The sequence below is a fragment of the Methylobacterium sp. 10 genome (assembly GCF_000519085.1).
Classification (GTDB): domain Bacteria; phylum Pseudomonadota; class Alphaproteobacteria; order Rhizobiales; family Beijerinckiaceae; genus Methylobacterium.
In genome coordinates this window covers 4,686,656-4,743,828 of record NZ_KI912577.1, presented here as the reverse complement: position 1 = coordinate 4,743,828, position 57,173 = coordinate 4,686,656, and the positions used below count along the sequence as shown (strand labels likewise).

The 57,173-nt window shown below is 67.2% G+C and carries 51 protein-coding genes, 3 tRNA genes and 1 pseudogene (1 of these 55 cut by a window edge); 31 read left to right on the top strand and 24 right to left on the bottom strand.

Annotation, left to right across the window (positions count from 1 at the left end; translation table 11 throughout):
• Positions 1–200 precede the first annotated feature (200 nt).
• A complete protein-coding gene (locus K368_RS0122370; protein WP_018042682.1) occupies positions 201–902 on the bottom strand; it encodes a response regulator transcription factor CtrA in 702 nt (233 codons plus the stop codon).
• A 419-nt stretch (positions 903–1,321) separates the two neighbouring features.
• Between K368_RS0122370 and fliI the strand changes: the two genes are divergently transcribed.
• The 3 genes from fliI to K368_RS0122355 all read left to right on the top strand — a co-directional run bounded on the left by fliI (position 1,322) and on the right by K368_RS0122355 (position 4,364).
• Complete coding sequence (fliI, locus tag K368_RS0122365) at positions 1,322–2,677, top strand: flagellar protein export ATPase FliI (protein WP_036266601.1); 1,356 nt, start codon at positions 1,322–1,324, stop codon at positions 2,675–2,677.
• An 83-nt stretch (positions 2,678–2,760) separates the two neighbouring features.
• A complete protein-coding gene (gene fliJ / locus K368_RS0122360; RefSeq protein ID WP_027174293.1) occupies positions 2,761–3,168 on the top strand; it encodes a flagellar export protein FliJ in 408 nt (135 codons plus the stop codon).
• A gap of 140 nt (positions 3,169–3,308) precedes the next feature.
• Positions 3,309–4,364: a lysylphosphatidylglycerol synthase domain-containing protein gene (locus tag K368_RS0122355; RefSeq protein ID WP_027174292.1), complete on the top strand. Its 1,056-nt coding sequence runs from the start codon at positions 3,309–3,311 to the stop codon at positions 4,362–4,364.
• A gap of 204 nt (positions 4,365–4,568) precedes the next feature.
• Here K368_RS0122355 and flhA read toward each other — a convergent pair whose 3' ends face one another.
• Positions 4,569–6,722 carry a flagellar biosynthesis protein FlhA gene (gene flhA / locus K368_RS0122350; protein WP_027174291.1) on the bottom strand — a complete coding sequence of 718 codons (2,154 nt, stop codon included), beginning with the start codon at positions 6,720–6,722 and terminating at the stop codon, positions 4,569–4,571.
• Between the two features lie 487 nt (positions 6,723–7,209).
• Between flhA and K368_RS0122345 the strand changes: the two genes are divergently transcribed.
• The 5 genes from K368_RS0122345 (at position 7,210) to K368_RS0122325 (ending at position 12,776) form a co-directional block, all read left to right on the top strand.
• A tRNA-Ser gene (locus K368_RS0122345) sits at positions 7,210–7,299 on the top strand.
• 275 nt (positions 7,300–7,574) lie between these two features.
• Positions 7,575–7,844: a hypothetical protein gene (locus K368_RS0122340; protein ID WP_027174290.1), complete on the top strand. Its 270-nt coding sequence runs from the start codon at positions 7,575–7,577 to the stop codon at positions 7,842–7,844.
• A 90-nt stretch (positions 7,845–7,934) separates the two neighbouring features.
• On the top strand, positions 7,935–8,198 hold the full coding sequence (locus K368_RS0122335; RefSeq protein WP_027174289.1) for a hypothetical protein: 264 nt from the start codon (positions 7,935–7,937) through the stop codon (positions 8,196–8,198).
• A gap of 388 nt (positions 8,199–8,586) precedes the next feature.
• The gene (locus tag K368_RS0122330; protein WP_027174288.1) at positions 8,587–9,672 is read left to right on the top strand and encodes an efflux RND transporter periplasmic adaptor subunit; all 1,086 of its coding nucleotides are present in this window, start codon (positions 8,587–8,589) and stop codon (positions 9,670–9,672) included.
• Positions 9,669–12,776, top strand: coding sequence for an efflux RND transporter permease subunit (locus tag K368_RS0122325; protein WP_027174287.1), 3,108 nt, complete (start codon positions 9,669–9,671; stop codon positions 12,774–12,776). The genes K368_RS0122330 and K368_RS0122325 overlap by 4 nt, the downstream gene beginning before the upstream one ends.
• A 135-nt stretch (positions 12,777–12,911) precedes the next feature.
• Here the strand turns inward: K368_RS0122325 and K368_RS0122320 are convergent, their stop codons facing one another.
• From K368_RS0122320 to K368_RS0122295, 7 genes are all read right to left on the bottom strand, one after another.
• Positions 12,912–13,214 (bottom strand): hypothetical protein, encoded by a 303-nt coding sequence (locus K368_RS0122320; protein WP_027174286.1) that lies wholly within the window; start codon positions 13,212–13,214, stop codon positions 12,912–12,914.
• Positions 13,215–13,347: 133 nt separating this feature from the next.
• On the bottom strand, positions 13,348–13,527 hold the full coding sequence (locus tag K368_RS26920; protein ID WP_155935288.1) for a hypothetical protein: 180 nt from the start codon (positions 13,525–13,527) through the stop codon (positions 13,348–13,350).
• A gap of 309 nt (positions 13,528–13,836) precedes the next feature.
• A complete protein-coding gene (locus K368_RS0122315) occupies positions 13,837–14,034 on the bottom strand; it encodes a hypothetical protein (protein WP_018042694.1) in 198 nt (65 codons plus the stop codon).
• A 120-nt stretch (positions 14,035–14,154) separates the two neighbouring features.
• Positions 14,155–15,069, bottom strand: coding sequence for a polysaccharide deacetylase family protein (locus K368_RS0122310; protein ID WP_027174285.1), 915 nt, complete (start codon positions 15,067–15,069; stop codon positions 14,155–14,157).
• A gap of 21 nt (positions 15,070–15,090) precedes the next feature.
• Positions 15,091–17,556: a branched-chain amino acid ABC transporter ATP-binding protein/permease gene (locus K368_RS0122305; protein WP_027174284.1), complete on the bottom strand. Its 2,466-nt coding sequence runs from the start codon at positions 17,554–17,556 to the stop codon at positions 15,091–15,093.
• A 4-nt stretch (positions 17,557–17,560) separates the two neighbouring features.
• On the bottom strand, positions 17,561–18,430 hold the full coding sequence (locus tag K368_RS0122300; RefSeq protein ID WP_027174283.1) for a branched-chain amino acid ABC transporter permease: 870 nt from the start codon (positions 18,428–18,430) through the stop codon (positions 17,561–17,563).
• 92 nt (positions 18,431–18,522) lie between these two features.
• The gene (locus K368_RS0122295) at positions 18,523–19,710 is read right to left on the bottom strand and encodes an ABC transporter substrate-binding protein (protein ID WP_027174282.1); all 1,188 of its coding nucleotides are present in this window, start codon (positions 19,708–19,710) and stop codon (positions 18,523–18,525) included.
• A 189-nt stretch (positions 19,711–19,899) separates the two neighbouring features.
• On the opposite strand from K368_RS0122295, the gene K368_RS0122290 reads away from it, so the two are divergent.
• On the top strand, positions 19,900–20,313 hold the full coding sequence (locus K368_RS0122290; protein WP_027174281.1) for a nuclear transport factor 2 family protein: 414 nt from the start codon (positions 19,900–19,902) through the stop codon (positions 20,311–20,313).
• A 10-nt stretch (positions 20,314–20,323) separates the two neighbouring features.
• On the opposite strand, the gene K368_RS0122285 is transcribed toward K368_RS0122290, so the two are convergent.
• Positions 20,324–21,955 carry a DEAD/DEAH box helicase gene (locus K368_RS0122285; RefSeq protein ID WP_027174280.1) on the bottom strand — a complete coding sequence of 544 codons (1,632 nt, stop codon included), beginning with the start codon at positions 21,953–21,955 and terminating at the stop codon, positions 20,324–20,326.
• A gap of 70 nt (positions 21,956–22,025) precedes the next feature.
• Positions 22,026–22,250 (bottom strand): hypothetical protein, encoded by a 225-nt coding sequence (locus K368_RS0122280; RefSeq protein WP_027174279.1) that lies wholly within the window; start codon positions 22,248–22,250, stop codon positions 22,026–22,028.
• A gap of 309 nt (positions 22,251–22,559) precedes the next feature.
• On the opposite strand from K368_RS0122280, the pseudogene K368_RS25345 reads away from it, so the two are divergent.
• A pseudogene (locus K368_RS25345) lies at positions 22,560–22,880 on the top strand (HigA family addiction module antitoxin).
• Positions 22,881–22,901: 21 nt separating this feature from the next.
• Here the strand turns inward: K368_RS25345 and K368_RS0122265 are convergent.
• The gene (locus K368_RS0122265; protein ID WP_027174278.1) at positions 22,902–23,630 is read right to left on the bottom strand and encodes a GntR family transcriptional regulator; all 729 of its coding nucleotides are present in this window, start codon (positions 23,628–23,630) and stop codon (positions 22,902–22,904) included.
• A 304-nt stretch (positions 23,631–23,934) separates the two neighbouring features.
• Between K368_RS0122265 and K368_RS0122260 the strand changes: the two genes are divergently transcribed.
• Complete coding sequence (locus K368_RS0122260) at positions 23,935–25,173, top strand: amidase (protein WP_027174277.1); 1,239 nt, start codon at positions 23,935–23,937, stop codon at positions 25,171–25,173.
• Positions 25,174–25,228: 55 nt separating this feature from the next.
• On the opposite strand, the gene K368_RS27505 is transcribed toward K368_RS0122260, so the two are convergent.
• The gene (locus K368_RS27505) at positions 25,229–25,489 is read right to left on the bottom strand and encodes a hypothetical protein (protein ID WP_245259714.1); all 261 of its coding nucleotides are present in this window, start codon (positions 25,487–25,489) and stop codon (positions 25,229–25,231) included.
• On the opposite strand from K368_RS27505, the gene K368_RS0122250 reads away from it, so the two are divergent.
• Together K368_RS0122250 and K368_RS0122245 are read left to right on the top strand one after the other, a co-directional pair.
• Complete coding sequence (locus tag K368_RS0122250; RefSeq protein ID WP_245259707.1) at positions 25,410–26,552, top strand: efflux RND transporter periplasmic adaptor subunit; 1,143 nt, start codon at positions 25,410–25,412, stop codon at positions 26,550–26,552. The genes K368_RS27505 and K368_RS0122250 overlap by 80 nt on opposite strands.
• 19 nt (positions 26,553–26,571) lie before the next feature.
• Positions 26,572–29,709, top strand: a complete 3,138-nt coding sequence (locus tag K368_RS0122245) for an efflux RND transporter permease subunit (protein WP_027174275.1) — start codon at positions 26,572–26,574, stop codon at positions 29,707–29,709.
• 9 nt (positions 29,710–29,718) lie between these two features.
• Here the strand turns inward: K368_RS0122245 and K368_RS0122240 are convergent, their stop codons facing one another.
• A complete protein-coding gene (locus tag K368_RS0122240; RefSeq protein WP_027174274.1) occupies positions 29,719–31,080 on the bottom strand; it encodes a hypothetical protein in 1,362 nt (453 codons plus the stop codon).
• Positions 31,081–31,310: 230 nt separating this feature from the next.
• Between K368_RS0122240 and flgB the strand changes: the two genes are divergently transcribed.
• From flgB to alaS, 10 genes are all read left to right on the top strand, one after another.
• Complete coding sequence (gene flgB / locus K368_RS0122235) at positions 31,311–31,736, top strand: flagellar basal body rod protein FlgB (RefSeq protein WP_027174273.1); 426 nt, start codon at positions 31,311–31,313, stop codon at positions 31,734–31,736.
• Between the two features lie 35 nt (positions 31,737–31,771).
• Positions 31,772–32,182, top strand: coding sequence for a flagellar basal body rod protein FlgC (flgC, locus tag K368_RS0122230; RefSeq protein ID WP_027174272.1), 411 nt, complete (start codon positions 31,772–31,774; stop codon positions 32,180–32,182).
• A gap of 29 nt (positions 32,183–32,211) precedes the next feature.
• Complete coding sequence (gene fliE / locus K368_RS0122225; RefSeq protein ID WP_018042711.1) at positions 32,212–32,529, top strand: flagellar hook-basal body complex protein FliE; 318 nt, start codon at positions 32,212–32,214, stop codon at positions 32,527–32,529.
• Between the two features lie 209 nt (positions 32,530–32,738).
• Positions 32,739–33,005: a flagellar biosynthesis protein FliQ gene (gene fliQ, locus K368_RS0122220; protein WP_027174271.1), complete on the top strand. Its 267-nt coding sequence runs from the start codon at positions 32,739–32,741 to the stop codon at positions 33,003–33,005.
• Positions 33,006–33,036: 31 nt separating this feature from the next.
• A complete protein-coding gene (gene fliR, locus K368_RS0122215) occupies positions 33,037–33,801 on the top strand; it encodes a flagellar biosynthetic protein FliR (protein WP_027174270.1) in 765 nt (254 codons plus the stop codon).
• Between the two features lie 50 nt (positions 33,802–33,851).
• A complete protein-coding gene (flhB, locus tag K368_RS0122210; RefSeq protein ID WP_027174269.1) occupies positions 33,852–34,919 on the top strand; it encodes a flagellar biosynthesis protein FlhB in 1,068 nt (355 codons plus the stop codon).
• A gap of 120 nt (positions 34,920–35,039) precedes the next feature.
• Positions 35,040–37,709 carry a response regulator gene (locus tag K368_RS0122205; protein ID WP_027174268.1) on the top strand — a complete coding sequence of 890 codons (2,670 nt, stop codon included), beginning with the start codon at positions 35,040–35,042 and terminating at the stop codon, positions 37,707–37,709.
• Positions 37,710–37,841: 132 nt separating this feature from the next.
• Positions 37,842–38,939, top strand: coding sequence for a recombinase RecA (gene recA / locus K368_RS0122200; protein WP_027174267.1), 1,098 nt, complete (start codon positions 37,842–37,844; stop codon positions 38,937–38,939).
• Between the two features lie 20 nt (positions 38,940–38,959).
• Entirely contained in the window at positions 38,960–39,133 is a 174-nt protein-coding gene (locus tag K368_RS26915; protein WP_155935286.1) for a hypothetical protein, read from the top strand.
• Between the two features lie 95 nt (positions 39,134–39,228).
• Complete coding sequence (alaS, locus tag K368_RS0122190; protein WP_027174266.1) at positions 39,229–41,907, top strand: alanine--tRNA ligase; 2,679 nt, start codon at positions 39,229–39,231, stop codon at positions 41,905–41,907.
• Here alaS and K368_RS0122185 read toward each other — a convergent pair.
• The gene (locus K368_RS0122185; protein WP_027174265.1) at positions 41,900–42,310 is read right to left on the bottom strand and encodes a DUF2147 domain-containing protein; all 411 of its coding nucleotides are present in this window, start codon (positions 42,308–42,310) and stop codon (positions 41,900–41,902) included. The two genes, alaS and K368_RS0122185, sit on opposite strands and share 8 nt — an antisense overlap.
• A gap of 205 nt (positions 42,311–42,515) precedes the next feature.
• Here K368_RS0122185 and rfbC point away from each other — a divergent pair, with 205 nt between their 5' ends.
• From rfbC to rfbA, 4 genes are all read left to right on the top strand, one after another.
• Positions 42,516–43,067, top strand: a complete 552-nt coding sequence (gene rfbC, locus K368_RS0122180) for a dTDP-4-dehydrorhamnose 3,5-epimerase (RefSeq protein ID WP_027174264.1) — start codon at positions 42,516–42,518, stop codon at positions 43,065–43,067.
• 177 nt (positions 43,068–43,244) lie between these two features.
• Entirely contained in the window at positions 43,245–44,309 is a 1,065-nt protein-coding gene (gene rfbB, locus K368_RS0122175; protein WP_027174263.1) for a dTDP-glucose 4,6-dehydratase, read from the top strand.
• A 1-nt stretch (position 44,310) separates the two neighbouring features.
• Positions 44,311–45,219 carry a dTDP-4-dehydrorhamnose reductase gene (gene rfbD, locus K368_RS0122170; protein ID WP_027174262.1) on the top strand — a complete coding sequence of 303 codons (909 nt, stop codon included), beginning with the start codon at positions 44,311–44,313 and terminating at the stop codon, positions 45,217–45,219.
• On the top strand, positions 45,216–46,106 hold the full coding sequence (rfbA, locus tag K368_RS0122165) for a glucose-1-phosphate thymidylyltransferase RfbA (RefSeq protein WP_027174261.1): 891 nt from the start codon (positions 45,216–45,218) through the stop codon (positions 46,104–46,106). The genes rfbD and rfbA overlap by 4 nt, the downstream gene beginning before the upstream one ends.
• 9 nt (positions 46,107–46,115) lie before the next feature.
• Here rfbA and K368_RS0122160 read toward each other — a convergent pair whose 3' ends face one another.
• The 7 genes from K368_RS0122160 to K368_RS0122140 all read right to left on the bottom strand — a co-directional run bounded on the left by K368_RS0122160 (position 46,116) and on the right by K368_RS0122140 (position 49,837).
• Positions 46,116–46,682: a hypothetical protein gene (locus tag K368_RS0122160; protein WP_027174260.1), complete on the bottom strand. Its 567-nt coding sequence runs from the start codon at positions 46,680–46,682 to the stop codon at positions 46,116–46,118.
• Positions 46,683–47,003: 321 nt separating this feature from the next.
• Positions 47,004–47,411 carry a hypothetical protein gene (locus K368_RS25710; RefSeq protein WP_051439967.1) on the bottom strand — a complete coding sequence of 136 codons (408 nt, stop codon included), beginning with the start codon at positions 47,409–47,411 and terminating at the stop codon, positions 47,004–47,006.
• Between the two features lie 24 nt (positions 47,412–47,435).
• Entirely contained in the window at positions 47,436–47,945 is a 510-nt protein-coding gene (locus K368_RS25705; RefSeq protein ID WP_155935284.1) for a hypothetical protein, read from the bottom strand.
• Positions 47,946–47,966: 21 nt separating this feature from the next.
• Complete coding sequence (locus K368_RS25335; protein WP_155935282.1) at positions 47,967–48,239, bottom strand: hypothetical protein; 273 nt, start codon at positions 48,237–48,239, stop codon at positions 47,967–47,969.
• Between the two features lie 729 nt (positions 48,240–48,968).
• Positions 48,969–49,044 (bottom strand) — tRNA-Ala (locus tag K368_RS0122150).
• Positions 49,045–49,174: 130 nt separating this feature from the next.
• A tRNA-Ala gene (locus K368_RS0122145) sits at positions 49,175–49,250 on the bottom strand.
• A gap of 197 nt (positions 49,251–49,447) precedes the next feature.
• Positions 49,448–49,837, bottom strand: coding sequence for a TIGR02300 family protein (locus K368_RS0122140; RefSeq protein WP_027174259.1), 390 nt, complete (start codon positions 49,835–49,837; stop codon positions 49,448–49,450).
• 250 nt (positions 49,838–50,087) lie between these two features.
• Here K368_RS0122140 and aroA point away from each other — a divergent pair, with 250 nt between their 5' ends.
• Both aroA and cmk read left to right on the top strand, forming a co-directional pair.
• On the top strand, positions 50,088–51,437 hold the full coding sequence (gene aroA, locus K368_RS0122135) for a 3-phosphoshikimate 1-carboxyvinyltransferase (protein ID WP_027174258.1): 1,350 nt from the start codon (positions 50,088–50,090) through the stop codon (positions 51,435–51,437).
• Positions 51,438–51,442: 5 nt separating this feature from the next.
• Complete coding sequence (gene cmk / locus K368_RS0122130) at positions 51,443–52,075, top strand: (d)CMP kinase (protein WP_027174257.1); 633 nt, start codon at positions 51,443–51,445, stop codon at positions 52,073–52,075.
• Positions 52,076–52,082: 7 nt separating this feature from the next.
• On the opposite strand, the gene K368_RS0122125 is transcribed toward cmk, so the two are convergent.
• Both K368_RS0122125 and hrpB read right to left on the bottom strand, forming a co-directional pair.
• Positions 52,083–52,526 (bottom strand): DUF805 domain-containing protein, encoded by a 444-nt coding sequence (locus tag K368_RS0122125; RefSeq protein ID WP_027174256.1) that lies wholly within the window; start codon positions 52,524–52,526, stop codon positions 52,083–52,085.
• A complete protein-coding gene (gene hrpB / locus K368_RS0122120; RefSeq protein WP_027174255.1) occupies positions 52,523–55,009 on the bottom strand; it encodes an ATP-dependent helicase HrpB in 2,487 nt (828 codons plus the stop codon). The genes K368_RS0122125 and hrpB overlap by 4 nt, the downstream gene beginning before the upstream one ends.
• Before the next feature lie 217 nt (positions 55,010–55,226).
• On the opposite strand from hrpB, the gene K368_RS0122115 reads away from it, so the two are divergent.
• Both K368_RS0122115 and mutS read left to right on the top strand, forming a co-directional pair.
• Entirely contained in the window at positions 55,227–55,544 is a 318-nt protein-coding gene (locus K368_RS0122115; RefSeq protein WP_036267269.1) for a hypothetical protein, read from the top strand.
• 132 nt (positions 55,545–55,676) lie between these two features.
• Positions 55,677–57,173, top strand: partial view of a DNA mismatch repair protein MutS gene (gene mutS, locus K368_RS0122110; protein WP_027174253.1) — the 5' portion only. The gene runs 1,257 nt beyond the window's last position; 1,497 of the gene's 2,754 nt are visible here — the first part of the coding sequence; its start codon is at positions 55,677–55,679; its stop codon lies beyond the right edge, outside the window.

The window sequence follows — 57,173 nt, the reverse complement described above, 5'->3', positions numbered from 1 at the left end:
CACCGTGGCACCTGAACCTCGAATGCCCAGCGACAATCGGCGGTATGGTCTTCCTCCTCGCGCGGGGGAGGGGGATCCCAGTTATCTGAATCAGTTGCGGCACGAACGGACGTCGGGGATACCGTACACCTCGCGCACCGTCGCCCAATAAAAAAAGCCCCGCTCACGCGAGGCCTTTTTGAAGTCCCGTGCGAGACGGTTCAGACGGCGATCCGCTCTTCGCCTTCGTTGGGCTCGCGCAGCACGTAGCCGCGTCCCCATACGGTCTCGATGTAGTTCTTGCCGGAGGAGGCGTTGGCCAGCTTCTTGCGCAACTTGCAGATGAAGACGTCGATGATCTTCAACTCGGGCTCGTCCATGCCGCCATAGAGGTGGTTGAGGAACATCTCCTTCGTGAGGGTCGTGCCCTTCCGCAGCGAGAGAAGCTCCAGCATTTGATATTCTTTGCCGGTGAGATGGACCCGGCTGCCGGTCACCTCGACGGTCTTCTGATCGAGGTTCACGATCAGGTCGCCGGTGGTGATGACCGACTGGGCGTGGCCCTTCGAACGGCGGACGATCGCGTGAATGCGAGCGACCAGCTCATCCTTATGGAAAGGTTTGGTGAGGTAGTCGTCGGCTCCGAAGCCGAGACCCTTCACCTTGTCCTCGATGCCGGCCATGCCGGAGAGGATCAGGATTGGCGTCTTGACCTTCGCCACGCGCAGGTTGCGCAGCACCTCGTAGCCCGACATGTCGGGAAGGTTCAGGTCGAGTAGGATGATGTCGTAGTCGTAGAGCTTGCCGAGGTCGATTCCTTCCTCGCCGAGATCCGTCGTGTAGGTGTTGAAGCTCTCCGACTTGAGCATCAGTTCGATGCTCTGCGCGGTCGCGCTGTCGTCTTCGATCAGAAGTACCCGCATCGTCGGTCCCCAGCCCAGCCGGCCGTATTCAGCGTTCGGGCAAGCCCCCGCCGTTCGTCCACCACCGGCCCGTGGCGGACGCTCCCTCGTCATAGACGTGAAACGCTAATGGTTAATCGTTAACAAAACCTGATTCTCGGTGGCAAGCACAGATTTGAATGTCTCGATGAATGACGCTGCCGCCGATCGGCGATCCGGTCCCGTGAGGTGAGGGACCGTCACATGCATTACATCAAAACATTCAGCTAAGCACTTGATCGATTTGCCTTTGTCGTCACATGTAACTCAAGAGACACGCCCAAGCGACACGTCGTGACCGGTGCGGGAAGGCATCCGTCATCGAATGACGGCGGACCGCTTCAAGCCCGATATACGCAGTGTTAAGGAGGGAGGTAAACGAAACGTTGCGAGAAGCGCAGATGACGGTGCGACCCCGGGTTTCCTCCACCCTCAATCTGGCCTCGGCCCAAGCCGCCTTGGCCGGAATCGAGACCCTGGAGACCTTTGGTCGCGTGGTCGCCATCAAGGGGCTCCTGGTCGAAGTCGCCGGCCCGGTGGCCGCCATGCGCCTCGGCGGGCGCCTCGACATCATGGTGGAGAACGCAGGAGGCGCCGTCCCCTGCGAGATCATCGGCTTTCAGGGTGACCGGGCTCTGGCCATGCCGTTCGGCTCGCTCGAAGGCGTCCGCCGCGGCTGTCCGGCCATCGTGCGCGACGAGGCCGCCGGTGCGATTCGCCCGTCCGCCGGCTGGCTCGGGCGAACCGTCGACGCCCTTGGCCGGCCCGTGGACGGCCTCGGCCAGCTGCCGTCTGGCCCGGCCATCTACCCCCTGCGCGCCGATCCGCCCCCGGCCCATGCCCGGCGCAGGGTCGGTCCGCCCCTGGATCTCGGCATCCGCTGCATCAATACCTTCATCACCATGTGCGCCGGCCAGCGCATGGGCATCTTCGCCGGCTCCGGCGTCGGCAAATCCGTCCTTCTGTCCATGCTTGCCCGCTACACGGCGGCGGATGTCGCCATCATCGGGCTCGTGGGGGAGCGCGGGCGCGAGGTCCAGGAGTTCCTCCAGGACGATCTCGGTCCCAGCGGCCTAGCCCGTTCCGTGGTCGTGGTGGCGACATCAGACGAGCCGGCTCTCATGCGGCGCAACGCCGCCTACGTCACCCTGGCCCTGGCCGAGTATTTTCGCGATCAGGGCGCTCAGGTCCTGTGCATGATCGATTCGATCACCCGATTCGCCATGGCCCAGCGCGATATCGGGCTTGCCGCCGGTGAACCGCCGACAGCCAAGGGCTACACGCCCACGGTCTTCAGCGAATTACCGCGCTTGCTGGAGCGGGCCGGACCAGGAACGGGGCAGGGTGCAATATCCGGCCTATTCACGGTGCTGGTGGAGGGCGACGATCACAACGAACCGGTAGCCGATGCGGTGCGTGGCATTCTCGACGGCCACATCGTCATGGAGCGCGGCATCGCCGAGCGGGGACGCTATCCCGCCATCAACGTCCTGCGCTCCGTGTCCCGGACCATGCCCCGGTCCTGCGATCCCGCCCATCTGCCCACGGTGAGGCGCGCGCGGCGCATTCTCTCCACCTATGCCGACATGGAGGAGCTCATCAGACTCGGTGCCTACAGAGCCGGCGCGTCGGCCGAAGTCGACGAGGCGGTGGGGTTGATGCCAAGTATCGAGGCTTTTCTGGGTCAAAGTAAGGAAGAAGCAACCTCGATAGGCGAGGGTTATCAGCGGTTGGCAGCGATCGTTGGCGGCGCCTGAGTGACGGTCGGAACGTCGTCTCATTTGTCTCCGGCGGCGACAGCGTCGACCTTTCGTGCGTGGCGTGGAATGGGACCCTCAATATGAAATCGCGTGACACGTTGATCCGGCTGCGCCGCTTCCAGGTCGACGAGAAGCGTCGGCGGGTGACGCAAATCGAGATGATGATGGCCGATTTCAACCGCATGGCGTCTGAACTCGACCGTGAGGTCGCCTACGAGGAAGGTCGCGCCGGCATCACCGATACCGGCCATTTCGCTTATCCCACCTATGCCCGCGCCGCCGCCACGCGCCGGGACAACATGCGCCAGTCCGCGCTTGCCCTCGAAGGCCAGCTCACCGACGCCAAGGCCGAACTCGGCGAGGCGTTCGAGGAACTTAAGAAGATCGAGATCCTCGAGGACCGGGAGCGCACGGCCGAACGGGTCGCCGAAGCGGCCCGCGACCAGGCCGCCATGGACGGCATCGGCCTCTCCCGCATTCGCGCGTGAGCGATCCGCGGCACGGACGGCACGAAGTCGTCATGTTCGCATGACATCTGTCCGGGTAATGCCTTAGCCGGCCGTCTCGCTTGCGATGCTCAGCGCGGTCGTGCAGGTAGGCTGGGCTGTGGGGGCATGACCGGTTCGCAATGAAGACAATCAAGGATTTCGCCTGGCCGCTGATCGGCATCCTGGCGATCGCGATCTCCGGCTACTTTCTCTACCAGGAGCTGAAGACCACATCGATGGCGGCGGTATGGGGGGCCATCGTCGCCATCCCGCCGCATCGCATGGCTATGGCGGGGCTCTCGACCCTCATCGCCTATGCGGCCCTCGCCTGGTACGACCGGATCGCGCTGCTGCATCTCGGCGTGCGCGGTATCTCGTGGTTCTTCGTGGCGGTGTGCTCGTTCACGACTTACGCACTCTCGCATAACATCGGCGCCTCGGTCTTCTCCGGTGCCCTGGTGCGATATCGCGCCTACACGGCCAAAGGCCTCTCGGCCGCCCAGGTGGCGGTGCTGGTGGCCTTGTGCTCGTTCACCTTCTTCCTCGGGACGATCCTGCTCGGTGGCATCGTACTCGTGGTCGAGCCGCAGCTGCTCTCGCGCCTCAAGGGGATCCTGCCCGGTTTTCTCACCGACCCGAAGACCGCGCTCATCGTTGGCATCGGCCTTCTCGCCTTCGTCGCACTTTATGTCGCCGGGTCGATCCTGCGCCTCCCGCCGCTCCACATCCGCAAGTTCAAGCTCGAATATCCGCGCCCGGCAATCATGGGGCGCCAACTTCTAGCAGCGCCCCTCGAATTGCTCGGCGCGGCCGGCATTCTCTATTTCGCCCTGCCTGAGGCGGTAAATCCTGGCTGGATTGCGGTCATCGCGATCTTTCTCGCTTCCTTCTCGGTCGCCCTGGTCTCGAACGCACCGGGGGGACTCGGCGTCTTCGAACTCGTCTTCATCACGGCGATGCAGATCACCGATCCCGGCCAGAAGGATGCGATCATTGCGGCCGTGATCGTATTCCGGGTCTTCTATTTCTGGATACCGGCGCTGATTTCGGTGGTCGTTGTCCTGCTCTACGAGCGCTCACGCCTCGCCGATCTCGCAAGAGCCCCACAGGCCTCCGCCGTTCCCGCCCCCCCGGTCGTCGCTCCGGGCCTGGATGCGAACAGGATCGAGAAGAAGCTGGAGCAGAAGCCTCTCTAGGGATCGGATCGGCCCCGCGCTCGACAGCGCTCGCATACCTCGGAGTCATCGCCTGGGCAGCCCACTTCGGTTTCGCCCACCTTCAGAGCCAACGCTCCCTGAAGGGCTCGGCAATCAGGCTCGGACGCGGCTCGTTCGAAGTGGGGACGCGCTCCGAAGGGAACGGCGTTACTCGATCGGATCCGGCATCGCGTATGGTTTCCCTCACACCGAGCCGACCGTCCGCAACCGGGCTCGCGGATGGATCTCCGCCTGGCTCATCACCGCGGTCTCGCGGCGGAAGCGCTCGATGATCGAGCGCACGAAGGGCCGGGCCTGGACCGAGGTGACGAGGACCGGCATCTCGCCCATGCGCGCCGCCTGTTCGAAACGGTCGCGCACCGTATTGACGAATTCAGAGAGTTTTGACGGCTGCATGGCGAGGTAGCGCTCGTCACGCTCGCCCGCGATGGATTCGAGGAAGGCCTGCTCCCAGGCGGGTGACAGGGTGATGATCGGCAGCGTGCCGTCATGCCCTTGGTACTGCGCACAGATCTGGCGGCCGAGGCGGGCTCGGACATGCTCGACGATGTCGCGCGGGTTCTTCACATGGCCCGCCACCTCGGCGATGCCCTCGACGATGGAGCCGAGATCGCGGATCGAGACCCGCTCGGCGAGGAGGAATTGCAGCACGCGCTGGATGCCCGTGGTGCCGATCTGCGAAGGCACCACCTCTTTGAGGAGGTCGGCATGATCCTTCGAGAGCTCCTTCAGCAGCTTCTGGACCTCCACGTGATTCAGCAGTTCCGACACATGCGCCTTGATGATCTCGGTGAGATGGGTCGAGACCACGGTGGCGGCGTCGACGACGGTGTAGCCCTTGAGCTGGGCCTGATCACGCAGGGAGGCGTCGATCCACGTCGCCGGCAGGCCGAACGTCGGCTCCAGCATGTGCTGGCCGGGCAACTGCACCTGTCCGCCCATCGGATCCATGGCCATGAACTGGCCGGGGAAGATCTGGCCCGTGCCGGCCTCGATCTCCTTCACCCGTACGACGTAGGCGTTGGAATCGAGCTGAACGTTGTCGAGGATGCGGACCGAGGGCATGACGAAGCCGAGCTCTGCAGCGAGCTGGCGGCGCAGGGCCTTGATCTGGTCCGTCAGCCGGTCCTGGCCCTCCTGTCCATTGACGAGGGCGAGGAGCGCGTAGCCCATCTCGAGCTTGAGGTCGTCGAGCTTGAGGAGATCGGTCACCGTCTCCTCCTTAGCGGCCTGGGCCGCGGCCACCGCGGTGGCATCCATCGGCGCGCCATCGGAATCCAGGGGAGGAGCCTCACGGGCGATCTTGGCGAAGTGCCATGCTGCATAGCCCGAGGCCCCCGCAAGGGCGAGGAACGGCAGCATCGGCATGCCCGGCAGGAACGAGAGTAACACCATCACGCCCGACGACATGCCGAGCGCCTTCGGATAATTGGCGAGCTGCTTGCCGAGCGCCTTGTCGGCAGAGCCCTTCACGCCGGCCTTCGAGACGAGGATACCGGCCGCCGTCGAGACGATGAGCGCCGGCACCTGGCTCGCGAGGCCGTCGCCGATGGTGAGCAATGTGTAGGTCTTAGCCGCCGCGCCGAAGGGCATGCCCTGCTGGGCGACGCCGATGATGATGCCGCCGATGACGTTGATGAAGGTGATGAGAAGCGCGGCGATAGCGTCTCCGCGCACGAATTTGGAGGCGCCGTCCATGGCGCCGAAGAAGGAGGATTCTTCCTCCAGCGCGGCACGGCGGGCTTTCGCCACCTTCTCGTCGATGAGCCCGGCCGAGAGGTCGGCGTCGATCGCCATCTGCTTGCCGGGCATGGCGTCGAGGGTGAAGCGGGCGGCGACTTCCGCGATGCGGCCCGAACCCTTGGTGATGACGACGAAGTTCACGATGATCAGAATCGCGAACACGATGATGCCGATGACGAAGTTGCCGCCCATCACGAAGTTGCCGAAGGCTTCGATGACGTGGCCCGCCGCCGCGGTACCTTCGTGGCCATGGCCGAGAATGAGGCGTGTCGAGGCGAGGTTCAGCGCCAGCCGCAACAGGGTCGCGACGAGGAGCAGGGTCGGGAAGACGGTGAATTCGAGAGGGTTGTCGATGAACAGGCCCGTCATCATGATCAGCACCGAGATGATGATCGAGACAGCGAGCAGCAGGTCGAGCAGGAACGCGGGTAGCGGAAAGATGAGTACCGTGAGGATGCCCATCACGGCGGTGGCGAAGAACAGGTCCGTGCGCTTCGAGAGCGCGGTCAGGTTGGCACGGTTCGGGATGGCGAAGCTCGCGAACTGCGAGACGCTCATCCCCGGAGCCGGCGCTGCGGCGCCCGTCTCGCTCATACTCGAACCCTCTTGTCCCACGCGGACCCGGCAAGATTTGCCGAGTTCAGGGTTAGCGAAGGGTTAACGGGACGTGGTGGAGGTCGATAAATTTCGTCCTCGCTCGCGCCGTTACCGAGCCGTGGGCATTCTGGGCGATCGCGTGTCCGAGCCCCGGGGCCACGAGGCCATGCTGACAGTGCCGATCGCCGGTCTTCGGGTCGCTCGCCCAAGGCCTCCAACGAGCAGGCGGTATCGTACCGACCCGCTTGGCATCCTTCGATGCATCGCGTTCGGCGAGCGTGATCTCGATGCGGTGACGCGCCTCTGGCTTCGGGGGCGGCCGCCCCGGTGCCGATGGGACACAGGCACACGGCGGCATTGGGGAAATCGCATGTTTCCTCACCGGATCGGTACGCGGGTCCCTTGCACGGTGGGAACTCGGCTTGTACAGCACGCCACTCGCTCATCACCGCCGCTGCAAAAGCCGGCAGCGATGTGAGAGACTGGAGGGGTGGCCGAGTGGTTGAAGGCGCACGCCTGGAAAGTGTGTATACCGGAAACGGTATCGCGGGTTCGAATCCCGCTCCCTCCGCCATACGACCTTAGATTTCCATCACTCGACGTTTTCCCGGCTTCCATTTCGCCTGCGCGTAGGCTCCGCGTCGCCGTGGCTTGCGAGACCGGAACGATGGCGCGACGTGCCCGACGCCTGCGTTATCGCGGTAGGCAACGGTGCGCCTGTCTGCGGGCTCCAGCGCCTCTCTTAGGGCCACGCTTGCGACCAATCCGACTTTCGACCGTTGACCGAACATGCGGGACGGGGTCGCCCATGCGATCCCGTCGTTCGATCAATCAGTCGAGGAGATTCTCGTGAAACATGCCCTCATTGCTGCGGCCGTTATTCTTTCGCCGCTTGCTCTGGCCGCATCGGCTCAGGCGCAGGGGACAGTACGGGGCGCTGAACGCGGGATCGAGGATGGTAATCGCGCGGCCGGTCCCGTTGGCGGTGTGGTCGGCGGTGCAGTCGGAGCCGCGACGGGCACTGTCGGGGGCGTGCTCGGCGTCGATCCGGATCGGCGCGAGGAGCGGATGGAGCGGCGTGACGAGCGTGGCACAGTTCGGGAGCGTCGCGACCGCTAAGACGGCTGCGCAATACGCCCACGCTACGTCTTCGGCGTTGCGTGTCGGCGGGAAGGTTGCGGGGATCGCCCCGCGGCCCTACCGTTCCGAATGACCGAGAAGCTGACGACAGCCGCGCTGTGCAACTTGAACCTCATCTCCCAAGAGGAGGTGGCGGCTGCCGTCGAAACTTACCTCGCGAATTCCATGGCGCCTCCGTTCGTCTTCAAGGAGGGCTATCGGCTCGATCTCGGTAAAGCCGTGCGGCGTCATCCCGGCGCGAACGATTTCGTGAACCGCGGCAATACCGGCCCTCTGATGAAGCGCCCCTTCATTCTCGCGGCCATCCTCGAGGCCCGCCCCTTACGGGAATGATCTTATGCCGGCGCCGCCGGTGACTTTCCAAGCCAACATTCGTCGCCGCTGAGCATTGGCCTGTCCATCGGCTCGTTGCCTGCTGATTCTTGCAGGTTGCTGTTGGCTAGCACCTGAGTGATCGGAACACGATCACAGCGGGCGTCGCACGGCTAAGGCGGTTCGGTTCACACCTTCCCAACCTGTCGGTCGGGGCCGGGCCGCGTTCGCCTCGGAAGAGTGATCGGTCACTGTCATGATGCCGCTCGCGCGCCGTCACGCTCGGGCCGTCAGCATTCGGGCTCGCTTGATCGTCTCAACACCCCCCTCCACGCCCTTGACGCTAATCCACGCTCGAATATATTACGATCATCATTTTATTGATGGTGCGGTAGCGGGGGAATGCGTGATGGATGCGAGGATTGCCCTCGGAATTGTCGGCTTGGCCCTCACGGCCTGCTCGCCCGGTGAGACCGCCGTGTCACCTCAGCCGCCCCTGGTCCAGACCGTCGAGGTCGTGCGGGGCGGCGGTGGGATCGCGCGCTACACCGGCGTGATCCGGGCTCGGACCGAGAGCAATCTCGGCTTTCGCGTTGGCGGAAAGATCTTCGAGCGTCTCGTCGATCCGGGCGATCGGGTGACTCGCGGCCAGCCGCTGATGCGCCTGGACCGCACAGACTTCAGCCTCGCGCTCAATGCCGCCCGCGCCTCGGTGGAGGCGGCTCGCGCCCAGATGATCAAGGCGAAAGCCGATGAGGAGCGCAGCCGTAAGCTCGTCTCCGATGGTTGGACCTCGAAACAGACCTACGATCAGAACAAGGGTGCGGCCGATTCCGCCATCGCCCAGTTCGCCAATGCTGAGGCGCAGGCGAGCCAGATCGCCAACCAGGCCGGGTACTCCGAGTTGCAGGCGGATGCCGACGGGGTGGTGATGGAGGTGCCCTCCGAACCGGGACAAGTGGTCGCCGCCGGGCAGACCGTGGTGAAACTGGCGCGCGACGGCGCCCGCGAGGCCGAGGTGTTCCTGCCCGAGGGCAGCCGGCGCGCGGCGCAGGGGGAGGCCTCTGCCATTCTCTATGCGGAGGGCGAGGTGACCTATCCGGCGCGGCTGCGTGAGCTCTCCGCCACGGCGGATGCCGCGACCCGCACCTACAGGGCGCGCTACATCCTCGCCGGCGGCGGCGAGACCGCACCGCTGGGCGCCACGGTGACGCTTCAACTCAAATCCACCGATGCCGCACGGGCCGCCGCGGTGGCGGTGCCGCTCGGGGCCCTGTTCGACCAGGGTCAGGGCTCGTCGGTCTGGCGCTACGACGCGGCAACCGAGACGGTCTCGGCTCGATCCGTCGCCGTCGCCCGCATGGCCGAGGAGAACGCCGACATCGTCTCCGGCCTAAATCCCGGCGACCGGATCGTGGCCCTCGGCGCGCATCTTCTCAAGGCCGGGCAGAAAGTTCGGGTCGCTCCCTTCAGCACGATTGGAGCGGCACGGTGAGTGGCTTCAACCTTTCCGCGCTCGCCGTCCGGGAACGGGCGGTCACGCTCTTCCTGCTGATCGCGCTCACCGGCGCCGGCTTCTTCGCGTTCGAGAAGCTCGGTCGGGCCGAAGACCCCGCCTTCACCGTGAAGGTCATGGTGGTTTCGGCCGCATGGCCCGGCGCCACCACCGACGAAATGCAGCGCCAGGTCGCCGATCCGCTGGAAAAGCGTCTGCAGGAGCTCGTCTTCTACGACCGCGTCGAGACCACGGTCCGGCCGGGTCTCATGCTGATGAAGGTGCTGTTCAAGGACAACATGCCTCCGGCCAAGCTCCAGGCAGAGTTCTATCAGGCGCGCAAGAAGCTTTCCGACCAAGCCTCCAGCCTGCCGCGCGGCGTACTCGGGCCGTTGTTCAACGACGAATTCTCCGACATCTACTTCGCCCTCTACGCACTCCAGGCCAAGGATCTGCCGCATCGGCAGCTGGTAATGCGGGCGGAGGACCTTCGCCAGCGCCTGCTGCGCATACCCGGCGTCGAGAAGATCAACATCCTCGGCGAGCAGGCGCAGAAGATCTTCGTCGAGATCTCGTACCAGCGGCTCGCCACCCTCGGCATCACGGGCCAGCAATTGCTGGCGGCTCTCGCCAACCAGAACGACGTGACCCCGGCCGGCTTCGTCGAGGCGGGGGGACCACGCGTGTATCTCCGCCTCGACGGCGCCATCGATGGGCTCGATGCCATTCGCAACCTGCCCGTCGCGGCCGGTGATCGCAGCATCAAGCTCGGCGACATCGCGGAGGTCAAGCGCGGCTACGAGGACCCGAAGACCTTCGCCATCCGCAATGACGGCGAGCCCGCGCTGATGCTCGGCCTCGTGATGAAGCCCGGTTTCAACGGTCTGACCCTCGGCGCAGCGCTCAATGCCGAGGAGGTCGCGATCCATCATGAAACGCCCGTCGGCATCTCGTTCACGAAGATCACCGATCAGGCCAGGGTCATCGACGACGCCATCCACGAGTTCATGGTCAAGTTCTTCACCGCCCTGGGAGTGGTGATCGTGGTCAGCCTCGCCGCACTGGGATTTCGCGTGGGCATCGTGGTGGCGCTGGCGGTGCCGCTCACCCTGTCTGCAGTGTTCGTGGTGATGATGATCACGGGTCGCGATTTCGACCGCATCACGCTGGGCGCCCTCATCATCTCGCTCGGCCTCCTCGTCGACGACGCGATCATCGCCATCGAGATGATGGTGGTGCGCATGGAGGAGGGCGCCGACCGGATCGAGGCAGCGACCTATGCCTGGAGCGCCACCGCCGCGCCGATGCTGACGGGCACCCTCGTCACCATCGCGGGCTTTCTCCCCGTGGGCTTCGCGGCGTCCACGGCCGGCGAATATGCCGGGAACATCTTCTGGGTGGTGTCCTTCTCGCTCATCATCTCCTGGATCGTGGCCGTGACCTTCACGCCCTATCTCGGGGTCAAGCTCCTACCGGATATCAAGAAGGTGGAAGGCGGCCACGACGCGATCTACGCCACCCAGAACTACCAGCGCCTGCGCCGGATCGTGCGGATGTCGGTCGACCACAAATGGGTGGCGGCCGGCATCACCGTGGCCCTGTTCGCCGGGTCGGTGGTGGCCATGGGCAAAGTGGAGCAGCAGTTCTTTCCGAACTCGGAACGGGCAGAACTCATCGTCGAAGTGACCCTCCCGGCGGGCTCGGCCTTCGCCACCACCGAAGCGAGCGTCAAGCGTCTGGAATCCGCCCTGCGCGAGCTGCCGGAAGCCGGTGAGATCACGAGTTATGTGGGACAGGGCATGCCGCGCTTCGTGCTGTCCTTCGATCCCGAACTGCCCGATCCCGCCTTCGCGCAGATCGTGGTGCAGACCGCCGAAGCGGCGGCGCGCGACTCCCTGCGGACCAAGGTCCGCAAGCTGGTCGATGACGGGCGCTTCCCCGAGGCACGGGTGCGTGTCCTGCAGATCGTGTTTGGACCACCGATCCGCTTTCCCGTGGCCTTCCGGGTGGTCGGGCCGAATATCGACGTGATCCGAGGCATCGCCGCCGAGGTCAGCGACGTCATGTCGGCCAACCCGAACATGCGGATGGTTCATCTCGACTGGGGCGACAAGACACCCAACCTGCATCTCGCCCTCGACCAGGAACGCCTGCGCCTGATCGGCCTGACACCCAAGGAAGCCGGGCAGCAATTGCAGACCTACCTCAACGGCATGCCGGCGACCCAGGTGCGAGAGAACCTGCGCTCCGTCGACGTTCTGATCCGCAGCCCCGGCCCCGAGCGGCGCTCGCTCGGCGAGATCGGCGACCTCACCCTCGCGACGAAGGACGGGCGGCAAGTGCCCCTCTCCCAGATCGCGCGGCTCGAGAGCCGCAGCGAGGACTCGGTTCTGAAACGCTACAACCGCGAAAGCTACATCCGAGTGCAGGGCGACGTGCTCGACGGGAAGCAGCCGCCGGACATCCACGCCCAGATCTTTCCCCTCTTGGAACCGATCAAGGCCAAGCTTCCGCCGGGCTACCGCATCGATACGGCGGGCGCCGTGGAGGAAAGCGCAAAGGCGATGATGTCGCTGGTGGCGGTGTTCCCCATCATGCTGATTGTGACGCTTACGGTCATCATGATCCAGGTGCGGTCGTTCTCGACCATGTTCATGGTATTCGCCACCGCCCCCCTCGGTCTGGTAGGTGCCGCGCCGACCCTGCTGATCTTCCACCAGCCGTTCGGTTTCAACGCGATTCTCGGGTTGATCGCCCTGTCGGGCATCCTGATGCGTAACACGCTCATCCTCGTGGATCAGATCCACCATGACCGGGCGTCGGGACTGTCGGATTACGAGGCCATCGTCGAATCGACGGTACGGCGCGCCCGCCCGGTCATCCTGACAGCCGCCGCCGCCATGCTCGCCTTCATCCCGCTCACCCATTCGGTGTTTTGGGGCGCGCTCGCCTACGTCCTCATCGGCGGCGTCGGCGTCGGCACGGTGCTGACCCTGTTGTTCCTCCCGGCCCTCTATGCCCTGTGGTTCCGCGTGAACCGGGTGCCGGCGGGAGAGCGGGCATCGCACGGCTCGGCTTCGATGGCCCACCCGGCGGCGTCCTGAGCGGGAACTTCATCCGTGCCCAGTGTGCACGGGCATTCAGAGGATCGCGCGTTCATACCACGAATGCGTGGTACACCGATCGGCCCGCGACGGTGCCCCCCTTATGCGGGCCGATCGATCGTCAACAGCCTTCGTCTATCGACCGCCGCCCCCGCCGGTGTTGGGGATCGCGACTTCCGGCTTGTTGGCGTTGCCCGCGGCACCTGAATTGTTCGAACGGCTGTCCGCGCCGGTGGCACCATAGGCTTCGGTTCCAATGGAGCCCGGACCGCTGTTGTCGATGCCGCCCGGCTTGACCACCGGCACATCCGACGTGCCCGGCGAGGTCATGCGCGCCGGACCCGGCTGTTTGATCTCAGCAGGCCCCGTCGACTGCGCGAAGGCAGGTACCGAGGCGGTCAACAACACACTGGCGAGTAACGCGGCGCTCTTCGTCATCAAACATCCCAAAGTTCACGAGTGGATCTCTGGGACGTCAACCGATGCGGCCGACGAGAAGTTTCAAGCTTCGCGGGGGATCGTCTCGTACGGGCCTGCGGCTCTCGAGTCTCACAGGGAATGACTTCGGCGCTCAACGCAGGCGCACGGGCTCGTTACCCTCCGCCGGGTCGGCGGATATGCGATCGGCTTGCGGCAGGCTCAGCGCAGGCTCGTTCGACGGACGTCGATCTTCAAATACCGAATCGACGTCGCCGGGCTTGTCCGGAAGCTGGGGCCAAATCGGACGGTCGGGTTGTATCGGCTTCGCCATGAAACAGCCTCCCAGCAATAAACCTCAGGAATGCACCACTGGGATATAATATGCCAGAAAAGATTGCAAAGCAGCACGCCGCTTCATCCTGGCGGAGTTTCAACGACGGCGATGTCCCGGCAAAACGCTCGATATCCTGACGGATGAGACGGACCGGCCGGTCGAGGGCGTCCGTATCACCTTGGAAACTAGAGAAGCCCGCGCCGGGCATTCCCGACGCGGGCTTCTTCAAGGCGCGCGTATTCCACGGCATCGCCGCGTTGATGTGTCAGCCGCCGCTCATGCAACCGTGATCGAAGAAAGACGGGCTTACCGCTCGCCGAAGCCGGACAGAAGCTTCTCGATCTGGGCGAGTCCGTTCTCGCGGGCCTTGGCCTCGCTGGTCAGGCTACGATCCGAGCGCTGGACGAGCTTGCCGCCTTTGCGAATGGCCCACTGATAGGTCGCGCCCTCGGTGCGGGGGCTGAGGATTTCCAGGGTGTAGGGGTATGTCGATGTTTCGGTCATAGCCCCTATATGGCGCAAGGTTTCGGCGCCTTCCACCCTTTTATACCGCATCTCTGACCGGCGGATTGCGCGCGGACTTGCCGGTCTCGTCGTCCAAGTCGATTGCGCGGTGGCGTCGCCCTATCGCGGATCGCGTTCCGCACTCGCCAACACGTGGCTTGCGATACCTCCGGCGGTGGTGAGCCAGATGTCGTCGCGATGTGCGGCGATATGAGCGAGCGCCTCCCGCAGCGGCCGAAGCCGGTGCGGCTGGCCGACGATGTAGGGGTGCAGCGCGATCCCCATGACGAGGGGCGCCTCCCGTGATTGCACCAGCATCTCGTCGAACGCATCGACGATCATGGCGGCGAAGTCCCGAGCGGACTCCTTCCTTGCGACGATGGCGGGAATGTCGTTGAGTTCCTGTGGATACGGCACGGACAGGATTCGGCCGCCGTCGCGGGTGGAGAACCAGACCGGCTGGTCGTCATGCGCCCAGTCGAGGAGATACCGGTAGCCCGCCTCCGCCAGGAGATCTGGCGTGACGCGGGATTGCGAGATCCAGGGACCGAGCCATCCGGCGGGGGGCTTGCCTTCCTCCCGCGTCAGGGTGGCGGTCGCCGCGGCGATGAGTGCCCGCTCGGCATCCTCGTCGAGGCCGCCCTGGCGCTCGGCATTGGTGCGGCCATGCCCGACGATCTCGTCGCCCCGCGCCCGGAAGGCCTCGATCAGCCCGGGACAATCCTCGTAGAGCCGGCTGTTGGCCAGCACGCTGGCGGGAAGGCGAAGCTCATCGAAGAGGGCCTTCATCCGAAAGGCACCGACGCGATTGCCCCAATCGCGCCAGGCGTAGTTCAGCACGTCCGGCTGAGGGCCGCCGGGAGCCAGTTCAGCGCCGAGGCCCGAACCGAAATCGAAGGTTTCGAGATTGAGCGCCACGTAGACCGCCAGGCGCTTGCCCCCCGGCCAATCGTAGACCGGGCGGTCGGGCAGAGCGCTATAGGCATAGCGGCCATGGTGTTTCGCAGCGTCCGTCAAAGCGTCGCGCTCCCTCATCTGTCTCATAGGCTCAGACTGTCACGCGGCGCCGAGATAGGCAGCGGCGAGGCCTTCATCGGCGGAGAGTTCCGCCGCCGATCCGGTGGCGACGACGCGGCCCTGCTCCAGAACGTAGCCACGATCGGCCACGGTCAAGGCCAGTGCGGCCATCTGGTCGACGATGAGGATGGTGATGCCCTGGTCGCGCAGCTCCGCCACCACGGCGTAGAGGGCGTTGATCATGGAGGGCGCGAGCCCGAGCGAGGGTTCGTCGAGGAGAAGAATGCGCGGATGCGCCATCATCCCGCGCGCGATGGCGAGCATCTGCTGCTCCCCGCCCGACAGCAGGCCGGCCCGGCTCGTCGCCCGGTCGCGCAGGCGGGGGAACCGGTCGAGCAGGGCCTCCAGCTCGCTCGGATCGATGGGCGTCTTCCGTCCATGCGCGCCGAGGCGCAGGTTCTCCACCACCGACAGTTCCGGGAAGACCTGCCGGCCTTCGGGCACGAGGGCGAGGCCGAGGCGGGCGATGGCGTGGGCCGGTAGGCCGGCGATGGAGCGGTCCTCCAGGATCACCGCGCCTTCCACGGGACGCAGCAAGCCGCTGAGCGCCCGCATGGCGGTGGATTTGCCGGCCCCGTTCGCCCCGAGGAGCGCCACGGTCTCACCGGGCCGGACATCGAGAGAGAGACGGTCGAGCACCGGGGCGGCACCGTAGCCGGCGGTAAGGTGGAGGGCCGAGAGAACCGCGTCGGCGGGCCCCTTCCAAGGGGACGGACGCGGCCGGCCAGGGGTGTCGGCGCCACCGAGATAGGCCTGCAGAACGGCGGGATCGGACCGTACCGTGGCGGCGTCCCCCTGTGCGATGGGTCGTCCGGCATCCATGACGAGGATATGGTCAGAGATGCCCATGACGAGGGGCATGTCGTGTTCGACGAGGACCACCACGATGCCGCATTCGGCGATGCGCCGCAGCAGCCCGCCCAGGCGGTCGGTATCGGCACGGGTGAGGCCCGCCGCCGGCTCGTCGAGGAGGAGGACGCGCGGCCGGCCAGCAAGGGCGCGTGCGATCTCGACGAGGCGGCGGTCCACATGCGGCAGTTCGGCGGCGGGCCGGTGGAGCGCCCCGGTGAAACCGACGAAGGCGAGGAGGGCGGTGGCAGCGGCGACGTCGCTTCGCGCACCTGCCCTGAACAGGCGTCCGGGGGCGATGGCGAGGGCCACGTTGTCGATGACCGAGAGGGAGCCGAACAGCCGCGTGGTTTGGTAGGTCCGCGCGATGCCGGCACGGGCGATGCGGTGGGCGGGCAACCCGGCGAGATCCCGACCCGCGAGTCGGATCGCCCCGGCACCGGGCCGGTAGAAACCCGACACGATGTTGAGCACGGTGGTCTTGCCGGCCCCGTTCGGGCCGATGATGCTGGTGACGGCTCCGGGGACGGCGGTCACCGAAACGTCCTGCGCCGCCTTGATGCCGCCGAAGCTGATGCCGATTCCCTCAACCGCGAGCGCCTCGGGCTGCGGCTGGGCCAGATAGGATACGACGTCGCCGCCGGCTCCGGACGCGCCCCCGGAGAGACGACGCGGCAGCAGCCGGGCGAGACTGCCGACGATGCCCGCCGGTACCAGCCACAGCACCACCAGCGTCGCGAGGCCGAAGAACAGCAGGCGATATTCGGCGAGGCCCGACAGGGTCTCCGGCAGGAGAACGGTGACGAGGGCACCGAAAAGTGGCCCCAGCACCGTCCCGGCACCGCCCACCACCACCGAGAGCACGAACAGGATCGACTGGGTGAACGGGAACGAACTCGGCGCGATGAACAGCATCAAGGGCGGCAGCACTGCCCCCGCGAGGCCGGTCAGTGCCGCCGAGATCATGAAGGCCAGGGTCTTCACCCGCACCGGATCGAAGCCGAGGGACGCGGCGGCCACGTCCGCGTCCCGCACCGCCCGCATGGCGAGGCCGAGACGGCTGCGCGCGAGGCGGTGAAAGCCGTAGAGGGCGAGGCCGGCGCCGAGCACCGACAGGATCGCGAGTTCGCGCTCCAGGAACGGGAATCCGAACAGGGTCGGGCCGGTGGCGATGACGAGGCCGTTCTGGCCTCCCGTGAGCGTGCCGCCCTCGATCAGCCCATGCTCGACGATGAAGCCGAAGGCGATCGTCACCATGGCGAGGTAGGGCCCCTTCACCCGCATGGCGGGGATCGCGAGCACGCCACCGAGAACACCGGAGAGCAGGCCGGCGGCGGGGAGCGCCAGCCAGAAGCTGGTTCCGGAGAGGGTGAGGATGGCGCTCGCATAGGCGCCGATCGCATAGAAGCCGGCATGGCCGAAGGAGATCAGGCCGGTGAGGCCGAGAAGGACGTTCAGTCCCGTTCCGGCCAGAGTCGTCAGCGCCACGAGGGCGATGATGAAATGGCTGTAGCCGTCGGTGGCGGCCACGAGGCCGATTCCCGCAACAGTGAGGGCGAGAATGACGAGGGGGAGGGCGGAGCTTCCGGCGCGCATCGGCTCAGACCTTGTTCACGGCGGCCCGGCCGAGAAGGCCGTCGGGGCGCAGCGCCAGCGCGAGGATGATCACCGAGAACACGACAATCTGCGTGTAGCCGGAGCCGAGATAGCCGGTGACCAGGGCTTCGACGATGCCGTAGAGCAGCCCGGCCAGGACCACGCCGGTGGCGGAGCCGATGCCGCCGAGAATGGCGACGGCGAAGGCCTTGATGCCGAACAGGGTGCCCATCTCGGCCGAGACCGAGAACAGCGGCGCGATGAGGAGCCCGGCCGCCCCCGCGAGGAGGGCGGAGAGCGCGAAAGCGCAGGCCACCGTGCGACGCACGTCGATGCCCATCAGCCGCGCGGCGTCGGCATTCTGCGCCACCGCCAGGAGAACCCGGCCGAGATCGGTCCGGCGAAACACCGTGCGGATGGCGAAGGCGACGGCGAGGCCGACCACCGGGATCACGATCTGCAGCGGGTAGATTCCGGTGCCGAACAGGTCGACGGGCTCCCGCGCCAGCGGAGAAGGCAGGCTGCGCGGCTCCTTGCCGAAGGTAAACAGGATGACATTGTCGAGCACCACGCCGCCCGCCACCGTGGCCAGCAGCCAGGCATCGGAGCGACGCTCGACGAAGGGACGCACCAGGATGCGTTCGACCACGACGCCGAGGAGCGCGCAACCGGCAAGGGCCACCGCCACCGCCAGGGGCATCGGCCAGCCGAGCGTGATGCCGAGCATGTAGCCGAGCACCGCCCCGAGGGTGACGGCGCTCCCTTGCGCGAAGTTCACGGTGCCGGAGACGGCATAAGTCACATGGAAGCCGAGGGCGATGAGCCCGTACATGCTCCCGAGACCGAGGCCGCTCACGAGGGAGCCGGTCAACATGGAATTCTCTCTTTCGCCGTATCATCGAGCCAATCCCACCCGGCCATCTTACCCAGAGGCGGCGGGTGGGATGACCAGCAATGGCCGCCCGCTCAGTTCGACACGGCGACGATCTCGCCGTCCTTGAACCGCGTGAACACGTAATCCTGCGGACCGAGCGCGTCGTGACGGTCCGGGGCGAAGGGCTTGTCGTAGGTCTTGATCAGGCCGGGATAGGTGACGATCTTGTAGAAGCCGTCGCGCACGTCCGGCCCCTTGGTGGATTTGGCCTCGCCGATCGCGAGAGCCAGAAGATGCGTCGCGTCGTAGGCGTTGGCGATGCCCACCGCCGGGGTCACGTCGGCCATGGACTTGATCGCCGGGTACTTCGCCTTCAGGGCATCGAGCACGGCGACGGCCTTGGGCGAGGCGTTGCCGGCGAAGGTGAAGGTCTGGATGAAATGGACCTTGGCCGCGCTCGGGCCGGCCAGTTCGTCGAAACGACCGCCGGCCGGTCCCCAATGCGACACGACGGGAACGGTCCAACCCATCCGGTCGAGGGATTTGACCACCTGGGCCGAGGGTCCGACATTGCCGACCATGAACAGGGCGTCGGCGCCGGCCTCCTTCAGCCGGGTCAGCTGGGGCACCATGTCGACATCGGACGCCTCGAACTTCTCGATGCCGGCGGCAGGCAGGCTCGCGGCCTTCAGGGCCGCCGTGAGGCCCTGCTGGTTCGACTCGCCCCAGGCGTTGTTGACGAGGATCATGCCGGGCTTCTTGGCCTCGTAGGTCTTGACGGCGTAGGCGACGAGGGCCTCGTCCACGAGAGCGTCCACCGCCGAAACCCGGAACGCGTAATTGTCGGCGGCACCGTTGCGGGTGATGCCGGTGCCCGCCGCCCAGGGGCCGAGGAAGGGCACCTTCATCTGGTTGGCGATGGGCACGATCGCCATGGAAACCGGCGTGTCGAGACCGCCGACCAGGGCCACCACCCCAACGCGCTGAATCAGCTCTCGGGCGGCGAGCACACCCTTCGACGGGTTGGCCTCGTCGTCGCGGGCCACGAGTTCCAGGGGCCGTCCGAGGACGCCGCCAGCCGCGTTGATCTCGTCGATGGCGAGCCCGATGCCGCGGGAGATCGCCTCGCCCGATTTCGCCGATTGACCGGACAGGGCGGTGACGAGGCCGATCTTGATCGATTCTGCCGCCTCGACCGGCGCGATCAGCGCGAGCCCGATCAGGGCGGTCGCCCCGAGGGCGAGGCGGCGGGTCATCGGCGACGGGCTGTGCTTGCGCATGGATCGGACCTCCGGAAGAATTGCATCCATTGCCGCAACCGCCATGCCATTTGTCAGGCTGTTGAAAAAACAGGATTATTTATCAAGGCACCGAACTCGCTGCCCGCTTTCACGCCAAACTGCATACAGTTATTGCATGCACTTTGGCCGAGCTTCGGGCAGTCTCAGGATCGAATGGAGAGTGAGAGCATGAGCGCCATGTCCAGAACCGACACCGGGGCCGACGCGGCCATCGTCACCGCCTATCTTGAGGCCTCCATGGTGCCGGACCCGGAGACAGCGGCGGGCTACATGGCGCCGGGGATCGAGATCGTCTTCACCGGCGCCCGCGTCTTCCGGCATCCGCGCGAGGTCACTGCCTTCAATGCCGGCCGCTATGCCTGGGTGAAGAAGCGCATGGAGCGGCTGGATGTGGTGCCGGGGGAGGGGTTCACCACGGTCTACAGTCTCGGCACACTCTACGGCGAATGGCCGGACGGAACCCCGTTCGAGGGCAACCGCTACGTGGACCGCTTCACCGTACGCGACGGGCTGATCGTGACGATGGAGGTCTGGAACGACAGCGCAGAACGGCTGCTGACGAAGCACGGCGTCTCGGCATAGGCGAGCGCGCTCAGGCGTCGGCTCCGGCGAGCCGCCGCGTATCGACGAAGGTGCGGCCATCCGCGAAACGATAGCTGACGCTCTCCGAGAATCGGCCGTTGGCGCGGACCAGGATGGCGGCGGGGCGGGTGAGATCGTCCGTCCGCGCCAGAGCCTCAGCGACGGTCATCGGCACGTCGCGCCCGCCGCCTAGCTGACGCCACCATTGCACCGCCTTCTCGCGGCCATAGCCGGCCTGCTCCAGGGCGACCCGAACCCGGTGGCTCGATCCGTCCTCGGTCTGGAACTCGACGTCGAGGCTGCCCGACGCCGCATGGCGACCGAGCCGCCATCGGGAGACCCCTCGCCAGACCGGAACCGCGCGGGACAGGATCGGATGCTCGTCATCGGCCGCCGCCTCGTGACCCGGCCCATCCTCGTCAGTCTCGTCCGGCTCGACCCAACATCCCTCGCAAGTGCTGGCATTGAGGGCGATGAGCGCGCCGCAGCCGGGGCAGGGCTTGGCCCGCACCTCCCCCTCCCGGCCCTTGATGGCGGCGGCACTGCGCGCGGTGACGATGTCCACCGGCCCGTGCATTCGCACCAGCCCGGCATAGTCGAGGATCAGCGCATCGGACTTGCCCGGCGCGGTGCGCAGGGCACGGCCCACCTGCTGGACATAGAGCCCCGTACTCTGGGTCGGCCGCAACAGGGCGATGAGATCCACCCGCGGCACGTTGAAGCCGGTGGAGAGGACGCCCACCGAGGTGAGGCAGCGCAGGCGCCCGGCGGTGAAGTCGCGCACGATCCGGTCGCGCTGACGCTTGCCGGTCTCGCCCGTCACCATCTCGCAGCTGAAGCCCTCCGCCCGCACCGCATCGCGCACCGCCTCCGCATGGGCGACGCCGGCGCAGAAGGCGAGCCAGGCCCGGCGGTCGCGGCCGAAACCGGCCATTTCCTCCACCGCCGCGCGGGTGATCCAGTCCTGGTTCACCGCCGCTTCGAGGGCGCTGGGAATGTAGTCGCCGCCGCGCTTGGCCACGCCCGAGACGTCGAGCGCCGTGGCGGTGGCCTTGCAGATCAGGGGGGCGAGGTAGCCCTGGTGGATCAGGTCGCCGACATTGGCCTCGTAGACGATCCGCTCGAACAGCCGGCCTTCGCCCTCGTCGAGACGGCCGCTATCGAGACGGTACGGCGTCGCGGTGAGGCCGACGACGCGCAGGTCGGGCCGCGCATCGCGCAAGGCCGTGAGGAACCGGCCGTAGCGGGTCTCGGCATCTCGTGGGATCAGATGGGCCTCATCCACCACCACGACGTCGAAGGCGCCGATGGCGTCGAGGCGGTTCCAGACCGATTGGATGCCGCAGAGCAGGACCTGCGTTGCGGTGTCGCGCCGATTAAGACCGGCCGAGTAGATGCCGGCCGGCGCATCCGGCCAGTAGGTCATGAGCTCACGATGATTCTGGGCGATGAGCTCGCGGGTATGGGTGACGATGGCGATCCGCGCCTCAGGGCGGTCGGCGATCACCTCCCGCACCAGGGCTGCAATGACGAAGGCCTTACCTGCCCCCGTGGGCAGGACGATCAGCCCGTCACCGGTCTCGTCGCGCCACGAGGCGTAGAGGGCATCGAGGCTGGCACGCTGGTAGGGTCTCAGGTTCATCGCCGGCTCTGTAGGGCCGTTCGCACCGAACCGGAACACCGCCCGGCGGAATGCGGTCTCGCTCGGTCGGTCAAGCCTCTTCGCCGACCACCTCGTCGCGCATCACCCGCGCGATGCGTTCCACCATGCCCTGAGACAGCCGGACGAACTGCCCGGTGCCATGCCCACGCCCATCGAGCAACTCGGCGAAGACGGGTTTCGCGGGCTCGCAGACCAGGGCCGCCACCGGCCTCGTATTGCGCCGCTTGGCCCGCAGCCGCTCGGCCAGCGCATCGGGAACGAACGGTTCGCGCAAGGCGGGCTTCTCCTGTCAGGGCCGGCGGTCCGAGGAGAGGGGCCTAGGCTTTCAGGGTTGCCGAGAGATTAAGGCCGGTGGATTGCCTGCGTCACGCGTTGCCGCCTCCAAGCCATGAAATACGCTGGACGACCTGAAGCAGCCGCCGGGCAAAATGCACCCGCTGCTTCATGATCGCGCCGGCACACACGCCATCTGGATCAACGGAGCCTATCGTGTGTGTTTCCGGCGGACCGAGGCAGGACCGGCCGAGGTGGAGATCATCGATGACCACTGAGACGACCAACAGCAATCGGGGACACCACCGCCATGCCGCCCGATGACCAAACCGACGTGGTTCTCCCGCCCATGCATCCCTGGGAGGTTCTCCGCGAAGAGTTCATGCTCCCCCTCGGTCTCAGCGCCGGCAGGGTCGCCAGAGCCTGAGGGGTGCCGCGAACCCGGATCGAACGCGTCGCCGCCGAGGAAATCGGCATCTCCACCGACACCGCACTGCGGCTGGGGCGGTTCTTCAAGACCAGCCCCGACCTTTGGGTCAATCTGCAGAAGCGGTGCGAGATCGAGTCGCTCTTCCGGGAGATCGGCGCCGATATCGAGAGGATCGTGCCGTTCGAGCAGGAGGCCGTCTGACAGTCGGGGCAGAGCCCTTCATCAACCGGTCCGGCGCCGCAGGGCGCTCTTCTCGGTGACGTAGGGCGCGAGGACCCGGCTGAGGTCGCGGTCTCGCGGCGGCTCGGCGACGATGTGCGCGCGCACCGCCACGGCATCGAGGTGGTGATCCATCAGGTGGCTCGCCCGGTCGACGTCGCCGGCCATCAGCGCGGCCACGATCTCGCGGTGCTCGTTGACCGCGCAATCCGACGAATGCGGCCGGCTGTAGAGCGAGAGGGTCAGCGCGCAGCGATAGCCGAGCTCGGCCACGTAGCGGACCAGGACGGGGCTGCCGGTCATCCGCGCCAGAAGCAGGTGGAACTCGGTGGCGAGGCGGATCGACGGGGCGTCGGGTCCACCGCGAACGGCGTCTTCCTGGTCGATATGGGCCAGCAGGATCGCTTCCTGCTCGGCGGTGAGGCGACCGGCCAGGCGCTGGACCACGAGGCGCTCGAGGGAGATGCGGACCTCGAACGTGTCGCGCGCTTCTTCCCAACTCGGTGTCGCCACGATGGCGATCCGGTTGCGACGGAGTTCCACCAGCCCCTCGCCCGCGAGTTGTCCCAAAGCCTGCCGCGCGATGGTGCGGCTCACGCCGAAGCGCTCGCCCAGGGCATCCTCCGGCAGGCGATCACCGGGCGCCAGCGCACGCTCGACGATGGCGCGGCGCAGAGACTGACACATCATCCCCACGCGATCCTTGGCCGCCTGCGTCTCAACTCCCGCCATCGCCCACTCACATTCCTCTCTCGCAGCGCTTCGATCACGGCCGTGTCTCCGGCACGCTCTCCGTCATCGTCCGCCGAAGACGACACCGTCATGCATGAGAGAGACCAAAGCTGAGCGGCAATGAAAGACTCAGTCAGAAGTTGCAAGCTCGGAGCTGGGCGAAACAGCGCTATGCTGGACGTCCCCCGGCGTACCTGCCATCACCTCGACACTCTGAGCAATGGGTCGGAGACGCCCTCGACGGCCCTCCCTGTTCGAGCCGCCCGCTGCCCGTCAATCGTGCCCTGCGAGCAACCCGATGCCGATGCTCTCGCTCCTGTCGCTGCGTGCCCGTATCGAGGCGGGGTCGCTCACCCCCGCGCAGGCGGTGGCACTGACTCGCGAGGCGATGGCGGAGCACGAGCCCTCCGTCCGCGCCTTCGTGACGACCGATCCCGATCCGCACGTCCCCGATGCGGGACCGCTCGCCGGCATCGCAGTCGGCATCAAGGACATCGTCGATACCGACCACCTGCCGACGCAGATGGGGTCGTCGATCTATGCCGGTTGGCAACCGCGCGCCGATGCCCCCATCGTGGCGCGGCTGAAGCGCCTCGGCGCGGTGCCCCTGGCCAAAACCACCACGACCGCTTTCGCCTTCATCGACCCGACGGAAACATACAATCCCCGTGCGCCCGGCCGGACGCCGGGCGGATCGTCCGCCGGTTCGGCGGCGGCGGTGGCCGCTGGCATGCTGCCGCTGGCGCTGGGAACCCAGACCGGCGGCTCGGTGATCCGGCCGGCGGCCTATTGCGGCGTGGTCGGCGTGAAACCCTCGTTCCGGCTACTGCCGACAATCGGGGTGAAGTGCTTCTCCTGGACCCTGGATACGCTCGGCCTGTTTGCCGCCAGCGCGGCCGATGCTGCCCATGCCCTCGCCCTCATCGCCGGCCGGCCGGAGATCGACCAGCCGGCCTCGGTGCCGCGGATCGGGCTCTTCGTTCCGGAGTATTGCGAGGCTGCCGAACCCGACGCGCTGCATGCCCTCGAACGGGCACGGGCGATGGCTGAAGCGGCGGGCGCCGGCATCCGCGCCTTCACGCTGCCCGACGAGTTCCGCCACGCCTTCGAGGAGCATGCGACGATTCAAGATTTCGAATCCGCGCAGGCCCTGGCCTGGGAATACGAATCCCATCGCGCTTCCCTGCCGCCGCTCCTGCGCGCCCATCTCGACAAGTCCCGAACCATCGAGGCGACCGCCTACGACGCCGCCCGGCGCGCGGCGCATCACGCCAGACGCAGCTTGCGGGACATCCTGCGCAGTTCCGACATCGACGTCCTGCTGACGGTATCCGCCCCGGGCCAGGCGCCGGTGGGGTACGCCTCCACCGGCGATTCCCGCTTCAACCGGCTCTGGACGATGATGGGCGTGCCCTGTGTGACCGTCCCCGTGCCGGGGGAGGGGCCACCGCTCGGCGTTCAGATCATCGCCCGTTTCGGCGACGATGCGAGGGCGCTCTCGGCTGCGAAGTTCCTAGAGAAGGCTTTCGCCGAAAGGCCATGACCTCATCCCGAGTATCCGTGCGCCGGTACACGTCGGCGGATCGCTTGGGCGAGGCTCAAGCAGGGCGAGACCGTAACGCGTCGAGCGTCACGAAAACGCCGGTGTCGCGATGCAGGAACGTATGAAGCGGCGTCGCGCCGACGATTTCTTCCAGATCGATCCGCCGAACGGTGAGCCACCTCTTCATGCGCCTGCTTCGGCTTTTCGCGATCTTGCCGCTCCTCGTGTCGACGCAGATGATCCACGCGGCGGAGGCCCCGCCGGCAAGCGGTTCCACCACGCCCGCACCCGCGGTGACCATCGTGTCGGCCGCCAACCGCGAGATCGTCGAGCAGGCGGTGGTCACCGGCACCCTGGTCCCGCGTGACGAGATCCTGGTGGCGCCCGAGATCGAGGGCTACCGGATCACCGAATTGCTGGTGGAAGAGGGCGCCGAGGTCGAGAAGGGGCAGGTCCTGGCCCGGCTTTCCCTCGAGATGATCGCGACGCAGGAAGCGGCCAACGTCGCCGCCATCGCCAAGGCCCAGGCGGCGATCGTCCAGGCCCGCAGCCAGATCGTCCAGTCCGAGGCGGCGCAGACCGAGGCCAATCTCTCGCTGGAGCGCGCCCGCTCCCTCATCAAGACCGGGAACGCCACGGCGGCGGTACTGGAGCAGCGGGTCTCGGCCGCTCAAGGCGGCGAAGGCAGGCTCGCCGCCGCGAAGGGCGGCCTGCAGCTCGCCGAGGCCGATCTCGCGGCTGCGCGGGCGCAGAGCAACGAGATCGCTCTTAAGCGCGCGCGCACCGACATCAAGGCCCCCGACGGCGGCGTCGTCAGCCGCCGTACCGCCAGGATCGGCGCGGCGGCGACGTCCACGGGCGAACCGCTGTTCCGGCTCATCGCGCGTGGCGAGATCGAACTCGAAGGCGAGGTGCCGGAAACATGGATGCCCCGGATCAAGCGCGGCGACGCCGTGCGCCTCGAGGCCGAGCAGGGCCGGATGGTGACGGGTAAGGTCCGGCGGATCGACCCCGAGATCGACCGGCTGACGCGCCTCGGAAAGATCCGCATCAGCCTCGACCGCGACCCGTCCCTGCGCATCGGCGCCTTCGCCCGCGGCAAGGTCGAGGTGGCGCGGCGGGACTCCGTGGCCGTTCCCCTCTCCGCGCTGCTCTACGGGATCGACGGTTCCGCCCTCGTCTACGTGGTTGAGGACGGCACAGTGGAGGCCCGCAAGGTCGCAGCCGGCCTCGCGGCCGACGGTTTCATGGAAATCCGCGACGGGTTGAAAGCCGGCGAGGCCGTCGTCGCGCGAGCCAGCAGCTTCCTGCGCCATGGCGACCGGGTGCGGCCGGTGCAGCCGAAGACCGACGCGGCCGCCACCGCGACGTCGCGCTGAGAATCGGACCAAACCGACCATGCGCCTCAACATCTCCGCCTGGGCGATCCGCAAGCCGATCACCTCGATCGTACTGTTCCTCGTCCTGATGATTCTCGGGCTCGTGAGCTTCCGTTCGCTGCCGATCACGCAGTTCCCGAACATCGACATCCCGATCGTGGCGATCCAGGTCACCCAGGCCGGCGCGGCTCCCTCGGAGTTGCAGACCCAGGTGACGAAGGTGGTCGAGGATGCCGTCGCGGGGGTGAAGGGCGTCAAGCATATCATCTCGACGATCTCGGAGGGCGTCTCCGCCACCACCATCGAGTTCCGCCTCGAAGTGAACGTGGACCGCGCCGTCAACGACGTGAAGGACGCCATTGCCAAGGTGCGGGTGACCCTGCCGCGCACCATCGACGAGCCGATCATCAGCCGCGTCGAGATCGCCGGGTTGCCGATCATGGTCTACGGCGCCTCTGCGCCGGCCATGACGCCGGAAGACCTGTCCTGGCTCATAGACGACGTCATCGCCCGGCAGGTCCAGGGCGTGAAGGGCGTCGGCGGCGTCGAGCGCCTGGGCGGTGTCGCCCGCGAGATCCGCGTGACGCTCAAACCCGACCGACTGCTGGCGCTGGGCATCACCGCGGCGGACGTGAACCGCCAGCTCCGCCTCACCTCGGCCGACATGGCGGGCGGACGCGGCGAACTCGGCGGCCAGGAACAGTCGATCCGGACGCTGGCCGGCGCCGCAAGCCTCGACACCCTCGCCCAGACTTCGATCATCGTGCCGGGCAACCGCAAGGTCCGCCTCGACGAGTTGGCGACGCTGGTGGACGGTTCGGAGGAGCCGCGCACCTTTGCGCGCTTCAACGGCGAGCCCGTTGTCGCTTTCGCGATCTCGCGGGCGACAGGCGCCAGCGATGCCGAGGTCGCCAGCGCAGTGGCGCGCAAGATCGCCGATCTCGCGGCGAAGAATCCCGGTGTCCGGTTCGACCTGATCGACACCTCCGTCATCAACACGGTGGGCAACTACCATTCGGCGATGCAGAGCCTGATCGAGGGCGCGGCGCTGGCCGTCATCGTCGTGTTCCTCTTCCTTCGCGATTGGCGGGCGACGCTCATCGCCTCGATCGCGTTGCCCCTCTCGGTGCTGCCGACCTTCTGGGTGATGAGCACCCTCGGCTTCTCGCTCAACGCCGTCAGCCTGCTCGCCATCACCCTCGTCACCGGCATCCTGGTGGACGATGCCATCGTCGAGATCGAGAACATCGTCCGGCACATGCGGATGGGGAAATCCGCCTACCGGGCGGCTCTCGAGGCCGCCGACGAGATCGGCCTCGCGGTCATCGCGATCACGGCGACGATCATCGCCATCTTCGCGCCGGTCTCCTTCATGAGCGGCATCGCCGGCCAGTATTTCAAACAGTTCGGCCTTACCATTGCGGCGGCCGTGTTCATGTCCCTTCTGGTAGCGCGCTTGATCACACCGCTGCTCGCCGCCTATTTCCTGCGCGATCACGGACCGGATCATGAGCGCGAGGGTCCGGTCATGCGGGCGTATACCCGCGTGGTCGCGTGGTCGGTGCGGCACAAGTTCATCACCCTGGTGGTGGGGCTCGCCTGTTTTGCCGGATCGATCATGTCCACCGGGCTGCTGCCCGCCGGCTTCCTTCCCGCCGAGGATGCGGCGCGGACGATCTTCGTGGTCGAACTGCCGCCCGGCGCCCGCCTCGCCGACACCACCCGCGTCACTGACGGCATCGTCGACAGGATCAAGGCCCTGCCCGAAGTTCGCAGCGTGTTCGTGGATGGCGGCCGCCAGTTGCCGGCCAAGAAGGAGGTGCGGCTCGCAAGCTTCACCATCAACCTGACGCCGAAGAGCGCGCGCCACCGCACGCAGAAGCAGCTCGACAAGATCATCGGCGCGATCCTGCGCGAGGAGCCGGACATCCGGTTCTGGTCCCTGCGTGATAGCGGCCAGCGCGATCTCGCCCTCATCGTCTCGGGGCCGGACCTGCGTCTCGTCTCGGAGACGGCGGCACGGCTGCAACGCGAGGCGGCCTCCGTGCCCCACCTCGTCAACGTTCTGTCCACGGCCCCCCTCGACCGGACCGAGATCCGCATCCGCCCGAAGGCCGGCGTCGCAGCAGACCTCGGAGTCTCCACGGACCTCATCGCCGAGACCGTGCGGGTAGGGACGATCGGCGACATCGGCGCCAACCTCGCCAAGTTCAACGCCGTCGACCGCCAGGTTCCGATCCGGGTGCAGCTGCCGCTCGCCCTGCGCGGAGACCTGTCCCAGCTGGAGAGCCTGAAAGTCCCGGTGAAGGGGGGCGCCTCCGTTCCCCTCTCCACGGTGGCCGATCTCAGCCTCGGTCGCGGCCCCACGGCCATCGACCGCTACGACCGCTCGATCCGCGTGGCCCTGGAGGCCGACATGGAGGGCTCGGACGCCCTGGGCACCCTGATCGAATCCGTGATGGCGCTGCCGACCGCAAAAAACCTGCCGCCGGGCGTCGCCATCAGCCAGACCGGCGACGCGGAAATCATGGGCGAGGTGTTCGAAGGCTTCGCTCTCGCCATGGGTGCCGGCCTCATGATGGTGTTCGGCGTGCTGGTGCTGCTGTTCGGCAACTTCCTTCAGCCGCTCACCATCCTGTTCTCGCTCCCTCTCTCCATCGGCGGGGCGATCCTCGGACTGCTGATCTTCCACATGCCGATCTCTATGCCAGTGGTGATCGGCATCCTGATGCTCATGGGTGTGGTGACCAAGAACGCCATCATGCTGGTGGATTTCGCCATCGAGGAGATGGCACGGGGCGTCGACCGAGCCACCGCCATCATCGATGCGGGGCGCAAGCGCGCCCGCCCCATCGTCATGACCACCATCGCCATGGCGGCAGGCATGGTGCCATCAGCCATGGCGCTCGGCATCGGCGGCGAATTCCGCGCGCCCATGGCGGTCGCGGTCATCGGTGGCCTCATCGTCTCGACCGGCCTGTCGCTGATCTTCGTGCCGGCGATCTTCGTCCTGGTGGACGACCTGTCGCGCTTCTTCGTCCGGCTCTTCGGCCGCTTCATCGGGCGAAAGGACGAACCCACCGAAGGGGCCTTCGCACTGCCGACCAAACTCGCCAATGACGGAAACAGCTTTTCGTCACGCTCGGCGGCGGAGTAGCCGCAGCGGTCAGCCCTTCTTGTCGAGGGGACGTCCCAGCAGCCGTGCGAACTCCGCTTCGATCTCTTCCACCGAGAACGGATTCTGGCTCGTGGGCTCGGCTCGGCTCGGAGCGGGCACCGGCTGCGGGGTGGGAGGAGGCGGCGGGGCCGGAAGGAACACGTCCGGTGCGGTTGAACCCGGTTCGCTCCGTGCAGGATCGCTCGGCCCGGCATCTGCGACCACCGGCTGGGCAGGAGCCGGCTGGGCCTTCGGAGAAGCCGTCGGCGCCTCATTCGGAAGGACCTCCGCTGGCGCGGCCATGGCGGCCGCCATCGGGTCGATCGGCTGGTCCGCCTTAATCTTCTCAGCAGCAACGGATTCGGGACGAGGTTCGGGCTTTGCCGCGACTTTGGGCTCGACGGGGGGCGTCTTAGGCGGTGTCGTGGGGACGGCCTGGGAAGCCGGGGAGATTGCGGCCGATGGCCGGCGCAGGGCCTCCTCGAGCTGCCTTGCCATGTCGGACAAGATGGCTGCGTCCACGGGACGGGAACTCGTCGGCCGGACCAAGGGCGGCGGAACGGCGGGAACCTGCTCCACGACCGGCGCGGGTTTCGCGGGAGGTTGCGGCCGCGCCGCTTTCTCCGGGCTCGCTGCCTCGATCACGACGGAAGCGACCGGGGCGGGTGTAGCCTCCGGCACCGCTGCCCGCTTTGGAGGTTCCACGGCAGGAACGATCGGTTCGGCGGCGCCGTCCGACTGGGTGTCCGCCGGCCGAGGCCGGTCCGGGGATTCGGGCTTCAGATTGGCCAGCGGGGGCGGGTTCCGTCGCGCAGCCTTTGCCGCCAGCAGATCGGCTTTGGTGAAGCGGGAAGCCGGCTTCGCCTCGGGGGCGGCATCGCCACGAGGTTCGACGGTCGGGTTGACGATCGCAGCCGGTTCCGGAGCCGGCGCCCTGGGCTCGTCGAAGACGGGAGGCTGCATGACCGGCGGAGCGGCCGGCGCGGGCAGATCGACAGGCCGCGGAGGATCGAAGACCGGCTCTTCGGGGAGCGGCTCGACCCTTGCTGCCTCGTCGAGAGGGAGCCGCGCACCGGCGCCTCGGTGAATGTTGCGCTCCACGATGACGTCGTTGGGGCCGCCGACGAGGAGCAGATGCTCGACATTGTCCCGGCGCAGCAGGATCAGCTGCCGCTGCCGGTCGAGTTCGTAGATGTCGACGATGCCGAGACGGGGCTGACGGCCGCGCGGACCGGATTTCGACAGGGCCATGCCCCTGCCGGAGAACCGCCGGAAAATCAGGACGATGGCGGCCAGAACGGCGAAAATGACGGCGAATATGATCAGGAATTGGAGCGGAAAGGAGCCGTCCGAATTAAAGAACGCTGACAAGATCGGGCTCTTTCGGGTTTCGGGCCGGAGGCCCTACGCAGCACAGGTTGTCCTGATATCACGGCCAGGGTGGACGAAGGCAATAAGGTTAAGACTTCGTTAACAGGCAACTTCCGCGCCGAGCATCTGCTGCTGGCCGATAGGCTCTTAACCGGACGTTAACCATGGAGGCGGCAGATTTTGCCCATCGCTCCGGGGTCGTCCGGCGGCGCCGAGGGGCTCCGAGCACCGTGTCCGTCACCGATCTTCCCATCCTCTCCATGCTTCGCACGCGGATGCAGTGGCATCAGACGCGCCAGAAGCTGCTCGCCGAGAACGTCGCAAACGCCGACCTGCCGGGTTTCAAGCCGCGCGATCTGGCGAGCCCCAGCTTCGGCGGCGGGACCGGCGACCTCGCCCAGCCCTCCGGATCCACGGGCGGCAACTCGGGCCTCGCCGTCACCAGCCCGGCTCACATCGCCCTCAACGGCGGCCCCGAAGGCCCGGGCGCGGAGCCGCGCCGCTTCAACGGGTTCGAGATCAGGCCGAGCGGGAACGGGGTCAATCTCGAGGAGGAGATGATGAAGGCCGGCGACAACCAGGCCGATTATCAGCTCGCCGCGACGATGTACCAGAAGAGCCTCGACAAGCTGAAGATCGCCATCGGCAAGCGCTGATCGTACCGCCCCCCCGAGCTTGCGGAGTACGCGCCGTGGAATTCCTGAAATCCCTGACCATCGCGGCATCCGGCCTCAAGGCCCAGTCGGGCCGGATGCGGATCATCGCCGAGAACATCGCCAATGCGGATTCGGCCCCGAGCGGGGTCGGCGCCGAACCCTACCGGCGCAAGATCCCCACCTTCACCCAGCATATCGACCGTGAGACCGGCGCGTCGCTGATCGAGGCCGGGCGGGTGAGGCGGGATACATCGCCGTTCCGCACCAAGTACGATCCGGGAAATCCCAGCGCCGATGCGCGCGGCGAGGTGCGGATGCCCAACGTCAACGGGCTGATCGAGAACATGGACATGCGCGAGGCCCAGCGCTCCTACGAGGCCAACCTGAACATGGTCACCGCGACCCGCAAGATGATCAACGCCACCCTCGCCATCCTCAAGGCCTGACGCTCTTCCTCTCCCGAAAGTCCGCCGCCATGCCGACCAACGCCTTCGCCGCAGGAGCCTACGCCGCCGTCCAGAACATCGGCGGCATGAAGGGCGGCACGCCCAGGATCGCCCCGACCTCGGGGGCGGATGGCGGGTTCACCTCACTGCTCACCTCGGCCATGGACAAGATCGGCGAGAGCGGCGCGAAGGCCGATGCCCAGGCCCTGTCGGTGGCGGGCGGCAAGGCCAACGTCGTCGACGTGGTGACCGCCGTCGCCGAGAGCGAGACGGCCCTGCAGACCCTGGTCGCCGTCCGCGACCGCGTGATCTCCGCCTATGAGGAAATCATGCGGATGCAGATCTAGTCGCCACCGCTCTTCTTTGCCCTCCTACCCGCCTCCTCGTCCTGAGGTGCCCCGTCAGCGGGCCCCGAAGAAGGCCTCCAGAGCCCGACGAGCGAAACGCAGCCCTCCTTCGAGGCCTCCGCTCTGTTCCGTCACCTCGGGATAAGGGGGCAGACGAGAATTCCGGCCGAGATCGCCGCCGCCCCGATACAATCCGTGAGTTCGCTTCCATGACCGGCCTTGCCATTCTCGACGTCTCCCGAGACGGGATCTTCGTCTTCCTCAAGGTCGCGGGGCCGCTGATGATCGTCGCCCTCGTGGTCGGCCTCGTCGTGTCGCTGCTCCAGGCGCTGACGCAGATCCAGGAACAGACGCTGATCTATGTGCCCAAGATCGTCGCCGTCTTCGCGGCGCTTCTGTTCATGCTGCCCTTCATGGGCGATGCGCTCGCCGGCTACATGACCCGCATCGCCGCCCGCATCGTGTCCGGCGGATGACGCGCCGGGCCGGGCGCTGCTATGCAGACTCATGAACCTGCTCCTGCCCGGCATCGCGGCGGCCTACCTGCTCACCTTCGCGCGCATCGGCACGCTGATGATGCTGCTGCCGGGGCTCGGCGAACAATCCGTCTCGCCGCGCATCCGTCTCGCCTTCGCGCTCCTCGTCTCGCTGATCCTGTTCCCGATGGTGCGCCCGCTGCTGCCGATGCAGGGCGCTTCGCTTGCGGGCCCCGGATTGATCTCGCTCCTCATCGGCGAACTGCTGATCGGCCTCGTCCTCGGCCTCACCGTGCGCATGGTGCTGGCCGCCTTGCAGACCACGGGCGTCATCGTCTCGCAGCAGCTCGGCCTGTCCTACGCGATGACCGTGGACCCGACCCAGGGCGGCCAGCAGGCGGCGCTGGGCAACTTCCTGATGATGCTGGGCATCACCCTCATCCTCGCCACCGACCTGCACCACGTGGCCCTCGATGCCATTGGCCGGAGCTACGTGATGCTGCCGCCCAACGGCGTTCTGGCCATGGGCGAGGCGGCCCAGCTCGCCCTGCGGGCGATGGCGCGCGGCTTCCTCCTGGCGGTCCAGATCTCGGCGCCGTTCATCGCTTTCGGCATCCTGTTCAACGTCGGCCTCGGCGTGCTCTCGCGCCTGATGCCGCAGATGCAGGTGTTCTTCATCGCGGTGCCGGCCTCTGTACTCATCGGCATGCTGATCCTGTTCGGCAGCCTCGGCATCATGATGAGCGTCTTCCTCGACGACATCGGCCGCTATCTCGGCGAGTTGACCGGGCGATGAGGGCGGTATCGAACGGCCCGACGATGCGCCGGACAGGGGAGCGCTGAGCCGTGTCCGACGACAGCGACCAGGAAGACAAGACAGAAGAGCCAACTCAACGGCGCATCGAGAAGGCGATCGAGCAAGGCAACGTCGCCAACAGCATTGAGGTCAACACCTTCTTCATCCTGTCCGCCTTCACGATGGCGCTGCTGCTGGCGTCGAGCACGATCGCGAAGGACCTCGTCGTCAGCCTGCGCGCCTTCCTGATGAACGCGCATCAGGTTCCCTCCGACCCCACCGCTTATACCGAGATGGGGATGCGGATGCTGCTGATCTGTGGCCAGGCGCTGCTGATCCCCGTGAGCCTCGTGGTCATCGCGGGCCTCGCTGGCGGTCTCGTCCAGCACCCGCTGGTCTTCTCCACCGATGCCCTAATGCCGAAATTCGATCGCATCTCGCCGATGGCCGGCATCAAGCGCATCTTCGGCATCGAGGCCCTGGTCCAGTTCCTCAAGGGGCTCGCCAAGCTGATGCTGGTGGGGGTCGTCGCGAGCACCATCCTGTGGAACGAGCGCGACCGGCTCGAGGTCTTCGCCCGGCTCGACCCGGCGGCGATGCTGCCCGCGATCCTCGGTATCGCCCTCAAGCTTCTCGGCGGCATGCTCGCCATCTTCGTAGTCATCGCCATGGGCGACGCCTTCTATCAGCGCTTCCGCTGGCGCTCGAAGCTGCGCATGACCAAGGAAGAGATGAAGCAGGAGCACAAGGAGAGCGAGGGCAATCCCGAGGTGAAGGGCCGGATGAGGCAGATCCGCGCCTCGCGGGGCAACAAGCGCATGATGGCGGACGTCCCCACCGCCACGGTCATCGTCACCAACCCCACCCACTACGCCGTCGCCCTGCGCTACGAGGCGGGCATGGCAGCACCGATCTGCGTCGCCAAGGGCGTCGATTCTCTGGCATTGCGCATCCGCGCCGTCGCAAAGGAGCACGATGTCCCGATCATGGAGAACCCACCGCTGGCGCGGGCGCTCCACGCCACGGTGGAGATCGATTCCGAAATTCCCGCCGAACACTACCGCGCCGTGGCCGAGGTGATCGGCTTCGTCATGCGGCTCAAGCGCCGTGCGGCGTGAAAACGCCACGCTTTATGCACCTTTTTTGACGAGACTTGTCCGTGACCTCCTGAGGATACCCTTGCTGCGGACGCGGCCCGGGCGCTAACCGGGATTGGTCGAGGGTGGAATGGCGCCGAAATGGCTGAGGTGAGCGGACCAACGAAACCGGTGTCGAGCGCCATCGACCGATCGGAGAGGCCTGGGCGGGTCGGGTTGCTCTTGGTTCTCGCCGGACTTCTCGTCGGCGCGGCGGTGGGCCTGTCCTTCGTTGCCAACGAGCAGGCGCAGCCGCTCATCCTCGGGCTACTCGCCCTGCTCGCCATGGCCGGCGTGTTCTGCCTGTTCGCCCTGGCGATCGGCGCGCTCCAGCTCTCGGGCCAGACCGGCCGCGACGACATCACCAAGGCCATCGTCGATGCCTCGCCCGAAGGCGCCATCGTCGTCGAGGATGGCGGCCGCTTGATCTACGCCAACGAGGCCTATCTTCGGATCTCCGGCGGAGAGACCTTCTCCAACCTGAAGCCGGTGGAGCGGGTCTTCGTAGGCTCGCCGGACGTGTCCGAGGCAGTCTACCGTCTGGCCCAGGCGGCCCATGACGGACGCGGCCATGTGGAGGAGATCCGCATGGCGCCCCCGCCCCAGGGTGAGACCGAGCGCGCCTTCGCCTGGTTCCGCATCGCCGTGCGTGCGGTGGAGCGGCCGAGACTCCCGGCGACCCTGTGGACGGTCACCGACATCACCCATGAGCGCGAGCGCCAGGAGAACGTCTTCCAGGAGCTTCAGCACGCGATCGATTACCTCGATCATGCGCCGGCCGGCTTCCTCTCCATCGATCCGTCGGGCTCCATCGTCTACATGAACGCGACGCTGGCCTTCTGGCTCGGCTACGACCTCGCCACGGTGGGCTCGGGCGGACTGCGCCTGCCCGAGATCGCGCCGAGCGCCGACGTACTCACCGCCACCGAAGGCCTGCCCGGCGAGGTCCGCACCGATCGCTTCGACCTCGACCTGCGCCGCCGCAACGGCCAACCCCTGCCGACCCGGCTCTATCACCGCGTGGCCTTCGGCCAGGACGGCAAGCCCGGGCCGTCGCGCACCTTCGTGCTCAACCGCTCGGCCGGGGCCGAGAGCGACGAGCCGCAGCGCGCCGCCGAGGTGCGGCTTGCCCGCTTCCTCAACAACAGCCCCATCGCCATCGCGACCCTCGACCCCACCGGGCGCATCGCGCGCGCCAACGCGTCCTTCGCCAGGCTGTTCGGCGGGACGCCGCGCCAGACCGTGCCGGACGGGCGCGGCGAACTCGGCACCGAGCCGACCATGTGGGAAGCGCTGGTCGACCGCGACCGGGCCGCCCTCGAGAGCGCCCTGATGAAGGCCGCCGACGGAACCGTTGAGGTGCAGCCGATCGAGGTCGCGCTGGCGGGGCCGGGGAACCGCTCGGCGCGGGTCTGGCTCAGCCCGGCCGGCGGCGACACATCGGCGGCGGCAGATGCGGCCACGCCCGCCGACCGCGAGCGCGTGATCCTTTATGCCCTCGACACGACGGCGCAGCGCCAGCTCGAACAGCAGATCGCCCAGACCCAGAAGATGGATACGGTGGGCCAGCTCGCCGGCGGCATCGCGCACGACTTCAACAACGTCCTCCAGGCCATCATCGGCTATTCAGACCTGCTGCTGGCGAGCCACAGGCCGACCGATCCGGCCTTCCAAGACATCATGCAGATCAAGCAGAACGCCAATCGGGCAGCCAGCCTTGTGCGGCAGCTGCTGGCCTTCTCGCGGCGCCAGACCCTGCGCCCGGAGGTGATGAATGTCGGCGAGGCCCTGTCCGACCTCACGCTGCTGCTGAAGCGCCTGCTCGGCGAGCGGGTCGACCTCGACCTCAAGCACGGGCGCGACATCTGGCCGATCAAGGCCGACGTGAACCAGTTCGAGCAGGTCATCGTCAATCTCGCGGTCAATGCCCGCGACGCGATGCCGAATGGGGGCCGCCTGCTCATCCGCACCGCCAATATCCTCGAGGGTCTGGAGAATACCGAGCGCAGGCCAGGCGCACCGGCGGGCGACCATGTCCTTATCGAAGTGCTCGATACCGGCGAAGGCATCCCGCCCGACGTGATGGAAAAGATATTCGAGCCGTTCTTCACCACGAAGGACATCGGCAAGGGCACCGGCCTCGGCCTCTCTACCGTGTTCGGCATCATCAAGCAGAGCGGCGGCACCATCGACGTGCAATCGACCGTGGGGAGTGGCACGGCCTTCCGCATCTACCTGCCCCGCCACGAGCCTGCGGCCGAGCCCGTTCCGGAGATCACCGTCGCCTCCGCTGCCCCGCAGAGCAACGCGGAAGTCGCCGCCAGCCGGCTCAGGGGAGCGCGCGACCTCGAAAAGCCCGGCAGCGGGCAATCCGCCCCGCGCAAGCCCTCGCCCGATCATACCGGGCAGGGCGTGATCCTGCTGGTGGAGGACGAGGATCCGGTGCGCGCTGTCAACAGCCGGGCCCTGTCGGCACGGGGCTACACGGTCCTGGAAGCGGCCTCCGGACTCGACGCCCTGGCCCTCATCAGCGATGTCGACCAAACCATCGACCTCGTCGTCTCCGACGTGGTGATGCCGGAGATGGACGGTCCGACGCTGCTGCGCGAATTGCGCAAGCATCGCCCGGACCTGAAAGTGATCTTCGTCTCCGGCTATGCCGAAGACGCGTTCCGCAAGAACCTCCCCGAGGGCGAGGATTTCAACTTCTTGCCCAAGCCGTTCAGCCTCAAGCAGCTCGTCGAGACGGTTAAGGAGACGATCGCCCGTTAAGGGCGACGTCTGTTCTCGTTTCGGCTGAAATCGTGCCTGTCCGCCTTGCGCAATGAGAACAAAACAAGTACATCAATCGCATCCGAGGCGCATTGAGCCTTGAGCTCTCCCCATGCATAAGGATGCCGACGAATGGCCCAGCCCGCGCTGAAAGTTGTGGAATCCCCGATGGTGGACAAGGACAAGGACAAGGCGAAGGCGATCGATGCCGCGCTGTCCCAGATCGAGCGTGCCTTCGGCAAGGGCTCGATCATGCGGCTCGGCAAGAACGACAAGGTGGCGGAGGTCGAGACCATCTCCACCGGGTCGCTCGGCCTCGATATCGCGCTGGGCGTCGGCGGCCTGCCGCGTGGCCGGGTGATCGAGATCTACGGCCCCGAATCTTCGGGCAAGACCACCCTTGCCCTGCATACTATTGCCGAAGCCCAGAAGAAGGGCGGCGTCTGCGCCTTCGTGGATGCGGAACACGCCCTCGATCCGGTCTATGCGCGCAAGCTCGGCGTACAGCTCGACGACCTGCTGATCTCGCAGCCCGATACCGGCGAACAGGCCCTGGAGATCACCGACACCCTGGTCCGTTCGGGTGCCATCGACGTGCTCGTGGTCGATTCGGTGGCGGCGCTCACGCCGCGCGCCGAAATCGAGGGCGAGATGGGCGACAGCCAGCCCGGCCTTCAGGCGCGCCTGATGAGCCAGGCCCTGCGCAAGCTCACCGGCTCGATCTCGCGCTCCAAGTGCATGGTGATCTTCATCAACCAGATACGAATGAAGATCGGCGTCATGTATGGCAGCCCGGAAACGACCACGGGCGGCAATGCCCTGAAGTTCTACGCATCGGTCCGTCTCGACATCCGCCGCATCTCGACCCTGAAGGATCGGGACGAAGCCATCGGAAACCAAGTTCGCGTCAAGGTGGTGAAGAACAAAGTCGCCCCGCCCTTCAAGCAGGTCGAGTTCGACATCATGTTCGGCGAGGGCGTCTCCAAGGTCGGCGAACTCATCGATCTCGGGGTGAAGGCTGGGATTGTGGAGAAGTCCGGCGCCTGGTTTTCCTATGCGAGCCAGCGCCTCGGCCAAGGCCGTGAGAACTCGAAGGGCTTCCTGCGCGACAACCCGGACATCGCCAACAAGATCGAAGCGGCGATCCGGCAGAATTCCGGCCTGCTCGCCGACAAGATCCTCGAGACCGCCAAGCCCACCGAAGACGATCTGGACGAAGGCGAGGCCTGATCGCCTCGCAGGTTATCGAATTGGCCGTCGCAGACTTCTGCGGCGGCCTCTTTCATGTTCGGATCATCTCGCCGGTGCGGACCGGCCCGTTGATCGCCCGACGATCGATCGTCAGGCGCGGTGGTGGGCGCGGCCAGCCGTTCGTGGGCCGCACCGTGAAGAAACCGGAACGCACCATTGCGGACCGGGCGTGACTCGACGGTCCGGCCTCCTTATGAGGGCGCAAGCCACGAAGAAGCCTCGGGTCGTCGTCTCGACCGCCCAAAGCGCACGACAGAGTCATTTCACGATGAGCGGCGTCAACGAGATCCGGTCGGCCTTCCTCGACTATTTCGCCAAGGCGGACCACGCCGTGGTGCCGTCGTCGTCCCTCGTGCCGCGCAACGACCCGACATTGATGTTCACCAATGCGGGGATGGTGCAGTTCAAGAACGTTTTCACCGGTGTGGAGAAGCGGCCCTACAACCGGGCCACTACGGCGCAGAAATGCGTACGCGCCGGCGGCAAGCACAACGACCTTGACAATGTCGGCTATACTGCGCGCCACCACACCTTCTTCGAGATGCTCGGCAACTTCTCCTTCGGCGATTATTTCAAGCCGCGGGCAATCGAATTGGCCTGGAGCCTGATCACGAAGGAGTTCGGCCTGTCGAAGGACAGGCTCCTCGTCACCGTCTATGCGGATGACGAGGAGGCGGCCGACCTTTGGAAGAAGATCGCGGGTTTTGGCGACGACCGGATCATCCGCATCGGCACCTCTGACAATTTCTGGCAGATGGGCGATACCGGCCCCTGCGGGCCGTGCTCGGAGATTTTCATCGATCAGGGTCCCGGCCTGCAGGGCGGTCCTCCCGGCTCGCCGGACGAGGACGGGGACCGGTTCCTGGAATTCTGGAACCTCGTCTTCATGCAGTACGAGCAGATCGAGCCTGGCAACCGCCTCGCCCTGCCGCGCCCCTCCATCGACACCGGCATGGGGCTGGAGCGCATGGCGGCGATCCTCCAGGGCGTCACCAGCAATTACGACACCGACCTGTTCAAGGCCCTCATCGATGCGGTGAGCCACGCGGTAGGCCGGCCGCCGGAGCCCGGCACCGTCGCGTCCTACCGCGTCATCGCCGATCACCTGCGTTCGGTCTCGTTCCTCATCGCCGACGGCGTGCTGCCGTCGAACGAGGGCCGGGGCTACGTCCTGCGCCGCATCATGCGCCGCGCCATGCGTCACCTCGAACTCCTAGGCTCCCGCGAGCCGGTGATGTTCCGTCTGGTTCCCACCCTCATCCGCGAGATGGGGCAAGCCTATCCCGAACTAACCCGCGCCGAGAGCCTGATCTCGGAGACACTGCGCCTCGAGGAAACCCGCTTCCGCCGCACCCTCGAGCGGGGCCTCGCCATCCTCGATACCGAGAGCCGCACCCTGGTCTCCGGCCAGAACCTGTCCGGCGAGACCGCCTTCACCCTCTACGACACCTACGGCTTCCCCCTCGACCTGACCCAGGACGCCCTGAAGGCCCGCGGCATCGGCGTCGACACGGACGCGTTCGGTCAGGCGATGGAGCGCCAACGCAAGGCCGCCCGCGCCGCCTGGACCGGCTCGGGCGAGGCCGCCACCGAAACGGTCTGGTACGGCATCAAGGAGCGCGTCGGCGCCACCGAGTTCCTTGGATACGAGACCGAGGGCGCGGAAGGCATCGTGACCGCGCTTCTGCGCGACGGGGCGGAGGTAGAGAGCCTGTCGGCCGGGGAGACCGGCCTCGCGCTCCTCAACCAGACACCATTCTACGCCGAATCCGGTGGTCAGGTCGGCGATACCGGCCACCTGACCGCGTTGGGCCTTAGCGCGCGGGTCACGGCCACGGAGAAGAAGCTCGGCGATCTCTTCGTGCATCACGTCACCATCGACGAGGGGCGGCTGACCCTCGGGCAGGCGGCCGAGCTCACCGTCGATCACGCCCGCCGGTCGGCGATCCGCGCCAACCATTCGGCCACCCACCTGCTGCACGAGGCCCTGCGCCAGGTGCTCGGCGATCATGTGGCCCAGAAGGGGTCGCTGGTCTCGGCCGAGCGCCTGCGCTTCGATTTCAGCCATCCCAAACCCATGGACGATGCCGAGCTCCGCGCCGTCGAGGACATCGCCAACGCGGTTCTCCTGCAGAACACGCCCGTGGTGACGAAGCTGATGGCCCAGGACGACGCCGTCGCTTCCGGCGCCCGCGCCCTGTTCGGCGAGAAATACGGCGATGAGGTTCGCGTCGTCTCCATGGGATGCCCGGTCGACGATCGGGGGGAACTCGCGGAGGAGGGGCGCCTTCAGGCCTTCTCCATCGAATTGTGCGGCGGCACCCATGCGAGCCGTACTGGCGAGATCGGTCAAATATCGGTGCTCGGCGAGAGCGCGGTGGGTGCCGGCGTGCGCCGGATCGAGGCCCTCACCGCCGGGGCGGCCCGCCGTCACCGCGCCGAGGAAAGCCGCACCCTCGGCCAGATCGCCGGGCTCCTCAAGGTCCAGAGCGCCGACGTGCCCGAGCGACTGAGCGGGCTCATCGAGGAGCGCCGCCGCCTGGAACGCGAGTTGTCGGAAGCGAAGAAGAAGCTCGCCATGGGCGGCTCGTCGGGGAACGACGACGGCCTCGTCGAGGTCGGCGGCGTCAAGCTCATGGCCAAGATCGTCGAGGGCGTCGAGATGCGCGACCTGAAGAGCCTGGCCGATGCCGGCAAGAGCCGCATTGGCTCCGGCATCGTCGCCCTGGTCGGAGTGTCGCCGGACGGCAAGGCCGGCCTCGTCGTCGGCGTCACCGAGGATCTAACCGACCGCTTCGACGCGGTGGCTCTCGTCCGCGCCGGGGCAGGGCATCTCGGCGGCAAGGGCGGCGGCGGACGCCGCGACATGGCGCAGGCCGGCGGCCCGGAGGGAACAGGCGCCCAGGCGGCGATCGACGCCATTGCCCAGGCGCTCTCCGTCAGTTGACGCGCTTCCAAGTCTGGCGCTTGCAGAACACACTCATGACGCAGCCCGCCACTTCGACCACGTTCGGTCCCTTGACCGTGAGACTGCCGGAATAGGTCTTGCCGTCGTTGGGGTTGTAGAGAGAGCCCTCGTAGCCGTCCCCGGACGGGGTCGCCGCGTTCATGATCTGGACGCCGATCAGGCTGCGGGATTGCAGGGAGGCATCGGGGTTCTTGGAATCGAGGCCCTTGCCGGGCACGCTCACCAGGGTGCCGCAATAGCCGCCGCCGCAACGTGCGATCCGGACTTTCGAATCCCCGTTCTCTGTGAGCCAGACCCCGCTCGGGTCTGCCCTCTGCTGGGCGACGACCCCTCCCGTCATCGCGATCAGGGCCATGACGGCCGCAGCGGATCGCGACGGCATCGCTCCGAACTTCATCTTCATTTTCGTCCTCTCGAACGGTTCCGGCGGCCGCCGGGGCGGCCCCACCTTGCGGGAAGCGGGAGTTAGCCATCCGGCATGGGAGGGGCAAGCGCAGGGTCGAGGCAGGCAAGCTGCGCCACCGTATGCCTTGACAGGGCGGCCCGGCACGCGCCTAGAGGCCCCCAATGTAGGAGGGTGGATCGCGATGCGTGTGATCGAGACACAGATTCCCGCGGTGAAGCGGGTCGTGCCCAATCGCTTCGGCGACGACAGGGGCTGGTTCTCGGAAACCTTCCGGGCCGATGTCCTGGCTGCGGCCGGGATCGCCGACGCCTTCGTGCAGGATAATCAATCCTTCTCCGCCCAGAAGGGGACCGTTCGCGGCCTGCATTTCCAGCTCCCACCGGCGGGTCAGGCCAAGCTCGTGCGCGTCCTGTCGGGCGCCATCCTCGATGTCGCCGTCGACCTGCGGCGCGGATCCGAGACCTACGGACGCCACGTCGCCGTCCGGCTCGACGCCGCCGAGGGCGAACAACTCTACGTCCCTGTGGGATTCGGCCATGGGTTCTGCACCCTGGAACCCGACACTATGGTCGCCTACAAGGTGTCGGCCTATTACAGCCGCGAGCACGACCGCAATCTCGCCTGGAACGATCCCGATCTGGCCATAGCCTGGCCGGTGGGCGAGAACGAGGCCGTCCTGTCCGACAAGGATCGCGTGGCACCGTCCTTCGCCGATATCGGCGCTGTGTTCTGAGTGTCTCTCACAAAACTCCCGCTGCTCCATCGTGCTCCGAGCGAGAACCGACCGTGACCGGGAGCTTTGTGCGGCACTCCGAACCATTGCCTGCCCCATCAGCGAAAACACGTGGTAGCGGCAGGATACGGACCCGCCCATGCGTGACCATGAGGATTTGTGAACATGGCCAAACCCCTGCGCATCCTGGTCACGGGCGGATGCGGCTTCATCGGCTCGGCGCTGGTCCTGCACCTCGTCCGGGATCTAGGCCGTGAGGTCGCGACCCTCGACGCGCTGACCTATGCGGCCAACCCGATCTCGCTGGCTCCCCTCGACGGCGATCCGCGGCACCGTCTCGTGACCGGCGACATCTGCGATCCCGCCACCGTGCACGCCCTCTACGCCGAGTTCCGGCCCGACGCCGTCATGCATCTCGCCGCAGAGAGCCATGTGGACCGCTCGATCACCGATCCCGGCGCCTTCATCCGCACCAATGTCGTCGGCACGCAGGTGATGCTCGACGGCGCCCGAACGTACTGGGAAGGGCTCACCGGCGAGGCGAGGGCGGCATTCCGGTTCCTCCACGTCTCCACCGACGAGGTCTACGGCTCGCTCCCGCCTGACGGCTTCTTCACCGAGGACAGCCGCTACGACCCGCGCTCGCCCTATTCGGCCTCCAAGGCCGCCTCCGACCATCTGGCACGGGCCTGGGGCGAGACTTACGGCTTGCCGGTGCTGGTGACGAACTGCTCGAACAATTACGGCCCACGGCATTTCCCGGAGAAGCTGATCCCGCTGATGATCCTCAACGCCCTCGAAGGCCGGCCCCTGCCGGTCTACGGCGACGGCCTTAACGAACGCGACTGGATCCATGTGGAAGACCACGCACGCGGCCTCGTGGCGGTGCTGGAACGAGGCCGCCTCGGCGAGACCTATCTCCTGGGCGGCCGCTCGGTGCGCAACAACCTCGCGGTGGTGAAGGCCCTCTGCGCCGCCTTCGACCGGCTACGGCCGGAGCATGGGCCGCACGAGCGCCTGATTTCCTTCGTCGCCGACCGGCCGGGCCACGACCGGCGCTATGCCATCGACCCCGGCAAGGCCGAGCGGGAGATCGGCTGGACCCCCACCAAATCCTTCGAGGATGCCCTGGAGGAGACCGTGCGCTGGTATCTCGACAACGAAGCTTGGTGGCGCCCGATCCGCGAGGGCCGCTATACCGGCGAGCGCCTCGGCCTCGGTACACCTGCCACGAAGGCTTGACATGGATATCCTGATCCTCGGCGGGGCGGGCCAGGTCGGCACCGAACTGCAGGCCTCTCGGCATTGGGGCGCGGGCGTGACCCTCGTCGCCCCCACCCGAGCCGAACTCGACATCACCGACGCCGGCGCCGTGGCACGGGTCTTCTCCGAGCGCACCATCGGGGCGGTGGTGAACGCGGCCGCCTATACCGCCGTGGACAAGGCCGAGTCGGAGGTGGTGGAGGCCTGGCGCCTCAACGCCCTGGCCCCCGCCATCCTGGCGGCCGAGACGGCGCGGCGGGGCATTCCCTTCGTTCACGTCTCCACCGATTACGTCTTCGACGGCGCCGCACCGGGCGCCTACGCGCCCGACGCGGCGATCCGTCCGACCAGCGTCTACGGCGCCAGCAAGGCCGCCGGGGAGATGGCGGTCCGAACCGCCAATCCGCGCCACGCAATCCTGCGCACGGCGTGGGTCGTGAGCCCGCACCGGGGCAACTTCGTGAAGACGATGCTGCGGCTCGCAGCCGAACGGGATGCGCTGACCGTCGTGAACGACCAGCGCGGTTGCCCGACCTCGGCCGCCGATCTCGCCGCCGCCCTCGCGGACATCGCCCTGCGTCTTTCCGCCGACAGCGACGCACCCACGGGCACGCACCACTTCGTCAATGCGGGCGCGACCACCTGGCACGGTTTCGCGCAAGCCATCGTCGCCGGCTCGGCCGCACGCGGCGGGCGGAGCGTCCCGGTCAACGGCATCCCCACGAGCGCCTATCCGACGCCCGCGCGGCGGCCGGCCAATTCGCAATTGTCGACGGAGAGCCTGACGACGGCCTACGGGCTGACGCCGCGCCCCTGGCAGGCCGCCCTTGACGACATCCTCGACCGGCTGGTCGGTCCCGCGCACCATTCAGTAGAGACACAGTCATGAAGGGCATCGTTCTCGCCGGCGGGTCCGGCACGCGCCTCCACCCGGCGACCCTGTCGATCAACAAGCAGCTGCTGCCCGTCTACGACAAGCCAATGATCTATTATCCGGTCTCGGTGCTGATGCTCGCCGGCATCCGCGAGATCCTGATCATCTCGAGCCCGGAGCATCTCGGCAATTACGAGCGCCTGTTCGGCACTGGCGAGCAGTTCGGCCTCTCCTTCAGCTACGCGGTGCAGCCACGGCCGGAAGGCCTCGCCCAGGCCTTCACCATCGGACGCGACTTCGTTGGCACGGACGACGTCGCCCTGGTGCTGGGGGACAACCTGTTCTTTGGCTCGGGCATGAGCGCCATGCTGAAACAGGCGCGCGAACGGGAAAGTGGCGCGACGATCTTCGCCTATCACGTGGACCACCCGGAAGCTTACGGCGTGGTCACCCTCGACCGCGACGCACGCCCCCTGCGCATCGTCGAGAAGCCATCGGTGCCGGAAAGTCCCTGGGCCGTGACCGGCCTCTACTTCTACGACAACCGGGTGCTCGACATCGCGGCCGCCGTGGAACCGTCGGCCCGCGGCGAGCTGGAAATCACATCCGTCAACCAAGCCTATCTCGACCTCGGCGAACTCCATGTGCAGCGCATGTCGCGCGGCTATGCCTGGCTCGATACGGGGACGCATGACAGCCTGCTGGAGGCGGGCGAATTCGTGCGCACGTTGCAGAACCGGCAGGGCCTTCAGGTCGCCTGCCTGGAGGAGATCGCCTATCTCCAGGGCTTCATCGACAAGGCGCAGCTGATCGCCCGTGGCGAGCTCTTCGCCAAGACCGCCTACGGCCAGAACCTCCTGAAACTGTCGAAGCTCGACCCGGAATCCCGCCTCGACGAGTGACGAAAGCAGCTAAGCGTCGCCGTTTGCGAGGATGGCGCCGGTATAGGTCTCGCTGACCTCGCAGATCGGACGCCCGGACCGGTCCGAGAGGATCGCCTCGATAGCGAAGACGAGATCCGACGGGCCGGGAACACCCGCATCCCGCGGCCACAATCTCAGCAGGCGGAGGTTTCGCCGTTTGGGGAACAGGGTGTGGACCACCCGGCCGAAGGGAGCCTCGGTCACATCGAGGAGCAAGTTCATCTCCGTCGTCAGGCGAGCCGGGACGTACCAGTTCTCGGCCTGCGACAGGACGTGGCCTCCGCAGCTCAGGCGCACGTGCCGGTACCGAACCGCCTCTCCGTCGGACAGGGCGAGCCGCTGGATCTGCTCCGGGCTCGGCCCGCGTTCGGGACACGGAACCCGCGCCGCCACCAGACGGGCCTTCGACGCGAGCCGACGCTCCTCGCACCAGCGCTCCAGCACGGATGTCGCACTGTCGCCGTCGAGGAGCCGCGCGCTCAGGGTCTCGATCAGCGCCTCAGCCGTTTCGCTGGAGGAGGTGGAGAGGGCGTGCCGTCCGGCGGGAAGGGTCATGGTTCCGACCTATCATGCGGTCGAGGGCGACACACGCCATCATCCTGCGCCTGTCCCCGCACGTCCGCCGCCATCTGTCGAGGAACGAGATGGTGTCCGGTCCAGACGGATGCGATCTCAAACGATCGGGGAGCCACCGGGCCACGACCGCTCACGCCACTCCACGGCAGTTCTGGCAAGATCGAGGAAGCCAAGTCACCCGACGGCGGAGATCGACCGAGGGGAGGGACGGCCGGATTGTCCGTTCCCGCCCAGCTCCCTAAACCGAGCGCGGCTCCCAATGCCACCGGGAACGGCGCTCCATGCGCAGGGGCGCCCGCGTCACGCGCCGAAGACGAACAACTCGCTCTGATCCGCCTGCACGTCTACGATCCCCACATCGTGCACGATAATCTTGTTGGAGGTGGCGACGTCCTTGAAGGTGACCATGGTGTCCCGGCCGCCGTTGAGGGCGCGCAGCACCATGTCGCTCGCATCGACGCCTCCGATGTCGACGGTGATGTGGTCATTGCCGATGCTGAACCCGTAGGCGGTATCGCGCCCGAAGCCATCCTCGAAGTGGAACGTGTTCTCGCGGCCGCTCGCGATGATCTTTTCGTTGCCGGCCCCGCCCTCGATCGTGTTGCTGCTCCTGTTGACCTGGATGCGGTCGCCCCCCGAAGTCCCGACGATCCCCACGTCGAACGAGGTTTGAGACACGATCCTGGCGCCCGTAGTCACCCCGGACATGTCGAGGTCCGTATCGCTGCGGATTTAGACGGTCTCGACACCGGTGAAGTTGCCGTCGTCGAGGCTCACGGTGCCGGTGCCCATCAAGAACAGGAAATCGTTCCCCTCGCCGCCATCCAAGGAATCGGGCGTTTCGCTGATGACGAGACGGTCGTTGCCGCCCAACTCATTGAGCGAGTCGCGGCCGCCATTGCCGTTGATGCTGTTATTGCCGGTATCCCCGATCAGGCCATCGGCGAAGGTGCTTCCGAGCAGGTTCTCGAACCCGCTGAACGTGTCTCCTACCGCGTCGCCGACTTCGGCCAGGTCGTTCACAAGACCGACACTGACGCCCGCCGTCGAATGGGCATAGCTCGGGGTATCGATGCCGCCGCCGCCGGTCAGGCGATCGCCTCCCGCGCCGCCCTCGATGACGTTGTTGTTGGCATCGCCGTCTGCGGCATCCTCGAAAGAAGTGAGGCGGAGATTGGAAATGTTGCTGAAACTGTCCTGAACAATCGTTCCGCGGTTATCCACACCTGTGCCGCCTGCCATGTCGACCCCGACACCGAAGAATCAACCGCTATGATACTCGTAGCCCTCCGTGAACGAGCCGTAGCTCAGGGTGTCGGTCCCCGCGCCGCCGTCGATGGTGTTGGTGCCCAGGACGGCTTCCAGGATGTCGTTGCCATCACCGCCGTCCAGGGCATCGTCGCCACCACCGCCGTTGAGGATATCGCCGCTGGCGCTCACCAGGACGTCGCCGAGATCACCCCCGGTGAAATCCAACGCATCGGACGAATCACTGAAATCCGCAAAAATACTCGCCCTGCCAATAGACAGCCGCATCAATGTGTCGAAAACTAGCAGAGAACTGAAGTCTTCGGGAGTTTCGGCGAAGAAGGCACCAATGCTCGATCCGATCTTATATATCTCATTTACTAAAACAGAGACCGAATCTTCGTGCTATCGATGTCGCTATGATTGGATTCACAATTATATCGGATCGACGACATCACCCAACCTTGCAGAAAACTGGCCGCACCACGCGTCTCTCGAAAGACCGAATGGTCATTCGATCGAACAGCGGCAGCAAGATGTCGTATTTCAATGGATCAATTGACAATCACCGACCATTTATGAAATGTAAATTACGACTCAAGATATGATTTATTGCAGGAAGGACGGACAGCTCGATCCGGGATGATGGGGTTGCCGATGCGACGGACGAGACGATCGGGGGTGAATGGGGCCGAACTCCGCCCCTCCGAACGCAACGTCACCAGGATCGCCACCGACAGGCGATCGTATGGGGGCAAGCGGCCAAGTCGCTTCGTTCGAAGGCTCTGTCATCGCGGATGAGGGCGTCAGCGAGGACGGCTCGGCACGAATCGATCGGCTGAGGTGCGGGGCGGACCAAGATGGCCCAATCAGCCGGACGCTTCGGCCGCGCGTCTGTGGAGCCTCACGCCAAGGGAGAGCCAGCCACATCTTCGTAACGATCAAAAACGGGAAGGATCGAGAGAAACCCGTACCAGACCGGCTGGCGGCGTGCGGGCCGTCGTCGCGAAAATCGAATGGTGGAGCCTAACGGGATCGAACCGATGACCTCTTCCATGCCATGGAAGCGCTCTCCCAGCTGAGCTAAGGCCCCACATTCCGGGACAATCGCGACGCCGTCTCGCGAGTGTCGTCATCATCGGTGAACCTCACCGAGATTGGTCTTGTCCGACTCGTCGAAGGTCGACCCACAGGCCGACATCCGCGCACCGGATAAAAAGAAATGGTGGAGCCTAACGGGATCGAACCGATGACCTCTTCCATGCCATGGAAGCGCTCTCCCAGCTGAGCTAAGGCCCCACGTCTCGGACCACCGCGACACGTCTCGTGGTGGTCGTTCCGCCAACCTGCCTTGCGGCGTCCGGCGGAGGCGGTTCTATATTCGGGCGCTTGCCCGGACTCAACCCCCTAATCGCATTCGCCGCCGAGAATTTTGTGCCGCGGAGAATTTTGCGGTTCTCGTCGTCGAGGGGGGAGACAGCCGCCGAGGACGCGCCTCAGCTTTCCTCGTCGTTCTCGATGTCGCCGTCGATCAGATCGGCCACGTCGTCGTCGCCGGCATCTTCCTCCTCGAGGAAGGTATCGTCGGCGTCGGTCGAATCGGCATCGTCGTCGCTGGTCGTGGTGTCCGCTTCGTCCTCCGCGGCCTCGACCTCGTCGAGGGACACGATCTCGGGCCCCCCCTTCTCGGCGTCGGTATCTTCGTCGTCGTCAGCGGGTACGGCCGCGGCGCGGGAAGCGAGGGCGGGAGCGGCGATGCGCGACGTCGCGGCGGCCTGGTAGATGGTCCCGCATTTCGGGCAGGTCGCGGGATCCTTGTCGAGATCGTAGAATTTCGCGCCGCAGCTCATGCATTGACGCTTCAAGCCGAGTTCCGGTCTGGCCACGGGCGAACCTCTGATGGGGATTTGGGAGAGGCGCCCCGTTAGTCGGGTGAAACGGTCCTGTCAAATGCCCTTGCGCAGGCGATCCACCGCGTTCGCCCCAAATCTCATCCGGATTCAACCGCGCGGAGGCCGCGACGGGTCGGATGACGCCGCCCGGCCTGCGTGGTAACCGGCCTCATGACGTCGCCGCCGGCCAAACGGTCGGATGCGACGGCCCGACTGTGCCAGAAGCCGAAAAGTCATCATTCCCGTGTCGCATCACTCCGAACCCCAGCCCTTGACCGCTTCCGCCGGCGCGCCCTTGCGCGGGGCGCTGCGGCCGCCGGGCGACAAGTCGATCTCCCACCGGGCGATGATCCTCGGCCTCCTGAGCATCGGCGAGACCCGCATCGAGGGATTGCTCGAAGGCGACGACGTCCTCCGCACGGCCGACGCCGCCAGAGCCCTCGGGGCCGGGATCGATCGTCTCGGGGAGGGGCGCTGGGTCGTGCGCGGCGTCGGCATCGGCGGGATGATAGATCCGGCCGGCGTGATGGATTTCGGCAATGCCGGCACCGGCTCGCGCCTGATGATGGGCGTGGTCGGCGGCCAGGACGTCACCGCGACCTTCGACGGCGACGCCTCCCTGCGCAAGCGCCCCATGCGCCGCATCCTCGATCCGCTCATCCGCATGGGCACGCAGGTCCTGAGCGAGGAGGAGGGCGGCCGCGTGCCGCTCACCCTTCGCGGCCCGAGGGAAGCCATTCCGATCACCTACGAGACCCCCGTCGCCTCGGCGCAGATCAAATCCGCGGTGCTCCTCGCCGGCCTCAACGCGCCGGGGACCACGACGGTGATCGAGGCGGCGGCGACCAGGGACCATAGCGAGCGAATGCTCCGCCTGTTCGGGGCCGAGGTGGCAGTGAGCCCGCACGGGCCCGGCGGCCATGGCCGCAGCATCGCCCTCACCGGCCAGCCCACCCTGCGCGGCACCGACGTGATCGTGCCGGCAGATCCGTCCTCGGCGGCCTTCCCGCTGGTGGCGGCCCTCATCGTCCCGGGCTCGGAGGTGACGATCCGGGGCGTGATGATGAACCCGCTGCGCATCGGCCTCATCACGACGCTGCTGGAAATGGGCGCCGAGATCGAGCGGCGCAACGAGCGCGACGAGGGCGGCGAGACCGTGGCCGATCTCCATGTCCGCGCCAGCCGCCTCAAGGGTGTCGACGTGCCGGCCGAGCGTGCCCCCTCGATGATCGACGAATATCCCGTCCTTGCCGTCGCCGCCGCCTTCGCCGAGGGCGTCACCCGGATGAACGGGCTACACGAACTGACGGTGAAGGAATCCGACCGCCTCGCCGCCGTGGCCGACGGCCTGGCCGCGAACGGCGTGATCTACCGAATCGAGGGGGACGACCTCATCGTCGAGGGCGATGGCTCCGCCGCGCGCGGCGGCGGCACCGTGGCGACCCATCTCGACCACCGCATCGCGATGGCCTTTCTGGTGATGGGCCTCGCCACCCGCGAGCCAGTCACCGTCGATGACGGCGCCATGATCGCCACCAGTTTCCCGAGCTTCCTGCCGACGATGCGGGCGCTCGGCGGCCGCATCGCGGAGTAGGTCCCATGCCGATGGTCATCGCGATCGACGGGCCCGCCGCCTCGGGCAAGGGGACGCTCGCCAAGCGGCTCGCCACACATTACGGGCTGCCGCATCTCGATACCGGCCTGCTCTACCGGGCCGTGGCCCTCACCGTGATCGATGCGGGCTGCAACCTCGACGATCACGCCGCCGCCGCTCGGGCCGCCGCGACGCTGATCGCCGACCGGCTGGCCGACCCGAGGCTGCGCGAGCGGGCGATGGGTGACGCGGCCTCCCGCATCTCGTCGATCCCGGCCGTGCGCGCGGCCCTCCTCGCCTGGCAGCAGCGCTTTGCCGGCGGCGCCAGCGGCGCCGTCCTCGATGGCCGCGACATCGGCACGGTGGTCTGCCCGCAGGCCCAGGTGAAGCTGTTCATCACCGCCGCCGCCGAGGAACGCGCCCGGCGTCGGCATCTCGAACTCCTGCGGCGCGGCGAGCCGGCGAGCCTCGGGGCGATCCTGGCCGACATCGTCGCCCGCGATGCACGGGACGCGCAACGCTCGACGGCCCCCCTCAAGGCCGCCGCCGACGCCGTTCTCCTCGATACCACCGACCTCGATGCGGACGAGGCCTTCGAGGCGGCGCGCGCGGTGGTGGACCGGGCGCGCGTCCACTGACTTCCGCCTACCGCTTCGGCTCGGGCCCGTAGCGGTTCGGGCCGGGCGTACCCCGCCGGCAGACGGTCTCGACGAAGAACCATAAATTGAACCCGGTCATCGCCAGCGTGGCGGCGATCACGGGCAACGGATAGGCGTCGGCGAACGTCTCGATCGGCGCGAAGCCCGCGAGGGTGACGACCACGTCGGGAAGAATCCACCACCCCGTCCGGCCCCGGTCGTGCAGGCGGCGGATCGTCGCCACGACGAGGAATGCAGCCGTCCCGGCGAAGGTCACCCCGACGATGGCGAGGCCCGCGAACCGGGCATCCAGCGACGCTGTCAGGATGGCGACGCTGCCGAATACGACGAAGAGCAGCAGCATCACGATCAACCGGCGGTGATAGCTCCGGCGGGACAGTCGGCCTCGCGGATCGAAGAGCGCCGCGAGCGAGGCGAGCCTGTCCATCATGTCCCCCTCGGCTTCACGCGCCGCGTGGGCGGCTCGGTCAGCGGATCGTCCGGCCAGGGATGGCGCGGGTAGCGCCCGCGCATCTCGGAACGCACGGCACTCCACGAGCCCCGCCAGAAGCCGGGCAGATCCTTCGTGATCTGGATCGGCCGCGAGGCCGGTGACAGGAGGTGGAGGATTAGGGGCACGCGTCCGCCGGCGATGGCGGGATGCCGGTCGAGGCCGAACAGTTCCTGCACCCGGACGGCCAGGACCGGCCCGCCCTCGGCATCGTAGTCGATGGGAATGCGCGAGCCTGTCGGCACCTCCACATGGGTCGGCGCCTCCGCGTCGAGGCGGTGACGCATCTCCCAGGGGAGGAGCGCGCCGAGCGCGCGGCCGAGGTCGTCGGCGGTGACGGCGTCCAGACTCGTGCGTCCCACGATTTCCGGCGCGAGCCAGTCCTCCACCGATGCGCTCAACGCCGCGTCGGAGAGGTCCGGCCAGGTTTCGCCCTCGGCCGCGCGGAGGAAGCTCAGGCGGGACCGCCATTGGGCGAGGGCCGGTGTCCAGGGCAGGCTGTCGAGGCCGAGCCCGGCGATACCCCGCGCCAGGATGACGGCCGATGACGCATCCGTCGGCACCGGCAGGATCCGCTCGCCAAGGGTCGCGGCGCCGAGGCGGCGGGACGCACGCGCGCGCAGGGACCGGGAGCCCTTGTCGAAACTGATCTGGGTGACGGATTCGATCCGTTCCGCGAACGCGGCCTCGATCTCGTCCAGGGTGATCGCGGCGGCGGCGAGGATGCGCCCGGAGGCCGCAGCGCCGGCGATGTCGGCCACCACGAGGAAGGGTTCGCGGGCGAGCGCCGACGCCGGGTCCACGCGCCCGGCGCGGCCATTCGCCATGACGAACTCGCCGTCCCGCCCCCGCGCGCGGGCGACGCGGTCGGGATAGGCGAGGGCGAGGAGCGCCCCGGCCCCGGAAACATCGGCCGTCGCCCCCGCGCCCGCGAATCCACCCGCCTGCTCGGCCCAGCCGCGCGCCAGGCGCCGCATGTCGGAGGCGCGGGTTCCGCGGTCGCGCGCGAACCGATCGGCGCGGACGGAGAGGTCAGCATCGTCGCCGCCGAGACCGCGCTCCACCAGGATCGCGGCGAGGTCGGCCGCTTCCCGCGCCCGTCCCAACCCGGCCGCCGCGACCACCATACGCGCGAGGCGCGGGGGGAGGGGGATGGCGCGCAAGGCGCGTCCCGTCCCGGTGAGGCGACCGTCGGCATCGAGGGCGGCGAGGTCGCGCAACATCGACCGCGCCTCCGCCAGGGCGGGGGCGGGCGGGGTATCGAGAAACGAGAGGGTCGTAGGATCGGAGACGCCCCAGGCGGCGCAGTCGAGGAGCAGGCCGGAAAGGTCGGCGGCCAGGATTTCCGGCCGGGTGAAGGGTTCGAGGGCGCTGGTCGCCGCCTCCGACCAGAGGCGGTGGCAGATGCCCGGCTCGGTCCGCCCAGCGCGGCCGCGCCGCTGATCCACCGAAGCACGTGAGGCGCGGGCGGTGACGAGACGGGTCAGGCCGATGCCCGGCTCGTAGAGCGGCACGCGGGACAGGCCGGAATCGACCACGATCCGGACGCCCTCGATGGTGAGCGAGGTCTCGGCGATGCTGGTCGCCAGCACGACTTTTCGGGTTCCGGGCGGGGCGGGCGCCACGGCTCGGTCCTGCTCGGCCGGGGGAAGCGCGCCGTAGAGGGGCGCGATCTCGGTGTTCTCGTCGACCCGTTCGGAGAGGAGCGTCGCCACCCGGCGGATCTCGCCCTGTCCGGGCAGGAAGGCGAGGACGGAACCGGGATCGGCCCGCAGGGCGCGCAGGATGGCGTCGGCCATCGCATCCTCCATCCGCCGGTTGGGATCGCGCTCCGTGTGGCGCGTCTCCACCGGATAGGCCCGGCCTTCGGATTCGACGATGCGCGCGTCGCCCATCAGGCGCGAGACCCTCGCCCCGTCCAGGGTGGCGGACATGACGAGAATGCGCAGGTCGTCGCGCAGGCCGGACTGCGCATCGAGAGCGAGGGCGAGCCCGAGATCGGCGTCGAGGGACCGTTCGTGGAACTCGTCGAAGATCACCGCGCCGATGCCGGACAGTTCCGGATCGTCCAGGATCATGCGGGTGAAGACCCCCTCGGTGACGACCTCGATCCGCGTCGCCCGCGAAATCTTCGAACCGAGGCGGACGCGCAGCCCCACGGTCTCTCCCACGCGCTCTCCCAGGGTGGCGGCCATGCGCTCGGCCGCGCCGCGGGCAGCCAGGCGCCGTGGTTCGAGGAGGATGATCCGGCCATTCGCGCCCAGCCACGGCGCGTCGAGGAGCGCCAGCGGGACGCGGGTGGTCTTGCCGGCGCCGGGGGGCGCCACGAGCACCGCCGATGGGCCGGCTTCGAGGGCCGCGAGAAGGCCCGGCAGGGCCGCGTCGATCGGCAGGGCAGCGGAGGGGGAGGGGTTTGTCGCCATCGCGGATGTGGTGGTGCGGGCAAGCGGGAGGATGCGCAACCCCGTTTCGCCGCGCCGGCGCGGATCACGTGCGCGATGCGAAAATCATCCCATGATCATCATGCGTTCGGCAGCTTTTCGCTGCGTAATCGTGCGTCGAAAAGAATGGGAACGGAGTCCGGGCAAACGACTTGTTGCCTCGACGCGCGCGGCGCGATCCGAACGGATGGACTACTCGATGACCAAAATTGCACTTGCCCTGGCGGCAGGAACCTTTTTCAGCGCCCTCGGCCTCGGCGCCGCCTCCGCCGCCCCGGCCATGCCGGCCGCTCCCGTGATCGCCGGCGAAGCGCTCACCACCGAGGTGGTCACCCGCGGCCATCACCCGGGCTACGCCAGCCGTGGCATGCGCCATCGCCACCACCATCACCGTCACGGCGTGCGTCGTCACCGCGCCCCCGCCGCCTACAGCCACGGCGATCCGAACTCCCGCAACCCGCAGCAGCCGGGCTACATGCAGCGCAAGGGCACCACGTCGGGCGGCCCGCGCTACTAAGACATTAGCAGCTTGATCGTCAGAAGGGCCGGTGCGGAGACGCATCGGCCTTTTTTCGTCGCGTGACGGTTCTCCCCAGATGATGCTGGCAGGGACGCTGATCCGGTCCGGCGGCCTCTGCTATGATGGCGCATGTCCCAACGCGCCGCCCGCTCCAGCCCGAAGACCAGCGTCCCGGCCGAGGAGACGGTGAGCGCCTCGCCCCTCGACATCGCCGGCGCGACGCCGATGATGGCGCAGTATATCGAGATCAAGGCGGCCAACACGGATTGCCTCCTGTTCTACCGGATGGGGGATTTCTACGAATTGTTCTTCGAGGATGCGGAGATCGCATCGCGCGCCCTCGGCATCGTCCTGACCAAGCGCGGCAAGCATGGCGGAGCAGACATCCCCATGTGCGGCGTGCCGGTGGAGCGCTCTGACGATTATCTCAGCCGTCTCATCGCCCTCGGCCACCGCGTGGCGGTCTGTGCCCAGACCGAGGACCCGGCGGAGGCGAAGAAGCGCGGGCCCAAATCCGTGGTGAGGCGCGAGGTCGTCCGCCTCGTCACCCCCGGCACGATCACCGAGGACCGCCTGCTCGACCCATCGCGGGCCAGCGTCCTCCTGGCTCTCGGCCGCCGCAAGTTCTCGGAATCCGGCTACGCCTACGGCATCGCCGCCGTCGACATCTCCACCGGCCGGTTCTCGCTGAGCGAGGTTCCCGAAGGCGAGCTCGGCGCTGCCATCGCCCGCCACGATCCGCGCGAGATCGTGCTCTCGGAAGCGATCCATTCCGACCCGTCGCTCGGCGGCCTCTGGCGCGACGTGAAGGCCCCCGTCACGCCCCTGGCGCAGGCAGAGCTCGAACCGGCCTCGGCGGAACGGCGGATCAAGGAACAGTTCGGCGTCTCGACCCTCGACGGGTTCGGGCAGTTCGGTCGGGCGGAACTCGCCGCCGCCGGCGCTGCGCTGCTTTATATCGAACGGACGCAGATCGGGGCGCGGCCCGCTCTATCGCCGCCGACGCGGGAGACGAGCGGCGCGACGCTGGCCATCGATGCGGCGACCCGCGCCAACCTCGAACTCACCCGAACCCTTTCGGGCGAACGCACCGGCAGCCTGCTCGATGCCATCGACCGCACGGTGTCGGCCATCGGCGCACGCCTCCTCGCCGAGCATCTCGCCGGCCCCCTCACCGACCTGTCGGCGATCACGCGCCGCCACGAGGCGGTGTCGTTTCTGGTCGAGGACGGTGCTCTTCGCCGGAGCCTGCGCGACGCCCTGGCACGGGCGCCCGACATTGCCCGCGCCCTGTCGCGGCTCGGCCTCGGGCGCGGCGGCCCGCGCGATCTGGCGGCCCTGCGCGACGGCCTCGACGCGGCCCTGGCGATCTCCCAGCGCTGCGGGCAGCTCGCGGCCTTGCCGGAGGACCTCGCCGGCCTCGTCCAGCGCCTCGGCACGGTGGATGCCGACCTCGTCGAGCATCTGCGCGCGGCGCTCGCCGACGACCTTCCCCTGAACCGCCGCGACGGCGGCTTCGTCCGCGCCGGCTATGACGGCGAGATCGACGAGGCGCGCCTTCTCGGCCAGGATTCGCGCAAGGTCATCGCCGGGCTGCAGGCGCGCTATGCCGAGGAGACCGGCTGC

Coding starts and splice junctions, on each gene's coding strand:
- K368_RS0122370 (WP_018042682.1), bottom strand. CDS start 902: ATGCGGGTACTTCTGATCGAAGACGACAGCGCGACCGCGCAGAGCATC.
- fliI (WP_036266601.1), top strand. CDS start 1,322: ATGACGGTGCGACCCCGGGTTTCCTCCACCCTCAATCTGGCCTCGGCC.
- fliJ (WP_027174293.1), top strand. CDS start 2,761: ATGAAATCGCGTGACACGTTGATCCGGCTGCGCCGCTTCCAGGTCGAC.
- K368_RS0122355 (WP_027174292.1), top strand. CDS start 3,309: ATGAAGACAATCAAGGATTTCGCCTGGCCGCTGATCGGCATCCTGGCG.
- flhA (WP_027174291.1), bottom strand. CDS start 6,722: ATGAGCGAGACGGGCGCCGCAGCGCCGGCTCCGGGGATGAGCGTCTCG.
- K368_RS0122335 (WP_027174289.1), top strand. CDS start 7,935: ATGACCGAGAAGCTGACGACAGCCGCGCTGTGCAACTTGAACCTCATC.
- K368_RS0122330 (WP_027174288.1), top strand. CDS start 8,587: ATGGATGCGAGGATTGCCCTCGGAATTGTCGGCTTGGCCCTCACGGCC.
- K368_RS0122320 (WP_027174286.1), bottom strand. CDS start 13,214: ATGACGAAGAGCGCCGCGTTACTCGCCAGTGTGTTGTTGACCGCCTCG.
- K368_RS26920 (WP_155935288.1), bottom strand. CDS start 13,527: ATGGCGAAGCCGATACAACCCGACCGTCCGATTTGGCCCCAGCTTCCG.
- K368_RS0122315 (WP_018042694.1), bottom strand. CDS start 14,034: ATGACCGAAACATCGACATACCCCTACACCCTGGAAATCCTCAGCCCC.
- K368_RS0122310 (WP_027174285.1), bottom strand. CDS start 15,069: ATGAGGGAGCGCGACGCTTTGACGGACGCTGCGAAACACCATGGCCGC.
- K368_RS0122305 (WP_027174284.1), bottom strand. CDS start 17,556: ATGCGCGCCGGAAGCTCCGCCCTCCCCCTCGTCATTCTCGCCCTCACT.
- K368_RS0122300 (WP_027174283.1), bottom strand. CDS start 18,430: ATGTTGACCGGCTCCCTCGTGAGCGGCCTCGGTCTCGGGAGCATGTAC.
- K368_RS0122295 (WP_027174282.1), bottom strand. CDS start 19,710: ATGCGCAAGCACAGCCCGTCGCCGATGACCCGCCGCCTCGCCCTCGGG.
- K368_RS0122290 (WP_027174281.1), top strand. CDS start 19,900: ATGAGCGCCATGTCCAGAACCGACACCGGGGCCGACGCGGCCATCGTC.
- K368_RS0122285 (WP_027174280.1), bottom strand. CDS start 21,955: ATGAACCTGAGACCCTACCAGCGTGCCAGCCTCGATGCCCTCTACGCC.
- K368_RS0122265 (WP_027174278.1), bottom strand. CDS start 23,630: ATGGCGGGAGTTGAGACGCAGGCGGCCAAGGATCGCGTGGGGATGATG.
- K368_RS0122260 (WP_027174277.1), top strand. CDS start 23,935: ATGCTCTCGCTCCTGTCGCTGCGTGCCCGTATCGAGGCGGGGTCGCTC.
- K368_RS0122250 (WP_245259707.1), top strand. CDS start 25,410: ATGATCCACGCGGCGGAGGCCCCGCCGGCAAGCGGTTCCACCACGCCC.
- K368_RS0122245 (WP_027174275.1), top strand. CDS start 26,572: ATGCGCCTCAACATCTCCGCCTGGGCGATCCGCAAGCCGATCACCTCG.
- fliE (WP_018042711.1), top strand. CDS start 32,212: ATGCCGACCAACGCCTTCGCCGCAGGAGCCTACGCCGCCGTCCAGAAC.
- fliQ (WP_027174271.1), top strand. CDS start 32,739: ATGACCGGCCTTGCCATTCTCGACGTCTCCCGAGACGGGATCTTCGTC.
- fliR (WP_027174270.1), top strand. CDS start 33,037: ATGAACCTGCTCCTGCCCGGCATCGCGGCGGCCTACCTGCTCACCTTC.
- K368_RS0122205 (WP_027174268.1), top strand. CDS start 35,040: ATGGCTGAGGTGAGCGGACCAACGAAACCGGTGTCGAGCGCCATCGAC.
- recA (WP_027174267.1), top strand. CDS start 37,842: ATGGCCCAGCCCGCGCTGAAAGTTGTGGAATCCCCGATGGTGGACAAG.
- alaS (WP_027174266.1), top strand. CDS start 39,229: ATGAGCGGCGTCAACGAGATCCGGTCGGCCTTCCTCGACTATTTCGCC.
- K368_RS0122185 (WP_027174265.1), bottom strand. CDS start 42,310: ATGCCGTCGCGATCCGCTGCGGCCGTCATGGCCCTGATCGCGATGACG.
- rfbC (WP_027174264.1), top strand. CDS start 42,516: ATGCGTGTGATCGAGACACAGATTCCCGCGGTGAAGCGGGTCGTGCCC.
- rfbD (WP_027174262.1), top strand. CDS start 44,311: ATGGATATCCTGATCCTCGGCGGGGCGGGCCAGGTCGGCACCGAACTG.
- rfbA (WP_027174261.1), top strand. CDS start 45,216: ATGAAGGGCATCGTTCTCGCCGGCGGGTCCGGCACGCGCCTCCACCCG.
- K368_RS0122160 (WP_027174260.1), bottom strand. CDS start 46,682: ATGACCCTTCCCGCCGGACGGCACGCCCTCTCCACCTCCTCCAGCGAA.
- K368_RS25710 (WP_051439967.1), bottom strand. CDS start 47,411: ATGTCCGGGGTGACTACGGGCGCCAGGATCGTGTCTCAAACCTCGTTC.
- K368_RS25705 (WP_155935284.1), bottom strand. CDS start 47,945: ATGGCAGGCGGCACAGGTGTGGATAACCGCGGAACGATTGTTCAGGAC.
- K368_RS25335 (WP_155935282.1), bottom strand. CDS start 48,239: ATGCGGCTGTCTATTGGCAGGGCGAGTATTTTTGCGGATTTCAGTGAT.
- cmk (WP_027174257.1), top strand. CDS start 51,443: ATGCCGATGGTCATCGCGATCGACGGGCCCGCCGCCTCGGGCAAGGGG.
- K368_RS0122125 (WP_027174256.1), bottom strand. CDS start 52,526: ATGATGGACAGGCTCGCCTCGCTCGCGGCGCTCTTCGATCCGCGAGGC.
- hrpB (WP_027174255.1), bottom strand. CDS start 55,009: ATGGCGACAAACCCCTCCCCCTCCGCTGCCCTGCCGATCGACGCGGCC.
- K368_RS0122115 (WP_036267269.1), top strand. CDS start 55,227: ATGACCAAAATTGCACTTGCCCTGGCGGCAGGAACCTTTTTCAGCGCC.